General features: G+C 45.8%; 53 protein-coding genes and 1 pseudogene (1 of these 54 cut by a window edge). 29 read left to right on the plus strand and 25 right to left on the minus strand.

The features are described from left to right. Window positions 1–30: 30 nt before the first annotated feature. The 3 genes from ST37_RS17635 to pdxH form a co-directional block, all read right to left on the minus strand. Window positions 31–885 (minus strand): patatin family protein, encoded by an 855-nt coding sequence (locus tag ST37_RS17635; RefSeq protein WP_084888859.1) that lies wholly within the window; start codon window positions 883–885, stop codon window positions 31–33. A 104-nt stretch (window positions 886–989) separates the two neighbouring features. Next, window positions 990–1,478 carry a GNAT family N-acetyltransferase gene (locus ST37_RS17640; protein ID WP_084888936.1) on the minus strand — a complete coding sequence of 163 codons (489 nt, stop codon included), beginning with the start codon at window positions 1,476–1,478 and terminating at the stop codon, window positions 990–992. A gap of 61 nt (window positions 1,479–1,539) precedes the next feature. Beyond that, a complete protein-coding gene (gene pdxH / locus ST37_RS17645) occupies window positions 1,540–2,175 on the minus strand; it encodes a pyridoxamine 5'-phosphate oxidase (protein ID WP_084888861.1) in 636 nt (211 codons plus the stop codon). A gap of 428 nt (window positions 2,176–2,603) precedes the next feature. On the opposite strand from pdxH, the gene ST37_RS17650 reads away from it, so the two are divergent. The 5 genes from ST37_RS17650 to ST37_RS17670 all read left to right on the plus strand — a co-directional run bounded on the left by ST37_RS17650 (window position 2,604) and on the right by ST37_RS17670 (window position 9,132). After that, window positions 2,604–3,995, plus strand: coding sequence for an HlyD family type I secretion periplasmic adaptor subunit (locus tag ST37_RS17650; RefSeq protein WP_084888863.1), 1,392 nt, complete (start codon window positions 2,604–2,606; stop codon window positions 3,993–3,995). Between the two features lie 9 nt (window positions 3,996–4,004). After that, on the plus strand, window positions 4,005–4,661 hold the full coding sequence (locus ST37_RS17655) for a transglutaminase-like cysteine peptidase (RefSeq protein ID WP_084888865.1): 657 nt from the start codon (window positions 4,005–4,007) through the stop codon (window positions 4,659–4,661). Window positions 4,662–4,674: 13 nt separating this feature from the next. Next, complete coding sequence (locus ST37_RS17660) at window positions 4,675–6,585, plus strand: EAL domain-containing protein (RefSeq protein WP_084888866.1); 1,911 nt, start codon at window positions 4,675–4,677, stop codon at window positions 6,583–6,585. A gap of 15 nt (window positions 6,586–6,600) precedes the next feature. Further along, complete coding sequence (locus tag ST37_RS17665; RefSeq protein WP_084888867.1) at window positions 6,601–8,715, plus strand: type I secretion system permease/ATPase; 2,115 nt, start codon at window positions 6,601–6,603, stop codon at window positions 8,713–8,715. A 183-nt stretch (window positions 8,716–8,898) separates the two neighbouring features. Further along, window positions 8,899–9,132 (plus strand): YdcH family protein, encoded by a 234-nt coding sequence (locus ST37_RS17670; protein ID WP_084888868.1) that lies wholly within the window; start codon window positions 8,899–8,901, stop codon window positions 9,130–9,132. Between the two features lie 215 nt (window positions 9,133–9,347). Here the strand turns inward: ST37_RS17670 and ST37_RS17675 are convergent, their stop codons facing one another. The 5 genes from ST37_RS17675 to ST37_RS17695 form a co-directional block, all read right to left on the minus strand. Continuing rightward, complete coding sequence (locus ST37_RS17675) at window positions 9,348–9,944, minus strand: SOS response-associated peptidase family protein (RefSeq protein WP_084888869.1); 597 nt, start codon at window positions 9,942–9,944, stop codon at window positions 9,348–9,350. A 35-nt stretch (window positions 9,945–9,979) separates the two neighbouring features. After that, window positions 9,980–11,632 carry a FapA family protein gene (locus ST37_RS17680; protein ID WP_084888870.1) on the minus strand — a complete coding sequence of 551 codons (1,653 nt, stop codon included), beginning with the start codon at window positions 11,630–11,632 and terminating at the stop codon, window positions 9,980–9,982. A gap of 140 nt (window positions 11,633–11,772) precedes the next feature. After that, entirely contained in the window at window positions 11,773–13,884 is a 2,112-nt protein-coding gene (locus ST37_RS17685) for a GNAT family N-acetyltransferase (protein WP_084888871.1), read from the minus strand. Window positions 13,885–14,022: 138 nt separating this feature from the next. Beyond that, complete coding sequence (locus tag ST37_RS17690; RefSeq protein WP_084888872.1) at window positions 14,023–14,997, minus strand: ParB/RepB/Spo0J family partition protein; 975 nt, start codon at window positions 14,995–14,997, stop codon at window positions 14,023–14,025. A gap of 6 nt (window positions 14,998–15,003) precedes the next feature. Beyond that, the gene (locus ST37_RS17695; RefSeq protein WP_084888873.1) at window positions 15,004–16,221 is read right to left on the minus strand and encodes a ParA family protein; all 1,218 of its coding nucleotides are present in this window, start codon (window positions 16,219–16,221) and stop codon (window positions 15,004–15,006) included. A gap of 1,262 nt (window positions 16,222–17,483) precedes the next feature. Here ST37_RS17695 and ST37_RS17700 point away from each other — a divergent pair. Further along, the gene (locus ST37_RS17700) at window positions 17,484–19,451 is read left to right on the plus strand and encodes a replication initiator protein RctB domain-containing protein (protein ID WP_084888874.1); all 1,968 of its coding nucleotides are present in this window, start codon (window positions 17,484–17,486) and stop codon (window positions 19,449–19,451) included. 198 nt (window positions 19,452–19,649) lie between these two features. Here the strand turns inward: ST37_RS17700 and ST37_RS17705 are convergent, their stop codons facing one another. Continuing rightward, a complete protein-coding gene (locus ST37_RS17705; protein WP_084888875.1) occupies window positions 19,650–20,117 on the minus strand; it encodes a hypothetical protein in 468 nt (155 codons plus the stop codon). Window positions 20,118–20,435: 318 nt separating this feature from the next. Between ST37_RS17705 and ST37_RS17710 the strand changes: the two genes are divergently transcribed. The 5 genes from ST37_RS17710 to ST37_RS17730 all read left to right on the plus strand — a co-directional run bounded on the left by ST37_RS17710 (window position 20,436) and on the right by ST37_RS17730 (window position 24,349). Next, the gene (locus tag ST37_RS17710; protein WP_084888876.1) at window positions 20,436–20,633 is read left to right on the plus strand and encodes a hypothetical protein; all 198 of its coding nucleotides are present in this window, start codon (window positions 20,436–20,438) and stop codon (window positions 20,631–20,633) included. A gap of 200 nt (window positions 20,634–20,833) precedes the next feature. Next, window positions 20,834–21,040, plus strand: a complete 207-nt coding sequence (locus ST37_RS17715; protein ID WP_084888877.1) for a DUF3283 family protein — start codon at window positions 20,834–20,836, stop codon at window positions 21,038–21,040. 111 nt (window positions 21,041–21,151) lie between these two features. Then, window positions 21,152–21,868, plus strand: coding sequence for a YebC/PmpR family DNA-binding transcriptional regulator (locus ST37_RS17720; protein WP_084888878.1), 717 nt, complete (start codon window positions 21,152–21,154; stop codon window positions 21,866–21,868). 71 nt (window positions 21,869–21,939) lie between these two features. Then, window positions 21,940–22,824, plus strand: a complete 885-nt coding sequence (locus tag ST37_RS17725) for an NAD(P)-dependent oxidoreductase (protein ID WP_084888879.1) — start codon at window positions 21,940–21,942, stop codon at window positions 22,822–22,824. Window positions 22,825–22,927: 103 nt separating this feature from the next. Then, a complete protein-coding gene (locus ST37_RS17730; protein ID WP_084888880.1) occupies window positions 22,928–24,349 on the plus strand; it encodes a DASH family cryptochrome in 1,422 nt (473 codons plus the stop codon). 31 nt (window positions 24,350–24,380) lie between these two features. Here ST37_RS17730 and ST37_RS17735 read toward each other — a convergent pair whose 3' ends face one another. Next, complete coding sequence (locus ST37_RS17735) at window positions 24,381–25,250, minus strand: glycerol kinase (protein WP_084888881.1); 870 nt, start codon at window positions 25,248–25,250, stop codon at window positions 24,381–24,383. 144 nt (window positions 25,251–25,394) lie between these two features. Here ST37_RS17735 and ST37_RS17740 point away from each other — a divergent pair, with 144 nt between their 5' ends. The 3 genes from ST37_RS17740 (at window position 25,395) to ST37_RS17750 (ending at window position 27,213) form a co-directional block, all read left to right on the plus strand. Further along, window positions 25,395–26,375: a M23 family metallopeptidase gene (locus ST37_RS17740; RefSeq protein ID WP_084888882.1), complete on the plus strand. Its 981-nt coding sequence runs from the start codon at window positions 25,395–25,397 to the stop codon at window positions 26,373–26,375. After that, a complete protein-coding gene (locus ST37_RS17745) occupies window positions 26,279–26,707 on the plus strand; it encodes a polymer-forming cytoskeletal protein (RefSeq protein WP_084888883.1) in 429 nt (142 codons plus the stop codon). Before ST37_RS17740 ends, ST37_RS17745 begins: the two co-directional genes overlap by 97 nt. A 65-nt stretch (window positions 26,708–26,772) precedes the next feature. Further along, window positions 26,773–27,213 (plus strand): DUF2141 domain-containing protein, encoded by a 441-nt coding sequence (locus ST37_RS17750; protein ID WP_172401036.1) that lies wholly within the window; start codon window positions 26,773–26,775, stop codon window positions 27,211–27,213. A gap of 61 nt (window positions 27,214–27,274) precedes the next feature. Here the strand turns inward: ST37_RS17750 and nhaD are convergent, their stop codons facing one another. The 5 genes from nhaD to ST37_RS17775 all read right to left on the minus strand — a co-directional run bounded on the left by nhaD (window position 27,275) and on the right by ST37_RS17775 (window position 33,153). Next, window positions 27,275–28,636 carry a sodium:proton antiporter NhaD gene (nhaD, locus tag ST37_RS17755; protein WP_242426356.1) on the minus strand — a complete coding sequence of 454 codons (1,362 nt, stop codon included), beginning with the start codon at window positions 28,634–28,636 and terminating at the stop codon, window positions 27,275–27,277. A gap of 199 nt (window positions 28,637–28,835) precedes the next feature. Then, window positions 28,836–31,205 (minus strand): ATP-binding protein, encoded by a 2,370-nt coding sequence (locus tag ST37_RS17760; protein WP_084888886.1) that lies wholly within the window; start codon window positions 31,203–31,205, stop codon window positions 28,836–28,838. A gap of 70 nt (window positions 31,206–31,275) precedes the next feature. Further along, window positions 31,276–31,962, minus strand: coding sequence for a response regulator transcription factor (locus ST37_RS17765; RefSeq protein ID WP_172401037.1), 687 nt, complete (start codon window positions 31,960–31,962; stop codon window positions 31,276–31,278). Between the two features lie 104 nt (window positions 31,963–32,066). Further along, on the minus strand, window positions 32,067–32,399 hold the full coding sequence (locus tag ST37_RS17770; RefSeq protein WP_084888888.1) for an Hpt domain-containing protein: 333 nt from the start codon (window positions 32,397–32,399) through the stop codon (window positions 32,067–32,069). Between the two features lie 22 nt (window positions 32,400–32,421). Continuing rightward, window positions 32,422–33,153, minus strand: a complete 732-nt coding sequence (locus tag ST37_RS17775; RefSeq protein WP_084888889.1) for a flagellar brake protein — start codon at window positions 33,151–33,153, stop codon at window positions 32,422–32,424. A 228-nt stretch (window positions 33,154–33,381) separates the two neighbouring features. Here ST37_RS17775 and ST37_RS17780 point away from each other — a divergent pair, with 228 nt between their 5' ends. After that, on the plus strand, window positions 33,382–34,029 hold the full coding sequence (locus ST37_RS17780; protein ID WP_084888890.1) for an NAD(P)H-dependent oxidoreductase: 648 nt from the start codon (window positions 33,382–33,384) through the stop codon (window positions 34,027–34,029). After that, a complete protein-coding gene (locus ST37_RS17785; protein ID WP_084888891.1) occupies window positions 34,026–35,942 on the plus strand; it encodes a monovalent cation:proton antiporter-2 (CPA2) family protein in 1,917 nt (638 codons plus the stop codon). The genes ST37_RS17780 and ST37_RS17785 overlap by 4 nt, the downstream gene beginning before the upstream one ends. Window positions 35,943–36,009: 67 nt before the next feature. Here the strand turns inward: ST37_RS17785 and ST37_RS17790 are convergent, their stop codons facing one another. From ST37_RS17790 to ST37_RS17800, 3 genes are all read right to left on the minus strand, one after another. Beyond that, window positions 36,010–37,014, minus strand: coding sequence for a DUF2860 family protein (locus ST37_RS17790; protein WP_084888892.1), 1,005 nt, complete (start codon window positions 37,012–37,014; stop codon window positions 36,010–36,012). A 75-nt stretch (window positions 37,015–37,089) separates the two neighbouring features. Next, the gene (locus ST37_RS17795) at window positions 37,090–38,220 is read right to left on the minus strand and encodes an HlyD family secretion protein (RefSeq protein ID WP_084888893.1); all 1,131 of its coding nucleotides are present in this window, start codon (window positions 38,218–38,220) and stop codon (window positions 37,090–37,092) included. Continuing rightward, on the minus strand, window positions 38,220–38,627 hold the full coding sequence (locus tag ST37_RS17800; protein WP_084888894.1) for a DUF3302 domain-containing protein: 408 nt from the start codon (window positions 38,625–38,627) through the stop codon (window positions 38,220–38,222). Before ST37_RS17800 ends, ST37_RS17795 begins: the two co-directional genes overlap by 1 nt. 134 nt (window positions 38,628–38,761) lie before the next feature. Between ST37_RS17800 and ST37_RS17805 the strand changes: the two genes are divergently transcribed. Further along, window positions 38,762–39,655 carry a DMT family transporter gene (locus ST37_RS17805; protein ID WP_084888895.1) on the plus strand — a complete coding sequence of 298 codons (894 nt, stop codon included), beginning with the start codon at window positions 38,762–38,764 and terminating at the stop codon, window positions 39,653–39,655. 296 nt (window positions 39,656–39,951) lie between these two features. Continuing rightward, window positions 39,952–40,527: an MAPEG family protein gene (locus ST37_RS17810; RefSeq protein ID WP_084888896.1), complete on the plus strand. Its 576-nt coding sequence runs from the start codon at window positions 39,952–39,954 to the stop codon at window positions 40,525–40,527. Between the two features lie 7 nt (window positions 40,528–40,534). Here the strand turns inward: ST37_RS17810 and ST37_RS17815 are convergent, their stop codons facing one another. The 3 genes from ST37_RS17815 to ST37_RS17825 form a co-directional block, all read right to left on the minus strand. Then, window positions 40,535–42,124, minus strand: a complete 1,590-nt coding sequence (locus tag ST37_RS17815) for a GGDEF domain-containing protein (protein WP_242426350.1) — start codon at window positions 42,122–42,124, stop codon at window positions 40,535–40,537. 2 nt (window positions 42,125–42,126) lie between these two features. Next, complete coding sequence (locus ST37_RS17820) at window positions 42,127–43,590, minus strand: hypothetical protein (protein ID WP_143698245.1); 1,464 nt, start codon at window positions 43,588–43,590, stop codon at window positions 42,127–42,129. A 146-nt stretch (window positions 43,591–43,736) separates the two neighbouring features. Continuing rightward, window positions 43,737–45,227 (minus strand): lactate dehydrogenase, encoded by a 1,491-nt coding sequence (locus ST37_RS17825; RefSeq protein WP_084888938.1) that lies wholly within the window; start codon window positions 45,225–45,227, stop codon window positions 43,737–43,739. Between the two features lie 165 nt (window positions 45,228–45,392). On the opposite strand from ST37_RS17825, the gene ST37_RS17830 reads away from it, so the two are divergent. Continuing rightward, window positions 45,393–46,061: an ATP-binding protein gene (locus ST37_RS17830; protein WP_084888898.1), complete on the plus strand. Its 669-nt coding sequence runs from the start codon at window positions 45,393–45,395 to the stop codon at window positions 46,059–46,061. Window positions 46,062–46,117: 56 nt separating this feature from the next. Here the strand turns inward: ST37_RS17830 and ST37_RS17835 are convergent, their stop codons facing one another. Together ST37_RS17835 and ST37_RS17840 are read right to left on the minus strand one after the other, a co-directional pair. Next, window positions 46,118–47,035 (minus strand): pseudouridine-5'-phosphate glycosidase, encoded by a 918-nt coding sequence (locus ST37_RS17835; RefSeq protein WP_084888899.1) that lies wholly within the window; start codon window positions 47,033–47,035, stop codon window positions 46,118–46,120. Next, window positions 47,029–48,123: a PfkB family carbohydrate kinase gene (locus tag ST37_RS17840; RefSeq protein WP_084888939.1), complete on the minus strand. Its 1,095-nt coding sequence runs from the start codon at window positions 48,121–48,123 to the stop codon at window positions 47,029–47,031. The genes ST37_RS17835 and ST37_RS17840 overlap by 7 nt, the downstream gene beginning before the upstream one ends. A gap of 176 nt (window positions 48,124–48,299) precedes the next feature. Between ST37_RS17840 and ST37_RS17845 the strand changes: the two genes are divergently transcribed. The 4 genes from ST37_RS17845 to ST37_RS17855 all read left to right on the plus strand — a co-directional run bounded on the left by ST37_RS17845 (window position 48,300) and on the right by ST37_RS17855 (window position 51,114). Beyond that, window positions 48,300–48,998 (plus strand): UTRA domain-containing protein, encoded by a 699-nt coding sequence (locus ST37_RS17845; protein WP_084888900.1) that lies wholly within the window; start codon window positions 48,300–48,302, stop codon window positions 48,996–48,998. Next, complete coding sequence (locus tag ST37_RS20075) at window positions 48,999–49,166, plus strand: hypothetical protein (protein WP_172401038.1); 168 nt, start codon at window positions 48,999–49,001, stop codon at window positions 49,164–49,166. It begins immediately after the preceding gene. A 30-nt stretch (window positions 49,167–49,196) separates the two neighbouring features. After that, window positions 49,197–50,207 (plus strand): GNAT family N-acetyltransferase, encoded by a 1,011-nt coding sequence (locus ST37_RS19870; RefSeq protein WP_172401039.1) that lies wholly within the window; start codon window positions 49,197–49,199, stop codon window positions 50,205–50,207. A 103-nt stretch (window positions 50,208–50,310) separates the two neighbouring features. Then, on the plus strand, window positions 50,311–51,114 hold the full coding sequence (locus ST37_RS17855) for an SDR family NAD(P)-dependent oxidoreductase (protein ID WP_084888901.1): 804 nt from the start codon (window positions 50,311–50,313) through the stop codon (window positions 51,112–51,114). 68 nt (window positions 51,115–51,182) lie between these two features. Here the strand turns inward: ST37_RS17855 and ST37_RS20135 are convergent, their stop codons facing one another. Further along, window positions 51,183–51,896: a PEP-CTERM sorting domain-containing protein gene (locus ST37_RS20135; RefSeq protein WP_084888902.1), complete on the minus strand. Its 714-nt coding sequence runs from the start codon at window positions 51,894–51,896 to the stop codon at window positions 51,183–51,185. A gap of 332 nt (window positions 51,897–52,228) precedes the next feature. On the opposite strand from ST37_RS20135, the gene ST37_RS17865 reads away from it, so the two are divergent. From ST37_RS17865 to ST37_RS20385, 5 genes and pseudogenes are all read left to right on the plus strand, one after another. Then, window positions 52,229–52,660: an HIT family protein gene (locus ST37_RS17865; RefSeq protein ID WP_084888903.1), complete on the plus strand. Its 432-nt coding sequence runs from the start codon at window positions 52,229–52,231 to the stop codon at window positions 52,658–52,660. A 145-nt stretch (window positions 52,661–52,805) separates the two neighbouring features. Continuing rightward, window positions 52,806–53,279 (plus strand): RidA family protein, encoded by a 474-nt coding sequence (locus ST37_RS17870; protein ID WP_197687481.1) that lies wholly within the window; start codon window positions 52,806–52,808, stop codon window positions 53,277–53,279. 290 nt (window positions 53,280–53,569) lie between these two features. After that, window positions 53,570–54,178: a sugar O-acetyltransferase gene (locus ST37_RS17875; protein WP_084888904.1), complete on the plus strand. Its 609-nt coding sequence runs from the start codon at window positions 53,570–53,572 to the stop codon at window positions 54,176–54,178. Window positions 54,179–54,218: 40 nt separating this feature from the next. Then, the gene (locus tag ST37_RS17880) at window positions 54,219–55,145 is read left to right on the plus strand and encodes a DUF808 domain-containing protein (RefSeq protein ID WP_084888905.1); all 927 of its coding nucleotides are present in this window, start codon (window positions 54,219–54,221) and stop codon (window positions 55,143–55,145) included. Between the two features lie 237 nt (window positions 55,146–55,382). Beyond that, a pseudogene (locus ST37_RS20385) lies at window positions 55,383–55,675 on the plus strand (radical SAM protein); the annotation flags it as partial. An 88-nt stretch (window positions 55,676–55,763) separates the two neighbouring features. On the opposite strand, the gene ST37_RS17890 reads toward ST37_RS20385, so the two are convergent. Beyond that, window positions 55,764–56,657, minus strand: a complete 894-nt coding sequence (locus tag ST37_RS17890; protein WP_084888906.1) for a LysR family transcriptional regulator — start codon at window positions 56,655–56,657, stop codon at window positions 55,764–55,766. A 274-nt stretch (window positions 56,658–56,931) separates the two neighbouring features. Here ST37_RS17890 and ST37_RS17895 point away from each other — a divergent pair, with 274 nt between their 5' ends. After that, window positions 56,932–57,671: the 5' portion of an alpha/beta fold hydrolase gene (locus tag ST37_RS17895; RefSeq protein ID WP_084888907.1), read on the plus strand. 37 nt of this gene lie beyond the right edge of the window; the window shows 740 of its 777 coding nt (coding positions 1–740); it begins with the start codon at window positions 56,932–56,934; its stop codon lies off the right edge, out of view.

Genomic DNA, 57,671 nt, shown 5'->3' on the forward strand with positions numbered 1-57,671 from the left:
ATATTACTTTTTAGTTCTAAACAGTTTAACTTACGCAGCACCTGCTCTCGCTGCCGATACGCCCATCTGATATCCCTCCTCCAAAATCTCCACGTCCGTCGTTAACCTCCCAACCCGAAATTCAGGCGGTGGTGCAATCACATTGATTTTGCAATCTGCTGGAGGGTTTTCAATAAAATCGATGGCAGTATTATAGTTTTGCGCGCGACGTAGCATAGCTTGGGCTAACACTGGTTGCTGCTTTAACAGCGCTTTGACTAGCCAACCGGCTTTAGTAGGCTTTTTGCGATATCCGAGCGGTCGCGACAATACAACAGTAATCTCCTTCGCCCCCATTTCGTATGCTTTGATCACCGGAATAGAATCGGCTATGCCGCCATCGGTCATCTCCTGCCCAAGATGTTTCGGAAAGCGGCGAAATGCCAAGGGGACCGAGCAAGACGCCTTTAAAAGCTCTTCCAATGTTTCATTATCACCTTGATGGTACTCGGCTTTTCCTGTTGCGATGTTGGTGGTCACCACATAAAAAGGCATACTTTGCTGGTTGTAGGCGTCCATATCGAACGGGCAGTCGGTCGCTAATATATTCCACAGCCAATCTAAATCTAACCAGTGACCGCCTTTGACAAAGCGCCTGAAGCTAATGAACTCTGGCATACAGGAGAAGTGGGTGATAATGCGGTAGTTACGTTGTTTTTGCCCAGACAGCCATGACGCCAACGCTGTTGACCCGGCAGACACCCCAATACAGAAATCAAAAGGGTTGTATCCCCTGTCTAAATAGTCGTCGAGTACGCCAGTGGCAAAGATGCCACGCATAGCGCCCCCTTCAACTACTAATGCGTGCGTAGCGCAAGGTTGGTTTACCGATGATGAGTTAGGCATAGCAGAAGCTCTCAGCGTCCTTGTTTTCATTTAACATACTGATAACTAGCCTAAAGGGTTTTTACTCTAGACACAACTTCACGATGTGGATGTCCGAGGGTAAATTATAGGGTTTTCTGCATCCACACATCACACCCATTGTGGATAGTGCCGGGCATAGGTTGGTCGAGGTGCTCGAAACCAAACTTTTGATACAGACGAATAGCCGATAACATGCTCGATAACGTATCGAGATAGCATTGGGTGTAACCTTGCTGCACGGCAAATTCTAAACACATTGCTGTCAGCTTTCTCCCCAAGCCTAGAGCGCGATACTCAGGTAAAATAAACAGTTTTCTGAGCTCACACGTCTCTGGGTTAGGCGCCCCCTCAAAAGCGGCCACACCACACCCGCCAACCACTTTGTCGCCAACGAGTGCGACATAGTAAACACTCTTATTAGCTTGGTTGTAGTGTTGGCTCATTTGGTCCACTTCCGCATCTGACGGACCAAATCCATCCCCTACCGCGCCAAACTCCTCGCCCACTTGTCGAATAATCTCAGCAATAGCTTGGTCGTGAACGGGCTGAATAGGTTCAATTGTTAACGTCATTTTAGCTGCAGTGTCATCCATTTGAGTCTCCTAATGGTATGGTCGCGTTAGATCGGTGTTTTTATGGCGCGAGTCGCTCTATCTGCCACGCATCGTCTTCACGTGTATACACAAAGCGATCATGCATGCGATGAGCGCCACCTTGCCAAAACTCTATCGACTCTGGTATCACCCTATATCCGCCCCAAAACGCCGGCACAGGCACTTCACCTTTCTGGAATTTTTTCTTTAATTCCAAAAACTTACCCTCCAACACCCCCCGTGCTGAAATGCGTGAACTTTGTTTGCTGGCCCATGCTGCAATTTGGCTTTCGTGGGGGCGACTTAAAAAGTACTTCATATTTTCAGCGGCGCTGAGTTTTTCTACACGCCCCGTAATGTGCACTTGTCGCTCTAACGGGTGCCAAGGGAAATGCAGACTAATATTTGGATTGTTTTGAAGATGTTTGGCTTTGCGGCTTTCAAAGTTGGTGTAAAACACAAACCCCTGCGCGTCGACATTTTTGAGTAGCACAATACGTTGAAACGGCATGCCTCTCTCGTCGACGGTCGCGGTTGTCATGGCGGTTGGATCCGTTAACTGCGCCTTCACTGCCTGCTCTAACCAATGATTGAAAAATTCGATCGGATCGTCGGTTAAGTCTTCTCGGCGGAGCCCACCTTGTAGGTAGTCTCTACGAATGTCCGCTAGTTTCATGCCATGTCTCCTGCTGTATGGGCGTGAATCGATACCATTGATGTTGTTCGCTTGCAACGCACTTTCGCGTACTGCAACTAGGCTGTATATGCGCCTTGTTTGCCACAAAGTGATTGAAGTTCTGTTACTTAGGATTGTGGAGTGAAGCGTTTTTAAATACAAGTTCAATTCAACAAATGGCGCACGCATCAATCATTCAACGTTAAATAGCGCCGCTGCGGTCTATTTTTTTTCCCAAATAGACCTTTGGAATGAGAAACCTGCCACGTTGGTACAACCCCGACTTAACATTTGTGTGATAACCTCGTAAAATCAGACGGTGTGCTGTAAAAGTTAAGGAGTACTTTGCAGCACGGTTCGGGCTTGTCTCTAGTTAGTTAGTGCCCACCCACTTTTCACCGTAGACATACGGGAGCACATGGAAGTATATGGACAAAAAAGATCTTAAGCGGCTCAGTTCAGACGAACTGGAATTTGTCGACGACAAAACCGCGGCAATTCTGTTAAATACCCCGTCTCACGCGCGTATTTTACTGTGGATATTGGTGCTGTTTTTTGGCTGCGCGATTGCTTGGGCGCACTGGGCAGAGATCGACAAAGTGACCGTGGGCTCTGGAAAAGTGATCCCAAGCTCTCAGTTGCAAGTGGTGCAAAACCTGGAAGGCGGCGTCGTTAAAGAGATCCTAGTTCGAGAGGGCACTCAAGTTGTCGAGGGCCAACAACTGTTGCTCATCGATGACACTCGCTTTCGATCAGACTTTCGAGAACGCGAACAACAGGTTCTCAACCTAACGGCGAGCGTTCTGCAACTTTCTGCATCCGTCAGCAGTGTGCAAATCAGCGAAGATGTGAACCTTAGTAATTGGAAGGAAAGTGTTGTCATCGAGCTAAACAAGCTTGCTTTCCCTCCCTCTTTTGAACGAGAAAACCCTCAACTTGCGGCTCGTCAAAAAGTGGAATACCGCCAAGATCTCCTCAATTTACGTAACCAAATCAGTCGTCTTGATCAGCAAGTGGCTCAAAAACAACAAGACCTCGTTGAGATAAAAGCCCGCATTCGTAGCTTAGAAGAGGGCTATCAGTTTGCTCAGGCAGAGCTAGAGCTTACTCAGCCGTTAGCCGATGAAGGCATTGTGCCTAAGGTCGAATTATTAAAGTTGCAGCGTCAAGTCAACGACACTAAGCGAGAGCTCACCTCTTCACAACTCACCGTACCGGTGCTTGAATCCGCCAGTCGTGAAGCGGTATTTGCGCGCATAGAAGCGGCGCAAAACTTTCGTTCTGAGCAACAAGAAAAACTCAATAACGTTCAAGATGAATTGTCTTCATTAACCGAATCGACCATTGGCCTGCAAGACAAGGTCAACAGAACCACGGTGATATCCCCGGTAACAGGCACAATTAAGAAACTGTATGTGAATACCGTGGGCGGCGTGGTTCAGCCTGGCATGGACATTGTAGAAATCGTCCCAACGGAAGATACCTTACTGGTTGAAGCCAACATACTCCCCAAAGACATCGCTTTTTTACGCCCAGGATTACCGGCTATTGTGAAATTTTCAGCGTATGACTTTACGCGCTATGGCGGCTTACAAGGACAACTTGAACACATCAGCGCCGATACTATTCAAGACGAAGAAGGTAACAGTTACTACTTGGTCAGAATACGCACCGACAAAACAGAGTTTGGCCAGCAGGGAGAGCTTCCAATCATCCCTGGTATGACGGCAACCGTAGACATTATTACCGGAAAACGAACTCTGCTCGATTACTTGCTTAAGCCGATTATTAGTACCGGCAGCAACGCGCTGAAAGAGTAGGAACACCCTTTGCGTTTTTGGATATGGCTATCACTGGCGTTATTAAGCAGCTTTACTGTAGCGCTAAACACGCAAGAGCAAAGGTGGGTATCCGCGGTCGAGTCGCTTTATGGTGAGGCTGCAGGTCGACGAGTCACTGCTTGGCGTAATTTAATTGCCGACCTGCATTCGCAGCCAGAACAGCAACAAATTGAGCAGGTGAATCAGTTTTTTAATCAGCTCAACTTTGTCGACGATATCGACTTGTGGGGTCAGAGTGACTACTGGGCGACCCCGCTTGAGTTTTTAGGCGCCAATGCAGGGGATTGTGAAGATTTTACTATCGCCAAATATTTTTCATTGCGTGAACTGGGTGTATCCGACAACAAACTACGCCTCATTTACGTAAAGGCATTAGAACTTAACCAATTTCATATGGTGTTGGCTTACTACTCCACCCCTAGTGCCGTACCAATCATATTGGACAACTTGAACAAATCTGTACTGCCCGCGACGGCTCGCAACGATTTACTGCCGATTTACAGCTTTAATGCTCAGCACCTTTGGATTATGAAAGAGAACCCATCAGGAAAACTTGCTGGAAACTCTTCTCGGTTGAGCTTATGGAACAATTTGCAACAGCGAGAGCGCGACCTGTCGCTCAAGCTGCCTGTATTAAAATACTGAACGAGTAACGATTATGACACTATCTCGACAACTGGTGATTGGAATGATTTTGGTCCTTACCCTGCTACTGAGCGCGGTATTTACCATTGAGTTTCGATCGACACAGAATTACCTGATTGAGCAGCAGCGCTCTGAAGTGCACAACACGATTAATACTGTAGGGTTGGCTCTCGCACCCTATTTACAGGATAACGATCATGTTGCCGCTGAGTCGGTCATAAACGCACTGTTTGATGGCAGCTCGTATTCGGTGGTTCGGTTGGTGTTTTTAGATGATGGTCACGAGATTGTTCGCTCTTACCCCATCACCGCAAGCCATACCCCAAAATGGTTTGTCGACCTTGGTCTGTTCTATCCACAACACGATAAACGTATCGTCACCAGTGGCTGGATGCAGTTGGCTGAAGTCGAAATTATCTCTCACCCAGGTCAAGCCTATGCTCAGCTATGGAAAACCGTAAACAATCTTGGACTGCTGTTTATTTCGACGCTGCTGTTTGGGGTGTTTGCAATTTCTGTATTGGTGCGTAAAGCACTCACCCCACTCAACGCCATTTCGACCAAAATGCGCCAAGTGGCAAACAAACAGTTTGGCGAACCTCTTCCTCTGCCAAACACTAAAGAGTTAATCCCTGTTGTGGCGGGCATTAACTCGATGGCAAAACAAGTTGAAGCCAGCTTTATTCAACAAGCCAACGAAGCGGAAGCCCTAAGACAACAAGCCTACATGGATCCTGTATCTAAACTTGGTAACCGTAGTTTCTATATGGGGCAAGTTACCCAATGGTTAGAAGAAAGTGCCACTGGTGGATTAGCACTTATCAAAGCACCTTTCATAAAAATCGCTTACGACGAACTCAATTACGAACAGGCCGATAAGTTAGTCAGCAATATGGGCGAGCATTTTGAAGCAACCCGTCCAACACAAGATACCGTTATAGCTCGACTCAACGTCGATGAATTCGCATTTATTATCCCTAATGTTGGCGAGCAAGAGCTGAAAGATATTTTTGATAACTTGTACAGCTACGCCACTAACCTGCGACCTGATCCTCTCGGTACAGCAGAGAAAGATTTATTCGCCGGGGTATTGTTTAACGATGGTCCAAGCGATAAAGGCGCAATATTGTCGCAGCTCGACAACGCATTGTCACTGGCGCTCTCTCAGCCAGAAATTAACTTTGGTTTCGTTGGCAGCAAGCAGCAGCACACCAGTTTGGGCAAGCAGCAATGGTTAACGGCGGTGCAAGAAGCGATCACCAATGACAGCGTCGCCTTTCGCTTTCAAGCGGCTAAAGATGCGCAAGGCAATATTTATCACCAAGAAGTCCTTTCCGCTATTGAAATCAATGGTGAGCGAGCAGGTGCGAATCAATTCCTGTTTGCTCTAGACCAACTCAAATCCGGAGCACTGTTTGATGAATACGTGATTGCCTCGATGATAGAAAAACTCGAGTCCAAAGAAATTACCACACCAATCGCAATCAACCTTACCCCAAGCACTATTGAGCAACCTAGCTTTATTCGCTGGTTGAATGACACGTTAGCCAAACACTCATCCATCTGCTCAATGCTGCACTTTGAGATCCCAGAAAGCAGCTTTATCGACAATCAACATCACACTGCGCTCCTTTGTCAGGCGATTGAACATCAAGGTGCGCTGTTTGGTATCGACCACTACGGCCGTCGTTTCCACAGTTTGGAATACATCAAACAGGCCAACCCTAATTACGTGAAGTTGGACTACTTGTACACGCACCAATTGGAAGACGAACAGCAAAAATTCACGTTAACCTCGGTGGCCCGTACTGCGCAAAACTTGGGTATTAAGACCATTGCGTCGCGAGTCGAGACTCAAGATCAGCTCGACTTTTTGTTGGAACACTATGTGGATGTGTTCCAAGGTTTCATTGTTAATCAATAAGCGGTTAGATTACTTATGCAAGATGCATTGCTTCACTCTCTTATCTATGTGAGCCGCTACTATGGGCTTTCAAATTCTCCCGAGGCACTGATTAACGGCTTGCCTCTTTCCGATGGGCAGCTCACCCCATTTTTATTCACTCGTGCTGCCAGCCGCGCTGGTCTGCTCGCCAAAGAGCATAAAAAATCTCTAGCCGATGTGTCGAATATTAGCTTACCCGCAGTATTACTGCTGGAATCTGGCCAAGCTTGTGTCTTGCTGAGCGTTGATATCGAGTCTCAACAAGCCGAAGTTGTCACTCCCGACTCTCATAACGTGCCAATTTCTCAACCTCTTAGTGAACTCGAGCAGCAATACATCGGCCGACTGTTTTTGCTTAAAAAACAATTTCAGTTTGATCAGCGCTCGCCAGAGGTATTGAAACCCAAAGAGGGGCACTGGTTCTGGGGGACGCTATTTCAATCCAAGCACATTTATCGTGATGTATTGATCGCAACGATACTCATCAACTTGTTTGCGTTAGCCACCCCCATGTTTACTCGATTGGTGTATGACAAAGTCGTCCCTAACCTTGCGTTTGATACGTTGTGGGTCCTCTCGTCAGGGGTGCTGGTGGTGTTCTTGTTTGACTTCGCACTTAAATCTCTACGCGCTTATTTTATTGATGTCGCCGGGAAAAAGTCGGATGTACTCATCTCATCCAAACTGTACGAGAAAGTACTGGGAATGAGAATGGAAGCTAAGCCGGCTTCAACGGGCGCCTTTGCCAAACATTTGCAAGAGTTCGAGTCCATTCGGGAGTTTTTTACCTCGGCAACCATTTCATCTCTGATAGACCTTCCTTTCGCCATTTTATTCTTGGTTGTAATTTGGCTTGTCGCTGGTCCTGTAGTGATTGTTCCGATCATTGGTATTGTGCTTCTATTAATCCACTCTTTGATTATTCAGGGGCCGCTGAGGCGCAGTATTGAGGAAGGGTCGAGGCTATCGTCGCAGAAATACGCAAACCTAGTAGAAAGCCTTGTTGGGCTTGAGTCGGTTAAGTTGTTTAATGCACAAAGTCACTTCCAGTATCGCTGGGAAGAAGCCGTCGCACACATGTCCAACTGGGCCATTAAATCTCGTCGCTTAACGGACTCTATTCAAAATAGCGCCTCTTTGGTTCAGCAGCTTTGTAGCGTTGGAATGATCATTGTGGGTGTGTATCTGATTTCGGAAGGCGAGTTGAGCATGGGTGGTTTGATTGCCGCGACAATGCTTAGCAGCCGAGCCATTGGCCCAATGATTCAAATCGCCGTGCTCTCAACACGTTACAACCAAGCCAAGTCTGCCATGACCATCATTGAGCAGATTATGCAAACGCCCGATGAACAAGTAGAAGGTCAGCGATACATTCACCGTCCTGTACTGCAAGGTAACATTGAACTTGAGAATGTGACGTTTAACTACCCAGAAGCACCGATGCCCTCAATCCGAAACCTATCATTGCGCATCAAACAAGGGGAAAAGGTCGCGGTGATTGGGCGTATTGGATCGGGCAAGACCACTCTAGAGCGCCTGATTATGGGATTGTATCTACCGACTCAAGGATACATTCGAATTGACGACACAGACATCTCCCAGCTACACCATGTCGACCTACGCCGAAATATTGGTTGCGTCCCTCAAGACACTCAACTGTTCTTTGGCAGCATTCGTGACAACATCACCTTGGGACAAACCATCGTGGATGACCGTGAAGTGATGGAAGCTGCGCAACGCGCCGGTGTTACCGCATTTACTCAGCAGGATCCTGCGGGACTAGAAAGACAAGTAGGAGAAAGCGGTCAAATGCTCTCTGGAGGCCAAAGACAATCTGTTGCTATTGCTCGCGCATTGCTTGGTCGTCCTCCGGTACTGATCATGGATGAGCCAACCAGCGCCATGGACAATCGCTCTGAGATGCACATTAAGACGCAACTGCGCCAGCTTAAAGACGATGAAACACTGTTATTGATCACCCACAAAACCAGCATGCTAGACGTTGTTGATCGGCTTATTGTTATGGAGAAAGGCGCTATTATCGCTGACGGCCCTAAAGAGCAAGTACTAAAAGACCTACAACAAGGCAAAGTCAAAGGTAGCAGTTAACGTCGGTTAGAATAACTGCCAAGCTATAGCTACATTAAGCCCCTCTTGATTTGATGCAGAGGGGCTTTTTTATAGGCAGTAATTAGTCTCAGATTTTGGGTGTAAATTTTGCTTTTTGACAAAGACTACCTACGCTTAAATTGGGTTCCCAAACGACTTCAATTAAATAAGAGGCTACGCACTATGTTAGGAGAAAATCACTCCCTTTTGCACGACTTCCCCGAGTACAAAGATCAGATTCAAACCTTGCTCAACAGTGACAGCAAGTTTGCTGAAGACACCAAAGCTTACAACGCGCTAGATAAAGAAATTCGCACCTTGGAATTAAGAGACTCTCCTATCGATGACATCGAAATGCACCGCCTAAAGGCTCAACGAGCAGACCTAAAAGATGCTCTATTTCATCAGTTAAAATAGAAATCTATTGATAGAGAGGGCTATCAATACGCCCTCTTTTCCCTGCGATACCCAACCTCCTTGCCCCCACAGGCTGCAAATTTCTGCAACTCACTCGCCTGTAGACTGCACACTATAGTAACGCTGCAAAACCATAAATCGCGCTTGAGACTCGAATTTACACTGTAAAGGCAAATATTCGAGAGCATGGTAAAGCATAGATATTAGATTTCGTTCTAAAACAGTGACATTTGTGCACTTGGATTGGCTGGCGCTTCGGTATTTGAAATGATGAAATCTTCATCTGGTAGCACATTAAGCAAATCTGCTCGCTCGTCAATAGTGCCTAGTACCCAAGGCGATATTTGGTCTTGATGAAGAATGAGAGGCATACGGTGATGGTAATGACTGCATTGCTCGGTCGGTGAGCGAGTTAAGGTGACTACATTCCCGTCTACAACAATAGCTGCCATATAAAGAACAGGGCTTTGCCCCTCAAACAAAAACTTTTGCTTTGCTCCTTGTTGCGTCGACCACTCGTACCATCCACTGCAAGGAACAACCACCGGTGAGTGGGCGAACCCATACTTAAACGTTGATTTACTGGCGACAGTTTCGCTTTTAGCATTTATCAATAACTTGGACGACCATGCAGGTTGGACTCCCCACCCTAAGGCCGTGTGCTCCAAGCGATGATTTAATGAAGCAGATACAACAGAGAGCGGCTGTGTTGGTCTAACGTCATTATTAGTGGTTGTCCAAAACTCAATACCTAATGCTTCAGACACTAATTGCGCTAGAGGGTCGGCTATGATGTTGAGTCGTCCACACATACGAATCGTTCCTAATCTGTAGCTTTAGTGAGTCACTATTCAGGCTTTATACTTTGGCGATCGATGTGGTATTTATCGAATGAAAACAAACTGTAATCGTGTTCACTGCGAGTGGTCACCACCTCTTCACCGTAGTGGATGCTGACATGAGTATAGACCTTTTTCAAAACTTCAACGGTGCAGTTTTCTAGATGATCGTTAAGGGTATCTTCTAGTTTCTCTTTACGCCTTTTAGCGACTTCTAGGTTACGTTGGGACTGCTCTCTAAACTCATCAAGAGCTTGAACTTCTTCCTCGGTTCGCTCTGTTTTGGGCTTTTTCTTAAGTTCAATTTCTTTACGCACCACGTCCATGGTTTTTTCTTGAGCCAGGGTGTACGCCTTTTTTGCTTCAGCCAGATCGATAAGGTGCTGTTTGAATGCACCAAACATGTAGACTTCTGTTGCAGCATCGCCTTCGCTGCCCAGCTGCGAGCACAACAGTTTCCCACCCACATTGACCACTCCACCGCTTAATAAGCCGCGGTTTCTTGATTGGTTGAGCACCGTAATGTCACCTTTAGCGGTCAATAACGAGTTAATGCAATGTAGACCTAGCTCGATGTTTTTCCCGCTTTTAATCTGGGCATTCAATGCGTAGCCGGCCACAACGCCTTGTTTAGCGGTCACTTGGCAATTGGACTCATTCCCTGAAACCTGTCCTATTATTCCTTTTGCAGCAGTGACCGTACCGTGAGCCTGAACCGTTGCCGATTCAATAAACCCTGTCACCTTAACGTCGCCAGTGGCTTTCACCACCATACCTGGCTCTATATTGCCTTCGACAACTACATCCCCTTTAAACCCAATGTGACCCGTTGCAACCGACACAGAAGAGAGTAGTAATGCATCGTCTACATCGACACCATTATCACGGACTTTAGGTAAGCCATTTCGGGCCGCAATCATGTACGCGGGGTCTTTCTTCGAGAGACGACTGCCCGCAAACTCGCCATATGGAATATCTTTACCTGGTTTGGGCGCTAAAACGGCTCCTGTCACCGTATAGCCAGGCGTACCCGGTGTTGCTGCAATGCGTTTCATTAACACATCTCCAGGTGAGACAGTGATCTGTTCACCAAAATCTTTCAGGTCGACTTTTCCGGTTTTACTGTTGGAATCAACTTGGGGAGAGAGCACTCGCGTTCGAAAATCTTTGGTCATTGAGATAAAGCGAGTATCTGTTCCTGCGGTGGCGTATTCACCCTTTGCTATTGGCTGAGAAAGTCTTTCACCAGGCTTCAACCTTTTCGCGTCATTCAGCGCTTTGTTTAACGCTCGCTTATTAATGCCCTTAGTTACATGGGCTTTTGATAACGCATCCATGATCATTCCGGGTGTGAGACTTTTGCCTCCATAAGCACCAATAACATGCAAAACGGCCAACAAATCATTATTTTGAAGTTCGATCTCAACTAAGGTGTCGACGCGTTCTGCGATGACCACTTTTTGGCTTTGCAATGTATCACCGGAGTGGATCAGCCCAATAAAGGATTTAACCGCCTCATCATCGACTTTAAATGATTCTGCTCCGACTTCTTGCAACGCATGAGCTAACCCTTGGATATCAATATTGCCTTCACTGTGCTGACTATCGTCAATGATAGCCATCAAATTAGGCTCCTCGATAACCAGGTACTGTGTCCACATTTGATGTTCCTCAAAGGTTGTTTTACACTAAATTTAACCGAATTCTATACTTTATGCTGCGCAAGCGGTCATAAAAATAAAACAAAAGTGTTAAGAAATTTAACGATTTACACTGTAAATCAGAACTTATAGGGTCGACACTACGAGTCCAAGTTCAATTTACAGTGTAAATTCATCCATTCACGAACGATATCACGAAGCATTTGTTCAATCTGTCGAATGCCCGTAACAGGATAACGCTTAACCAGCTGTTCGGTGCTCATGTTCTTGATACACACATCAATGAGTAAAGTTCTAAACTCAATTGTTTGCAACGCTGTAGGATCACATCGCAGTCCTTCAATTACTGACGATCGCACACTTGCAATGCTGTTTCCACCTTGCCCGAACAGTGTCATTAAATGTACGTCATTCTTGGGTATTTGATGAGGCTTAAAGTTACTCAACAAGACAAGCGCTATGTCACTGTCAAGAGCCCCTGTTTCATGACTTAACTGATCAACAAACTGAGACCTAGAAATACGAATAGCCTGCTCTATCCAGTCCATAGGCGTCATCGAGTACAACCAAATTCCTGAGTAGGTGCCGCTACTGTTATCTTTAGACACGCCCATTTTTACAAAGCGAAAACCACAACGCTCCCAGAAGTACACCAAATCCTGAGTGACACCGAAACTGGTAGAAACGAAATCCACCTTACCTCTTTTGCTGTCGATAAGCTGTTCAAGTAAGTACTGCCCTACCCCATGCTTTTGCCAGCGCGGATGTACAGCAATTCTCATTACTCGGCAACTAAGTAATGTAAGCGCTTGCTGTTCGCCTAAGTGATTCGCTAGATTAGCCGCGACAAGATGCCCTTTCGGGCGACGTTGCCCTTTTTGAACATCAGCCACCAAATTTTGATTAACCCCACCCTCATCCACACTGAGCAATACACCTACTACGCGATCTTGGATAGTGGCAACATTAAGAGATATTGCGTCATCGTCCAACAAGTTAAATATATCGTTTGGAGAAGTTTGATAGTGAGCGTTGACTAATAGCCCTACACAAGAAGTAAGAAGCGCAGGATTGATGAGCAACTGTGTCTTATCAATGTTGCTAAAACACAGCTCGTGCTTGTTAACCGACTCTATAGCATCGGACTCCGCAGACAACAAAAATGTCTGGTTAAGCCACTTTTCGAGAGGATCGAGTGGCGCCCAACGCATAGGGTTCTCTAGGTGAAGTTGCTGCCACCCCTTACGATGGTTGTCCAACCATTGCATAAACTTAAGTGTAAACCCTCGCCCGCACCCTTCATATCCGTGGATGGTGGAAGAGTACACCAGTCGATGATAGTGCTCGGCAATCTCTGTCAATATCGGTAATGGAAGTGCTGATGCTTCATCAACAATAACAAGGTCGGCAGATGGCTGAGTATCAATGAGTTCATCAGGCGCGATGAATCGAATCGAGCTATCTTGATATTCAAGTGTAGCTGAGACAGAAATTCCAAGGCTTTCTCTAGCGTACTGAAATAGTGTCTCAACAGCGGCTCGACTGGGTGCAGTAACGATGACTCGACAACGCTGCTTTTTTAGTAGATTGGCCAATGCGAGTCCAATTCCTGATGACTTTCCCCTACCCCGGTCAGCCGTTAGTACCAATGGACGTTTGCGGTGCCCTGTGACAACCTTGTCTAAAGCGGGAACAATGCGTTGTTGCTCTGTGGTGTCACAGCGATAGCGAGAAAATTGTATTTCGGGAAATAAATCTTCAGCTCCTGAAGAAGCCGAAGATGTTCTATTTTCGTCAAAAAAGATTGTAGGTAACCGATCTAACGCGGCACTAAGCCAGATCATCGAATTTGAAGACGGTTCATCTTGAATCGACAAAACCAATAGACCGTTTCCAGCAAGGCAACCTATCGCAGCATTAAATCCATTAGCATCAAACGAGTGATCTAAGCTAATTGCAAGAAACTGACATTCACTTCCAAGCAGCGTGCGAGCCTGCTTGTACATAACATGACGACGAAAAGGTAATGTATTCCAAGCAACGGCAATGGCATCGATGGTGTGAGAATCGAGTATAGAGTCATAGTACGTGCGAACTATGTCAGTCGCCCACTCTGTCGGGCCTTTTAGAACGACAACTGCGCGATGACCGCTGTTTGCGGCTTGCTGATGCAACGAGACAATGCGTTGCAATTCCTGAGCAATTTGAGTCACATTAATACCTTTAACCTGAGAGCTTAATAAGTGTAACACGCAGCTTTCTTAGTGGTCATGATTGTTGTAAGTATTCTGCACTAGCACCCCTTCCAAAAGTGTTGTTCTAATGGCAATAAAAAAGGCTGCGCAAGGCAGCCTCAATCTTTCGATATCTAATAATTAACGCTTAATCCGCTATGACAAAGTCTTTTGCACAAACTCAAGAATCTTTTGACTCAATTCTTCGTCAACAGATTTTAGGTTCAGAGTTAGGGTATTGCCCTTCCTTACATAATCTGCACGGCCTTTAACCAATTGCTGCTTCACATTCGCTTTCGCTGCAGATTTAGGCGCGTGTTCGCCAATCCAGCTGAGAAGCGTTTCTGTTACTTCCTTTGTCACTTGTGTCAAACTAGACAGCTCGACATGCTGCTTATCGACAATCGCTTCGGTTAAGCTTTTCTCAATAATTCTTTTTTGCTGCGATGGTGCGAGTTCAAAGAATTGTTTGTGAAGTTTTACGACTGTCGGACGACCTAGTTCGGTGACGCTAGGGTATGCTTGCAATAACTCAACCGGCAAAGTCGCCGCTTTTAACGCACCAGATACCAATGCTTCACTGCATTGGAACAGTTCGGCCAATCCTTTTTGATCTTGCACTTCACCCGAATCAAGCTTAGCTTGCATTTCGCGGCCTTTTTCGTAAAGTGACAATGGCTTGTGTGCATTGGCCACGTCCGACAAGAACTTAGCGTGTTCTACATTAATGCTTTCCGCGACGTAGACCAGGAAATCTTTGTTGGCCAAAATGCACGACATGCGACGTCGGCTACCATCAAGGACTTCTATTTTACCCTCAGGGGTACGACGACCTACTGCCGGATATTGCTGACCGTGCTCTTTAAGAGTGGTCAAAATATCCGATAACGCGGTTTCATTTAAAAACGATTGTTCACGAGCGTTTTGGTCAAATACAACCGTTGCAGTCTCGATATCAGAGGCTGCAATAGTCGTCAGTTCAAACTCGACTGCGGCTTCCCCAGCTACGGCGAGTTCAATCACCTGAGCTTTCGACTTAGCAGCAGATTGTGCCTGTTCAGGACTGGTTACTCGACGCTTATTTGCTTTGCCGAACAATTTGGCATTTAGTTCGGATGTTTTAATGGCCATCGTAAATTACTCCTGATTTAGTGAATGCCAGTGGCTGTGTAAGACTCGCTCAAGCTCTAATGCGCTTTTCTGCACTGCATCTTGTGCTGTGGCTAATGTCTTTTTGCCCCCTTCAAAATCCGATGCGGTCAGATCGAACACCGTACTATAGGTGTCGGCACAGGTTTCAAACGCTCGACTTCGAGGAATGGTCGCCATCATCACTTGGTCTTGTAGCAAGTAATTCATCTCAGTCAGTACCGATACTTGTTTCTTATTGTCATCTTCAAACATGGTAGGAAGCAACTTAACAAATTCTAAGCCACTCCAATCGTCCGGGAACATTTCGTACACTGTTGGAAGGTGTTGGAAAAAGTTAACCGTAGAAGCCCAATCAAGGCGTTTTGCTGCGCACGGGATCAACAGTGAGTTAGAGGCATACATCGCGTTCCAAACCAATGGATCAACATGCGGACCTGTGTCTATCATGATGATATCAAAGTCGTCTGCGATTCGATCAATGAGCTTTTCTTTCAGTAGCTTAACGATATCCAGTGAGTCACTTTGAGTCAGACTTTGCCACGCATCAGCATTAAACATCGCATCTTCCGGGAAAGCTGAAACGGTCTTTAAATTAGGATACTGAGTCGGCAACAGCACGTTTTTGCGCAAGAATGCGGTATCAACAGTGACCCCCTCAGGAACGTTATCCAGCATAATATCGACAGCTGAATAGATGTTGTCGTGTTCACTAATGCTGATCTGTGGGTTTAAAAACAGACGTAACGACCCTTGAGGATCCAAATCAATAAGGCAGATTCTGTAACGTTTATCTAAGTTTAATGCTAGACAAGCAGCCAAATGTACAGCAGTCATTGACTTACCGGTACCGCCCTTTTGATTTTGAACGTTCACCACCCATGGCTTATTGCCAACACTTTGCTTACGCTCGTGAAACTTGGGTACGCCAGCAGCATCCATCAGGTGATGCGCTTCTTGTAGAGAAATTGAATAGTGATTAGCATTATTCTTAGTAAACTGGTGTCCGTCTTGTTCAAGTTTAGAAATTGCATCATCGAGTTTTCGGCGCGTCAGCCCTGAACGGGTTTCCATTAACGCTTTGGACATAGGAGGAAAATGCTCATCTGAGCGCTCTTCTAATACTATCTCGATACGATCGGCTTGAACTTGCTGAGTTTGCTCGGCAAGCCGAGCTAAATTTTCTATCGTTTGTTGTCGCTTCATATTACATGCCCAATTAACTTTTTATCCATTGTACAGCATTTCTTTAACCAAACAACGAAATGGTGCACACCTCTAAATTTTTACCAATAGTATCAAAAAACTGATTTTTAGCTCAATCAATATGAGGTATGAATTTGGTACAAATGGGGTCAATCGCACATTATATCAGCAAAACATCATCCTCTTTTTGACTAACATTATGCTCAAATCTACACAGATTTAAACTGTTACGGTGTCACTAAACTTTACACTGTAAACGGTACTCAGAGTATGACTAGTTAGCCAATGTACAATTAAGTCGGAAGCATAATAAACATACGATAAATTACAGTCGATGTCACTTTGACTTAGAAAGCAGAGACAAGTTGCGTGGTGCTCAGTAACTATGGACGTATACACCAACAAGAGCAGGAACGATGATCAAGGTAATACTTGATCATGCTTTCGGATCGATTTGGGGCTAAATACGAAGGTCCGAAACGATGATCAAGGAAAATATTATGCTATTACAGAGCAGGGCAGTCTCAGACACTTAAACATTGCAGTCGGAACGATGATCAAGAGAGTACAATTAACGGAAGCATGTAAATCTCCAGCCAAATTACGGTCAATGTTATATACAGCGGGGGCTGAGAGGATCCAAACGAGATCTTCATTAAGCGTATTCCGATCTTCATTTTTCCAGTATAACCACTGGCATCTCTTGATCAGGCTTCCGAATTGACTATTTCTATATAGAAAAGATGCATTTACCTACGACGATGGTGATAAAGACTAGCTGGCTATCGACGGTAGTGTAAACAAACAGCAATCACAATTGTTTGAGGCATTATCAACGTCTTGATCATCGTTCCGAACCGGTGCATGCAAGCTGTCCCAAGGGGCAAAGTGGCAACGATCACACTTCTACTGTGGATAACCTGTGACGTATACATGATCATTGTTTCGTAAGCCGCTTGATCATGACTCCTAAATCCAGTGATCATCGTTCCCGTGAAGATTGATCATGCTTACGGAGTTAGCTTGATCACCGTTTCAAAAGCGTCTTGATCATCTTTCCGACCACACTTAAAATTAACACTCATAAATACAAAGACTTAGGATAATTTTCGCTCCCGGATCATTAGATCAGATTTATCAATATAGATCAGTTAATCAAATAAGATCAGTATTATAGAAACAATAATAAGTGCTTTATTTATCTGTGGATCCCCGTTAGAGTACTCGGAACAATGACATCTTTACAAAGTCAGTCAAATAGAATGAGCAAACCGGAAAAGATCTTAATCAAGCTACCTCGCAGTCACAAGGATGGACATTTATTTGAAATCAATGACCAAGCTATCGACTGGATCACTCAGTATCAACACTTTAAGGGTGTGACTAAAAGTATTGTTGAACTACTGAATTTAATTTCTCTCAACGGTATGACATCAATCGATGGCCTAGTGTCGACAACCCAAATTATTGATGCGACGGAAGGGCAACTGACTCGAGCAGCAATCCAGCAACGACTTCGTGCAGCGGTAAACGTTGGTTTGTTCGAACAAATTCCAGTACGGTTTGAGACAGGTCTAGCGGGTAAAACGATGCTGCATCGATTCATCAACCCGTCGAAACTGGTGACTGTGTTGGGAACTCAGGTGTTGAATACTGAGTCCACTAAACAGACTCAAAAACAGAAAAAGTCTAAGGCCCTCGCACAAAACCTCGTAAATAAACAGCTGCTTACAGAGCATGGTTTACCTACGCCACCTTCAATGCGCAACGAAGCCGACCAGTTTGTTGTTTCGCCGACTAACTGGGCAGGTATCATTGACCAAGCATTGGCGCCACCGCGGACTCGTAAAAGTTATCAGAAATCACTAGTGTCAATTTCGGGAACACGCGCAGTGATTGAAACACGCTCGTCAAAGAACATTATGACTGTCGACGATCTGATGACGCTATTTGCCTTGTTTACATTGACAGTGCAGTATCACGATCATCACAAAGATGAATACCACATAGATGTTAAGACGCCGCCAAATAAGACGCCGTTGTATATCACCGATATTTTGTCGATTCGAGGCAAGAAAGACAGTGGGCCAGCACGGGATTCTATCCGTGACAGTATTGATCGAATTGAATTCACCGATTTTCAGTTGCACGAGCTTACTGGGCAATGGCTCAGTGAGAATATGCCAGAGGGCTTTAAGAGTGATCGATTCCGCTTTCTCGCTAGAACGATCACCGCTTCAGAAGAAGCACCAATTGAAAGTCAGACTGGCGAGATCAAGATCAAACCCAATCTGTACATATTGGTGTGGGAGCCTTCGTTTTACGAAGAGCTGCTAACCAAAGATTATTTCTTTTTGTTTCCACCAGAGATCTTGCGCCAACACTCGTTGATCTTTCAGCTGTACTCGTTCTTCCGTAGTCGACTGTCTCGTAAGTATCGTGAAAACATGACCTTAAGCGAGTTGAACCAAAAACTCAGTCGAAATATTGAATGGCGTCGATTCTCTATGGATATGATTAGAGAATTGAAACGTCTCGCAAAAGACCCAGTCACTGAAAGCATGATCAAGGTGAATCTCTGGGGCTATCATTTGACGATCACGCCAATTGAGTCGGATCTAAAACTAAAAGACTACCAGTTTGATATAGAGTGCCACGCCGATGAGGTGCTGAAGTACGCTCGCGCTAAGATGAAAAATCAGGGCAAGCGGAACATGGCACCAACACTTCCAAACCCATTACGTCACGAGATTGTGTCGAAGAAGAAGCTGGAAGAGTTAAGTGAAGTGATCGATGGTGAGTTTGAACCGATCAAGCGTAAAGCCACTAAATCGGGTCGCTTAGGACGTCGTGTGAAATTGAAGAAGCACCTCGTCGAGATAAATGCAGAAGAGATCACGATAACATTGACCAAGTATACCTCGTCAGAAGCGCTAGAACGCAGTATAACAGCGTTGTCCGCTATGACAGGTCACCCAGCCTCGATAGTTGAACAAGAGTGCTTAGAGTTGATTGAGAAGCTCGATTGGCTAAAAGCCGGAGAGCAGGTTATTTCGTACGATAAGCTTAGTGAGGTCATAGACCTATTCCAGCAAAGCAATCAGGACAAGCACATGACCATAGAAAAGCTGATTGGTGGGTTGGCCGTGCGCCGCAAGGTGTGTCGCAATATTGCTGATGGTCATTACGATGAAAGCGTGATGATTGCGTTACAAGATATTGCAGGGTAGGGGTCTTACCTTGGGTTAGCACGCAACTGACGACACATTGACATTTGGGTCGAATTCAAAACTTAAAATGACGTTGAGTTCAGCCTTTTTCATTGTACCCAAGTGTTGGCTCATTAATACCAATCGAAGTCATTCACTGATCAGGTAATTGCTTAGGTTGCTATTAATTACATTCATAGTTTATTTTTGGGCGAGGTTTCATACCTCGCCATTTTTTTGCTTGTACGGATAGCGTGTCATGAACTTTACATGCGCTTCTATCTGATCGAACTGTTCCTGCTTCCACTCTTCCCCTTGTTCGCTACAAAACTCTAACGCCAATATGATCAATTGATCCAAACGCTGCACGCACCAAGTTTTAATTTCGATGTCGACGTCGCAATCACTGGCAACTTGTTGCAATTTAGCGATGGCAAAATTGAGGTATTGGTATGAGTCGTCTGGATGACCGGTTGAGCTAAAATGTTGATGAGCACGCAGACAACCATCGAGCCAACAGGTTAACCCTTTTTGTTGGAAAGACGAGAGGGCAGGTCCCCAAATTTCATTGGGAGGAGATTGCAGCAACGGTAAGAGATCTTCTACTTGATCATGCTTCCGAGATTGATACCAATTTGACACGGCTTCTTGCCACAGCTCTTTGTTAAGAGACGGCTTTGAAATCATTTCGCACACCTTCGACGCTAAATAAAGGGAACCGACTAGACGTATTCTCTACTTTAGTCCCTTCAAATCGTCATGCTAGGTTCATAATTGCGACACATTCAAAGTTGTAAACTGTGTCCGAGCTCACGCCCAGATTTGCGACTGCGAATTTCTTAAACCTACCGCGAAATTTACTCGGGGGCAACGAATATCCATCGTGTAAATAGGGTTTATTGTGAGAGTTTCTATGAGCTCACATTTCGCGATTAATCGGCTTTTCTAAGCCGTGTTGTATTGATATCTATAACTCGAGAAAACAACCTAACGAGGAGATGAATCATGTCTATCAATTCGATTAATCATGACGACATTTCAAACATTGCTGAAAAGTGGACACCCGTTGACGATACGCCGAAAACGCGGTCTGACCGACGCGTTAAATCTGCCGTCGCTCGTAGACGTATCGAAGCGCTTCAAGAGATCAAAGAAAGTGGTTTGACGATTGAAGAAGCACGCGAATTGGGTTTAATTCACTAAAGGAATGTCTGTGACTGTCTATAATTGACACCAAGCAGTGGCAACATTGCTTGGTTTTCCATTTCGGTCACCCCACGCGCATTATATCTTGTTGCCCAGTTTACACTATAAATACCGCATCGAGAGCAGCAGTTACCCTCACCTCATTTTGTGTTAAACTTCTCTCCCTAACATACTCACAGCTAAGATACCCTCAACATATGGCTTTTAATCTATCGCTTCTGCCAGCCGACGAAAAAAACGCAATCGAACTCGATAAACAAGCGTCCTATATCGTATGGCAAATCAAAAATGGCAAAGTAGGAAATGAAGCGCTTCGCGATGCTCAACAAAAACTGTCTCCGCAGCAGAGTGCGATTTTTGACAGCAGCGTCAGTAAGTACAAATCGATGTTAGGTGTGCAGTAATTCGTTTTTGGGTCTAGAAATCGAGCTTTGCTTCGCATTTTTAGACTGGTCAATCTAAAGCGCGTTTTGATATCATGCGCGCATTGTATGTAAAGATGAGAGATACCCCAAATGGGAAGAAGTTTTGAAGTGCGCAAAGCCTCGATGGCGAAAACACAAGGCGCAAAAATCAAAGTCTATTCAAAGTACGGTAAAGAGATCTACATGTTAGCCAAGAACGGCGGCAGTGATCCTGATACAAACCTGTCTCTGAAACACTTAATCACTAAAGCAAAACGCGACCAAGTACCTGGCCATGTTATCGACAAAGCGATCGATAAAGCGAACGGCGGTGGTGGTGAAGACTACCAACCGGCACGTTATGAAGGCTTTGGCCCAGGTGGCGCGAGTGTGATTGTTGATTGTCTAACAGATAACGGCAATCGTACGTTCCAAGATGTACGTCAGTGCTTTGTTAAAACAGGCGCAAAGATTGGTAGCCCAGGCACGGTTTCACACATGTTTGATCACCAAGCTGTCTTCCAGTTCAAAGGCGACGATGAGGAAGCTGTCCTTGAAGCTTTGATGATGGACGACGTCGATGTGACAGACATTGAACTCGACGATGGCGTGATCACTGTCTTTGCTCCTCACACAGAGTTTTTCAAAACGAAAACCGCATTAGGGGCAAACTTCGCTGACGTTACTATGGACGTCGAGGAGATCACTTTTGTTCCTCAAACCCATACTCCAGTAACGGGTGAGGACGCTGAAAAATTTCAGAAGTTTTTAGATATGTTGGACGACTGTGATGATGTTCAGCAGGTATATCATAACGCTGAATTATAGATTGAAAGAAAGCCGAGCACCCGCTCGGCTTTTTTCGTTTTGGTCAGACTAGGATTTACAAGGAGAGGGCAGTGAAGGTTACATTTCTAGGGCTTGGAGTGATGGGATTCCCAATGGCAGGGCACTTAGCTGCAGCAGGGCACGATGTGACGGTGTATAACCGAACTCAGAGCAAAGCAAAGCAGTGGTGTAAAGAGCATACTGGACGTTGGGCTGCAACTGTCGCAGAGGCCGTAGAAGACGCTCAGGTGGTATTTAGTTGTGTGGGTAATGACGATGATGTGCGCTCAGTGACGACAGGCCCTGAAGGCGCGTTTTCGGCAATGACTAAAGGTGCCATTTTTGTGGATCATACCACGACGTCCGCAGAGTTAGCGCTAGAGCTAAACGCTGCCGCCAAACCGCTAGGTATTCGTTTTATGGATGCGCCGGTGTCTGGTGGGCAAGCGGGTGCCGTAAGTGGCATGTTAACCGTCATGTGCGGCTCAGACCCTTGTCTTTTCTCGACCCTTGAACCGGTGTTTGAAGCTTACGCTAAGTCTTCGGTTATGATGGGTGATGTTGGCCAAGGTCAACGTGCAAAGATGGTCAATCAAATCTGTATCTCTGGCGTGTTAGCGGGTTTATCTGAAGGATTGTTGCTGGCGCAAAAATCTGGGCTTGATATTGAAGCTCTTATGCACTGCCTTAAAAATGGTGCAGCGGGATCGTGGCAGATGGAAAATCGTGGTTTATCGATGAACTACGACAAGTTTGATTTTGGTTTTGCTGTTGAGTGGATGATTAAAGATCTTGGCATCTGTGCAACTGAAGCGCGTAAACACGGCTTAGGGTTAGCATTGACAGAAAAAACCTTGCATGATTATCAAGCTCTAGCAGCCCAAGGGCATGGCAGAGATGATACCTCTGTGTTGATCAAAGCGATTGCAGAGCAGTCCAAAGTACCTAAAAAATAATAGATTGCCGTGGAGCCTTGTCCGCGGCGCTATAACTTCTGAGTAATCCAAAGCACCTCACAAAGCGTACAACCGTAATAAACCTTTATTACGAGTGCGCTTTATGCCCCTTTCAGCCACCTCACCGTCAACTATCACCGCTCGACGTGGCCTTTTTGTGTTCACTCATGATTTGCGAGTGTGTGATAATCGAGCCCTTAGCGCATTGGCCTCCCAGGTCGATGTACTTGATGCAGTGTACGTATTGGAACCGAGCACTGTTAACTTCCGCAGCGCCTCTCGAGGGGCTCTCCCAGCGTTATATCTCGATGCAACTCTCAAACAGCTGGACGCAGCATTGCAGCCTTTTGGCCAACGCCTCGTGGTAGAACAAGGGGCATGGACAGAGACTATTATTGCGCTTTGTCTTCGACATCGCGTGACGCATGTTGGGGTCAGTGCAGCGTTTGGTTTTGATGAGTCCGTACGCCAAGCTGCATTAGCAAGAGCATTGCAAGAATTGAATATTGCACTCATTACCGTCGATCAGCATTCGCTGTTTGACAAGGGGCACTGGCCCGTCGTGTCTCACCCACATCAGTTTAGCTTTAGCCAGTTCCGCCGCTTTATTGAACGCGCGAGTCTTAGCGTAGGTGGTGTATACACACCCACACACTTACCTGCACCAATGGCGAATTCTACTTTTACGAACAGTGAGCGAAGTGCTGCTGGCACGCAAAGCCACAGTGCATCAGTATGGGTTGCGAAAGCGGGCTGCATAGAAGGAAAAAAGCATCTAGTCGGTTATTTTGGCAGTGACTTACCGCAAGTTTACAAGCAAACGCGCAACGCAATAGACGATTGGGATTCGTCCACCAAATTGAGCCCTTGGCTGGCGTTGGGTAGCCTATCGGTGCGTCAAGTATTGCGTGAACTAAAACAGCATGAACACCGTTTCGGCAAAAACGATTCGACACAGTGGATCCAAGTAGAGCTGTTGTGGAGAGAGTATTTTCATTGGCAAATGCACCACGCTGGACCTGAGTATTTTTCAGTATCAGGTGTCAATCGACAGCCTAGTGAGAGCCGCCAAAGCACGGCCGATTTTAAAAATTGGAGTTTGGGGAAAACGCCTTATCCCATTGTAAATGCGATCATTAAGCAGCTCAATCAAACGGGGTACATCTCCAACCGAGCGCGACAAATTGCTGCCAGTTGCTGGGTTAACGAGTATCAGGGAGATTGGCGCTGGGGTGCTGCTCATTACCAACAGCAGCTACTCGACTATGACGTCGCGATTAACTGGGGCAACTGGCAATACATTGCGGGCGTAGGGTTTGATAAAAAAGGAGGAAGACATTTCAACTTGGGTAAACAAACGCAGTTGTTTGACCCGCAAGGTCATTATATCCAACGTTGGGCGCCCACATCGTATCAAGATATTGAGCAAAAGGGGCACGCGTCAATCGTGCCAAAAAGGTCAGGTGAGTCTAATCGTGTAGAGAGTGACAGTCCACAATTAGGGCTGCCATTGTCGTTTGGTTGAACCCTTAACATTGCTATATTAGACAGGTTTATTAGTACGCTTTAATACCGTATTGGCGAAGGCGTTTTGGCAATAGGTCGTCCAACTGCTCAATCTCATCGGCAAATAGCTCAATCAAATCGAGGTCATTGCTCTGATACAACGAAAGCAACGCGTCTCGCTCTGGAGATGGCTGGCTGCAATTAAAAGGCCAATACTGCAAGTACAAATTTGCTTGAGGTAAATAGAAATCGCACCACTCTTCTTGTTCGATCGGTAACTGGCGTGCATAGGCGTGGGTGACTCCGGCCATGTACAGCCAGTTATCCAAAATAAGCTCGCCTTCAGTTCTTACGTAGTGACCATCAAGGGTGCGATGTTTTGCTTCAAATTTTTTCCTAAACTCACTGATGGAATGATCGGTTGCTAGCTTTGCAGACTCTTGGCCGGTAAACTCTCGCACCGTTTGCACCAATCGAGGGTGACGTTGAATTGATGGGTGCCACAGCGCATAGTCATTGTCGTCATGTTTTTTCTGCTGACCACCTGCACGTTTTCCATGATCAGTCACGCGCCAACCCGAGTCTGTTTTGGCTAGCCAACCTAACTCTTTAAGCAACAAGTTGATCTTTTTTGCCGCAAGGGAGAAATGATCACCCAGAGCTGTCGCTGTCATTAAGGGGTGATTTTGCCACGCATGATCAATAAATAGAGTTCTTGGCCACGCTATGTATTTACCATAGGTCGGATGATCTTTATACTGCCCACCAAATCGCTCTCCAAGATAAGTGAGTACCCAACGGGACTTACCTTTGGTTGACTGTCGGTATAAGTACCCGGCTTGTTGCAACTGGTCAAACAGTTGCGCCGCCTCAAGCTGCTTGGTTTTGGCCAGTGCAGTGGTTGAGAGCATCGAATCCATATAGTTCCCCCCTTTTATGCCTATTGCTATTGTATGTGGCGTTGGTGGGGTTTGAACAGCACTACAGAGCAAGTTTCCTCAATTTGGCGACGATTACCCAGTTGAGACGCTTTGAACGTGCCATAAGATAAGTACCATCATCGTATGAAACAACATGTCATCGTTTCCATATCTACCGTCGAAGGATCGCGACACTACCAATTGGGTAAGTGGGTTCGACGCAGCCTAAAAGGGTTGGGTTATTTGACCTTACTAGGATTGGTCGCCATTGGCGGAGTCATTTTTCACCTAATGGATGAGATTGACTTAAGTAAACTGCGCCATGATCAACTGCGCAACGAGTCACAGGCGCTTAACGAAGAGTTAGTGGATCTTAAGTCTCTCAAACAAGTGCTTGAGCAAGATCTGGTTGAGCGAGAGCAAGACATCCTCGAACGAGAAGATCGACTATTGAGTGTATCTGAACGGCTTGGCGATCTTGAAGTCGTACTTGGTGTGGCGAATACAGGAGGGGATGTCGATAGTGAAATTGAAGCCCGCCTCGATACCGCAGCCATTACCTCGACAGTTAGAACACATATGCTAACACTTATTCCCTCGGGCTCCCCTGTTGGTGACGAGCGAATTTCGTCAAAATATGGCTATCGAATCCACCCTGAAACCAAGCAAAAGCGGTTACATCGTGGCATCGATTACGCAGTGAATATCGGAACCCCGATATACGCTCCTGCTGACGGCGTAGTGGAAGTGGTTAGGCCAAGTAATACGGGCTCTGGAAATTTTATTCGCTTACAGCACGCTTATGGCTTTAGCAGCTCCTATTCTCACCTGCAGAAATTTGCGGTAAAGTCAGGCAGCTTTATTCAAAAGGGACAATTGATCGGATATAGCGGCAATAGTGGACTGTCTACTGGGCCCCATTTGCACTATGAAATTCGATTTGTTGGGCGCGCATTGGATCCCATAGACTTTGTCGCTTGGGACGTAGAAAATTTTGACACTATATTTGAAAAGGAACGAGGCATTCGATGGGACTCTTTGGTAAAAATGGTCGAGCTAAGAGTAAGCAGTCAACTACAACTCTCATCGCAGATGGGTGTTTCATCACCGGAGAGCTCCGGTTAGAGACTGATATTCAAGTAGACGGTGAAGTACAAGGTAAAATCCAAGCAGAAAAAACGCTGATCATCAGCCCATCCGGACATTTGGTTGGCGACGGCTATGCCAAACTGGTGATCGTAAACGGTCGTGTAGAAGGGGCATTACACGCCGAAGCGGTTGAGATTCTGCGTCATGGCGCGGTGTCTGGAACGATTTTTACCGATGATTTAAGTATTGAGCGTGGTGGAAAGTTCAATGGTGAAACATTGCCTTACGCTGTCGATGATGGCTATGCCCATAGTAATGAGCCGCTAAGCGAATCGATGGATGAGCAAGATAGCGATAATCGCGACTAACCGGTGATCCAAATTTATGCCGATGCGTAAACAGCATGATAACCGTAATTAACAAGGATTGTTCAATGGACGTTTTATGCTCGCGCATCGTGTCTACAATAGGTATTGCGTCAGTCGCTTTGTTCTATTCACTTTCAGCATTTGCACAACTACAAGTTACTGCCAACGTAACGGGATTCACAAACCCAAAAGGCAATGCCGTGTTTGTGTTGTATGCCGGTAAAAAAGGGTTCGCATCGGATTTAGACACTGCAGTGTCATTGCAAACTCTCCCAATAAAGGGCACTAGCGTATCGGCGACATTTGACGGCCTAAAGGACTCGGACTATGCGCTGTTTGTGTTTCATGATGAAGACAATAATGGTGAGTTTAAAACCAATTGGATAGGTTTCCCGAAGGAAGGTGCGGGTAATTCTAACAACCATCAAGGTATGCCCAGCTTTGCGAAATCAAGCTTTAACCCCGTTGACGTTGATACGCTCGATATCGAGATGTGGTATCCCTAATCAAACCGAAATTCCATTTAAAAAGGTAGAGACAATCTTGTCTCTACCTTTTTTTGTATACCTAGAAGTAAATGGCATTTAACCATAAGTGAACGGCAATACTTGCTGCGTACCCAAGGGCGATGACTGGCATCCACTTTAAATGTCCAAAGAATGTGTATTTCCCATGTGCCGCTCCCATCAGAGCCACACCCGCCGCAGAGCCAATCGACAGTAAACTGCCTCCGACACCGGCAGTTAAAGTAACCAGTAGCCAGTTACCCATAGAAAGATCCGGATTCATGGTTAACACCGCAAACATCACTGGAATGTTATCGACAATCGCCGACAATATACCGACCATCACGTTTGCCCAGATAGGATCCCATTGGGTATACATGATTTCGGATACGATGGTGAGGTAGCCCATTAAGCTTAATCCACCCACACACATCACAACGCCGTAGAAGAACAGCAGCGTATCCCACTCCGCGTGCGAAACACGGCGAAACACATCAAAAGGGACCACTGAGCCAAGCCGTTTTAACGCTGCGGTATCATGATGTGCTTCTGCTCGGGCGCGTTTTTTAGCCAGTGATGCCGGTAAGGTTTTGCGAAGGAAAAACCCAAAAAACTGCAGATAGGCCAGCCCCATCATCATGCCGATGACCGGTGGGAAGTGCAAAAAACCGTGAAAGCCCACGGCCGTAGCGATAGTCAGGATAAATAGTCCTACAATCCGTTTAGCGCCGCGTTTGAGTTCAACATACTCGTGCACCACTTCTGGCTGCTCTTTAGGAACAAACATTGCCATGATCATGGCTGGTATTAAATAGTTCACGACGGATGGAATGAACAGCAGTAAGAAGTCCTTAAACGGCAGATGACCGGCTTGCCATACCATTAGGGTAGTAATATCGCCAAATGGGCTAAAAGCGCCCCCTGCGTTCGCTGCAATGACGATATTGATACAGGCTAAGTTGACAAAGCGATAGTTTTTCCCACCGACTTTAAGTACCACAGCACACATCAGAAGTGCTGTGGTCAAGTTATCGGCAATAGGCGATATGAAAAAGGATAGAATACCGGTGATCCAAAACAGCGAACGGAAATCGAACCCTTTGCTCACTAGCCAAGCTTTTAGAACGTCAAACAGTCGCCTCTCTTCCATGGCAGAGATAAATGTCATGGCCACCAACAGAAACAGCATTAGTTCTGAGTACTCTAAAAGGTTATGCTCAATGGCACTTTGTGCAACCTCTGACATGCCCATTTTTGAAAATGTGAATCCGATAATGATCCAGATTAACCCCGCTGCAAGCAGCACAGGTTTAGATTTGCGTAGCTGCAAATACTCCTCAGCCATAACCAGAGAGTAGGCGGAAACAAAGATTGCGATACAGAGATAACCGGCTGTCGTCTGCGTGAGATCGAAACTGGGCATTGGGCTGGAAGCAAAGGTAAGAGGGCTAAAAAAAACAAACAATAAAAAGAGTAGTTTTAGAGGCATAAACAGGGGTCCACTAGATCTGAGCTTTTAAAGTACTTTAAGGTTAGGGATTAATAAAAACAATGACTTGAAGCGGATCACTTTTTTATTATCTCAGTGGATTATTGTTTGCCTTGCCTCACAAACTAAACGATTATCCCGCAGTATGAGCGACGACATTTTTCAGCGCGTTTTCTAAGTCTGTTGGTTTAAAGGGTTTGAGAATAAAACCATTAAACCCTAGTTGCTCACATTGCGCTTTCGCGGATTGTTGTACATCCGCGGAGAGGGCAATAATAGGAATATGTTTAAACGGTTCGAGTTGACGAATGCGCTGCGCAGCCTGATACCCATCCATTACTGGCATATGCAGATCCATAAAGATAAGATCAATGACGTGCTGCTGCACGGCATCAATCGCTTGAGCACCATCACCGACTATAATCGACTCAACCCCAAGGTTTTTGAGCATACGCTCTATGACAAGCTGGTTCATCAACACATCTTCAGCGACCAATACCTTAAGTTTCATTGACGTCAACGAGAGGCTATTTGCCGTTTGTTGTTTCTGTGCATTTGTCGAAGTCGAAATGCAATTCTGGACTGTGGTGAGTAACTTAAGCTTGGTGAATGGCCAAGGCAGGTGCGTTACAGTGCCCCAGTGGTTATCTTTTCTGTTTTGCTCAAAGGCGTACAGCGGCCCAATAAACACCAGCGGTATGCTGCGCGATATTGAATGTGGCTGAGTATGTGTAGCAGCATGATGGTCAACGATCAGTAGAGAACATGACTCGAGATGCTTGCTTACCTTTATATTCAGCTGCTTGAGCAGCATAAGGCAATGATTATATTGATGCTTATCAGTTAACTGTAGCCCAACTTGAACATAAGGGTCTGAGTAAACTCGGTCAGAAAATACCTCTGGTTGCGCTGATGCATCCGGTACTTTTAGTGGCAGAGTGAGTGTGGCCTGACTTCCCCCACCCAGTCGGCTTTTGATGGTGATTTCACCGTCGAGCAGCTGAGCGTATTTTTGTGAAATGGCCAATCCAAGGCCAGTACCTCCAAAGGTTCTTGTGGTGGAATTGTCGGCTTGGATAAAGGGGTCAAAGACTCTATCGATTTGCTCTTCACTCATTCCTATGCCGCTGTCGTTAACGGAAAAGTGAACGTGAGTCGGCGTTGCAGATACCTGCAATGTGATGGTGCCTTGCTGGGTGAACTTGATCGCGTTACTTAGCAAGTTGAGCAGGATTTGACGTAATTTTGCTGCATCCGATAGTAGCGTTACAGGCACGTTCTCATCGATAATAACATCGTAATTGAGAGATTTTTCCTCTGATGACAGTCGAGTAACGCCGATGACAAAATCTATCTTTTCACCAAGATTAACCGCACTTAAGTCGATGACACTTTGTCCTGAGTCGACCTTAGACCAATCTAGAATGTCGTTGATGATGGACATTAATGCGTTGGCAGAGCGCAGTGACATATTGGTGTAGTTGCCTTGGGTGTCGTTTAGTTCTGTCGCTTGAAGCAAATGACAAAAGCCAATAATCCCATTCAATGGCGTTCGTATCTCATGGCTCATATTCGCCAAAAATTGCCCTCGAGCCTCGGTTGCTGCTTCGGCTTGACGCTGGGTTACCTCCAGCACCTCTATCTGCTTTTGCGCTTGAATTACATCGTTGTGGATGCGCTCTTGCATATGGTTGATGGCGTTATTTAAGCTTTTTAGCTCGTGAATTTTTGAACGTAGTTTTAGCCGCCCAAAAGGTTGGCTCGGTGAGTATGTGTTCGCGTAATCACTGAGAATAAAAAGCGGGACAACAATAGAGGAGTATAAAATACGGATCAGCACTACAATGGACACCACCAGCGAAATATTCACTGTCCAACTGATGCTTCTGTATAAGCGAATGTTGTCGATGATAGTCTGTATTTGACCACTATATTTGTCATCCACATCGGTGGCTAGGTGCTGAATGTGCTCAAAGATGCGCTCTTTGATTGTATAGTAATCTGCATTATACAGCATCGCTAAAGCCTCGGTTTTGTTGACATTGGCGAGCGCAATGGCGTCCTTTTCAATAAGGGAGAGGCGGTTGGACAACTGCAATGCTTGATCAAACTCTTGCAAATCAACTTTTACTAAGGGTGGTTGAGTGAGCTGCTCGCGAATGGCGTTTATCTCGGTGGTCGGTAAGACCAATTCACCCCAAAAGTATTTTTGTTTCACGGTGGACAAGATGAGTGGAGACTGCCCTTTGCGAGCTTGCAGAATTTGATCATAATCGTCTGCAAACTCGGGATCCAACGTTACCACGTAGGCGCGAGCAAGCCGGGTAAGGTCTTCTGAACTGGCGGCGAGTTGACGGACAATCAACTGAATGCTTTTCTGCGACTGAGTCAGTTGATTCAACTGACTCAGTTCAGTTTCATACACTTGCTTAGCCACTAAATTGACGGTAAGCAACAACCCCATAAGCGATAAAAATAAAACAAAGTAAGTGCGCAGTGACATAGTAATCTTTATGATCGTTTTAGGGTGAGTATTGTTATTACCGCATGCTTAGCCCACTCACAACGTTAGACTAGCACTCATCACTCAACAGTATATAGCCTTTACCACGTATCGATTTAATCAGCGTCTTGCTTGCGCCCGCTCGGGCTAGCTTAACTTTAATTCGAGAAATGTTAAGGTCAAAGCCGCGGCTTTTACCATCGTATGTAATGCCTTTAATCGCAAGATAAAACTGCTCTCGGGTAATGACTTGGTCATGATGTTGCGCCAAGTAAAACAGAATCTCAAATTCGCTTTCACTTAAGCTTATTGACTGCCCGTTTAGTTGGCACCACTGATTTTTAGCGTTCAGTGCGAGATGGTTTACGTCAACGATGTGTGATTCGCGTTTTTCTGGCGGACTGCTCAGTAGACGTTTTACTCTTTCAATTAATATTTGGCTATCTTTTGACTTAAATACGATGTCGTCTACCCCTTTCTGAAGGGCGCTGATTTCGTTTAGGTCCGACTCGTGACTGGTGTAAAAAACGATAACCCCGTCGAAGGTTGACTTGATACGCTCCAGTACTTCATAGCCGTCTAAAACGGGCAAGCCAATATCTAAAACCACGCACTCTGGGTGAAATTTGTAGATCGCACGTTCGACCTGATCACCTTGATCTACGATGTGAGTAATATACCCAGCATGACTGAATTTTTGGGCAAGCACCGCCGCGGTGATTTTGTCGTCCTCGGCAATTAGCAATGTTTGATTCATCTTTTCCCTTAAACCAGTGTGGATACTCTCCATCGTAGAGATAATGCGATACATTGTTAATGTGGTTGTCGTGTGTATGGTACAAGTTTCACACTTTCAGTGAGTTATTCAGTAAATTCTCGGCGTAAACGGTCTAAAATAGGCGAAAGCAGGGTCTGAATATCGTGTGGCATCGAGGTCAACTCGATCATTGTGGCACTTTTTGAATATTGGTAAAGCTCATCAAGAGTGCTTTGTTGTTGACTAAATCCTAAAATAGCCGTGCTGCCTTTGAGGCGATGCACGAGCTCACATATCATGTGACGATCATCATTGTTCAACGCATCGTCTACTTGCGCTGCTGTTTGTTGGACTGTGTCGATATACATCTCGGCGAGTTGTTGTGCCAGCACAGGATCATGATCCGCAGCGTTCCAAAAGTGAGTTAAGTCAATCATAGGCTGTCGTCAGTTTAGCTGTTTATGTTTTTAGGGCGAGCTTGGTACCGTCAAATTTCAATTGGGCCAGCAGTTTCTTTACGGCCTGTTGCCCCATATCGTCGAAAGCAACGCCATATTTTGCGTAGTGTTGGCTATTTTGCTGGTTGCATATAGTCCCACTAAGCACCCCAATGTTAGGGATGGCTTTCCCTTCGTGCTTCACTTGCAACTTAACAACATCTGTCAGCTTAAACTGACGAATGAGTGGCGATGTCACCATTCGGCAACCTCCCCGCGATAGATCTCTTATTTCGCATTCAAAACGATTATCGTCGACCAGCCCCATTGCGTCGAGTGCGACATCGTAACGAGCTTCTTTGCGAAGTTGTTCGACCTGCATTTTAGGTGGCAGAGTGATCACTGCTAATGAGATTGGCTCAGTAATTAGGTGTTGAATTTGGCTTCTAAAGTGAATGAGTGCGCCTTCACCTCGATGAGATATTGCTCGAACATTTATCCAAAACCCGGATTGGAAGAAGTAGTCGCGATCGCTGTCAGTCATGCTGGGCAGTTCTATCAATATGAGGCTTTCATCTTGCGTTCCAATAAAACGACTGCTGCCCAGATATTTTATCCCTACTGGGGTAGTAATATTGTAGGTTAACTCACTGCCGTGAGACACCATCGCTATAGCATCACTGCTTTTGACCGCAAGCTCGATAACGTTGTTGCTGTCTGATACGCCAAGCAACTGGGTGTTGGGGGCACTCATCTTCCGCACTTCCTTTATGATGTTCTTTTTATTTGTTGGTGTTGGATTAATACCCTAAGCTTGTGATTTAGATAAATATTTTTCAACACTGCTTGGTTTTTGGTGTCATACTTTGTAACACATTACCTTGGTATAGCTAAAATCTTACCAGATGACGTATTGAAATCAATCGAAACCCTACTACCAATAAGACAATTATTGGCCAGAAAAAAGGAATTAGGAGAGGTCATGCCCAACTCAGATCAACAAGACGCACCGCATAACTCTAAAGTCTTGGTACTCTTTGCTCACCCATCCATTGGACGGTCCGAGGTCAATAAGCCGCTGTTTGAATTGTCACAAACTATTCCAGGAGTAACTGCGGTCGATTTATACGCCGAATATCCGACTTTTCGAATCAATATCGATAAAGAGCAGCAGCGGCTTAAAGACCACGATGTGGTGGTGTTTATGTTTCCGCTTTATTGGTATTCGACACCAGCGATTTTTAAAGAGTGGCAAGACTTAGTCCTTGAATATGGATTTGCTTATGGCCATGACGGGACCGCGTTACATGGTAAGTCGTTTATGTGCGTGATTAGCGCGGGTGGCAAAGAAGAAGCCTATCAAACCGATGGCTACAATCACTTTTCTATTCGAGAGTTACTCCAACCGTTAGAGCAGACGGCAAATTTAACCGGAATGCGTTATCTCGCGCCTTTTGTGTTGTTTGGCTCACGCACCGCTGTTGAAGAGGGCAGGGTTAAAGCGCACGCCGAACAGTGGAAGCAGACCTTACAAGCTTTGGTCGCGGATCAAGTGGATCTTAAAAAGGCCCGCCAAGTCCCTTTATTTAATCAGCACCTCGGAAGCGTGATCAAGGAGCCTCAACTATGACAGGTCTGTTTTTACAAGCATTTATCTATTTGATTGCAGCGGTCATCGCGGTGCCAATTGCTAAGCGGTTGGGCTTAGGGTCTGTGTTGGGGTATCTAATTGCAGGGGTGATTATTGGGCCTATTACCGGTTTAGTCGGAGAAGAAACCACGACCATTCAGCATTTTGCCGAATTTGGCGTGGTAATGATGTTGTTTCTTGTGGGTTTGGAGCTCGAACCTAAGATGCTGTGGGGAATGCGCCACAAACTGTTGGGGCTAGGGGGTCTTCAAGTTGTCGGTACCGGCGCTGCCGTGATGGGCATCGCTTTGGCGCTTGGACAACCGTTTACCATCGCGCTGACCATCGGGATGATCTTTTCACTCTCTTCTACGGCGATTGTGTTGCAAACGTTCAGTGAAAAGGGGCTGGCCAAAACAGAAGGTGGGAAAAGTGCGTTTTCTGTGTTGTTGTTCCAAGATATTGCTGTCATCCCTATGCTTGCCTTCATTCCTTTATTAGCCATACCAGAACTGGTTGAGCTGGCACAAAATGCCGCTCATCACAGTGACGGGCATCATGAAGAGTTGAGTCTGGTCGCTGGTTTGCCAGGTTGGGCGTATGCGCTTGTTATTGTGGCTTCAATCGCCATTGTTGTGGTGGGGGGGCACTTTTTAAGTAGACCGCTGTTTAAGTATGTAGCTGGCTCTGGATTGCGAGAAATCTTTACCGCGACCGCATTAATGTTGGTCATCGGTATCGCTGCATTAATGAGCCTGGTTGGCTTATCCCCAGCTCTTGGGACGTTCTTAGCCGGGGTTGTATTGGCCAACAGTGAGTTTCGACATGAGTTGGAGTCCAACATAGACCCTTTTAAAGGGCTATTGCTGGGACTGTTTTTTATTACCGTAGGCGCAGGCATCGATTTTGGTATTTTAGCTAACGATTTTGTGGTGATTGTCGGGTTAACTCTGGGTGTGATGCTGCTTAAAGGGGCGGTGCTATTTATTCTGGCGCTGATCTTTAAGATTAAAAACAGTGACCGCTGGCTATTTGCGTTAAGTCTGGCGCAAGCGGGTGAGTTTGGCTTTGTGTTGCTAAGTTTTAGTGTGCAAAACCATGTTCTCCCGACAGAGCTGGCGCAGACACTTCAGTTAGTTGTTGCGCTCTCAATGTTCCTAACGCCGGCGCTGTTTATCTTATTCGATAAAGTCATTTTACCTCGCTATGAGGCGAGCAGTAATGATCGAGAGTCGGACGACATTGATGAGCAAGGCAGCGTGATTGTTGCGGGCGCAGGAAGATTTGGACAGATCATTAATCGCCTCTTATTGGCCAATGGCATAAAAACCGTGGTTCTGGATCATCAAAGCAGTCAAGTTGATGTGTATCGCCGTTTTGGACGCAAAGCCTTTTATGGGGATGCAAGCAGGCCAGATTTATTGCATACCGCGGGGATTGAATCGGCAAGTTGCTTGGTCGTTGCGATCGATAATCGCGAGACCAGTGTCGAACTGGTGCATTACGTTAAACACACGTATCCACAGGTGAAAATATTGGCGCGCGCGTTCGACCGAGGTCATGGCTACCGACTTAGGCAGGCAGGAGCTGACGTTATAGAATCAGAAACCTTCCACAGCGCGTTGGAGGTGGGGTGCCATACGCTCATCGAGTTGGGCATTCATCCCTTTAAAGCCCAACAACAGGTCAGTGCGTTTCGAGATATTGAAGATTCGTGTTCTGATAAATTGTTTAAAGCGTGGCAAGAAGAGAGCGAAGAAGAACGTTATGACAACAACTACCGTAAGCTTTTTATTGAGCTGGAAGAGTCGATTAAGAGCGCGGTCAATACCGAAAGAAGTGATCGACATAACGGCAGTGAACGAGGCTGGACGCCGCCGCCAAAAGGTTATGCCGATGATCTTGATGAGTAACCAAAAGTCGTAAAAAAAGCGAGCCGTCTGGGCTCGCTTTTGCATTCTGTTGTGTGTGTCGCGCAAACTAAAATCGATACGTCATACCCACACTGGTGATTAGGCCTTTAGAATTGTAAAAGTCCACATTAGCGTCGCTTTGGGTATAGCCTGCGATAGCGTTGAGACTGGCATTTTTCCAACCAAATATTCCAGCGTAATCGTAAATGAAGAACCCGCTGTATTTAGTTTGTTCAATGGTTTCATCAAAGATTGGATTGGCCTCTTTAGTTTCACTCTGACCCCCTTCAAAGTTCATGATGAAGGTGTGAGGGGCATTAAAGTGAAGTACACCCATTTTTAGCGTGTAATCGGTAAAGGCGATTGCTGCGCCTTTAGCATCGCGGTAAGTCGACTGAATCGCTGGGCGCAAAAACCACCCTTTAGTAAATGGAAACATAGTTTCTAGTTCGAGGCGATGAGCGTTGCCATCTCGCTCTAAAAGCTGCTGCTGCGCTTCATTAAGATCTAAACTCGCGCTTGAACCACTGCTTTCCGTTTCTATATCAATGTTTGCGTATGCGTATTTCACCGTCAGTGGGGTTCCCAAAAACTGCTGCCAAGCGATACGCGCGCCAGTGGCATTTTCTTCAGTTTCAACTCTGGGTGCACCCAATAGGTAAGGATCTTCCCAAGTAGAGTTTAGAAAGGGTAATTGCGGGAAGTACGCCAAGGTCACTTCACCCAGTCTTGGCGACTGGTGGGTATAGCCTAGCTCGTACTGAAACTGTGCGTTAGAGATCTGCTCGCTAGAGTTACCAATATAGAGTTGGTTTCTGCGATCTCGCGTAGTGTATTGGACACGCGCTAGCGGGTAAGCGAGAGTGGACGACGTCTTGTGCTCTGGTGAGCCAAATTCAGTGATGGTTTGATTGTCGTCGCTGGTGGAGAAATTATTTTCACTGGTAACGTAACCCAAGCTGAGGTTAAGTGTGAAGTCCCAACCGGGTTCGCCGAGGGGACGAAGCTGCGCTTGAGCTGAGGTCGTGCCCATCAACAACAACGACACAATAATGGCCTTTGAATGGTGCATTCTGTCTAAATCCTTTTTGTTCCCTGAGTAGGGGCGTCCATAAAGTGAGGGAGCCTTGGCTCCCTCTTTCCAGTTTTAGTGATCCAAGTAGAGGTAATTTTGCCAACTCTTCATTCTAATCAACACTTTTCGCATGATCGCTACGTGGGTAAAGCTGTCAGAATACACCGCTATTTCAGCGGCGCTGCCCATTGGAAGCTGATACTCACTAAGATCATCATTTATACGTAACTTAACCAAAACTCGACCACTTGTGACTAACGCTGCGGAATTAAGCAGTGCGCCTCGTGCTTGAACTTGGCCCTCTGCAATCGCGGGTATCACCTCGACGACTTCACCTTTGAAGATTTTGCCGGGAAGGGCACGGAAGATGAACTCGGCCTCAAACCCTTTTTTTAGACGTTGGGTGGAGTTTTGTCTAAACGCACCCACATAGTGGCCATCGTCGGTATGAACAAAGGTTAACACGGGGCTAAGGGGTAATGGCACGGCCATCATGCCAGGACGAAGTGCTAGGTGTGATACGTAGCCATCGGTCGGTGCACGAACCGTGGTTTCTTCTAGGTTGAACTCTGCGGTAGCAAGCAGTGCTTTTAGGCGTGCCACCGAGGTGTTTTCGCCATTGATTTCAGACTCGAATGCCAAGCGTGCGCTGTTTTCAAGTGCTTTCGCCGCGTCTAGTTGCGCTTCACTGGCTAAATAAGCCTGTTTGCGGGTGTCGACTTGCTGAGCGGTAAATGCCCCTTTTTTAAACCCTGCTTCATAACGTTCGTATTCGCGCTGAGCTTTATCTCGATCGGCTTGTGCAGCAATACTGTTGGCGGTTGACGCTTTGTAGCTCGATTCCAATTGGAATACAGATTGTTCTGCGGCTGCGACTTCAGCTTTTAGACGAATCACTTCACTCTCAAACGGCGTGGATTCAATCTTGAACAATACGTCCCCTTTCAGTAGAGGCTTATTGGCTTCGACCTTAACCTCAGTCACACGGCCGCGAACTGAAGACACAATCGGCGTGGTGTTGAATACGCTGCTGCCGGTTTGAGTATAAGGGTGGTTGTAGTTCATCAATAAAATCAATGTACCGATCAGCACGATACCGCCCAATACAGCGGTGGGAACGGTCCACTTGTTGAGTGGTATTTTAAATATTTTAAATACAGCAACACAGAGCGCAGTGTATGTCAGTATTAACAGTAAATCCATTATGCGTCTCCCTTGCTTGACTCAGCATCTGTGGTCACAGTATCTTGCGCACTGGCCACACTACTGTTTGCTCGCTCATTTTTGAGGCTGTCGATTTGATGGTGTAAGTACTCGATATTCTTATGCAGGGAAAGTATTTGAGATTGGAGCTCATCCTGCTCGTGTTTGATTTTGCTGAACCCCCAACCTCGGTCTTTGCGCCACAATGTTGACCAGATCCACAAAAATGGCCAAATTGCGTGTAGAGTGAATAGACTCACCCAACCTGCTACATGGATGGCGTCCGCATGCGGGTGGTCGCGCTCGAGCGCGATTTCGTAGGGAATATCATGAATGACGATGATGCCGTAGAAAATGACTAGGGCGACGAAGATGAGCAATCCGAGTGCGAAGTAATCGAGAAACATAGGTATCCTTATGTTTTGCTGTGTTATATATCGGTTATCATACGTTATTATTTGGTAATCGGTTTAAATATACAAACCTTTGTTAGATCAAATTGTTATTAGTCTGTGCCTAAACATTACATAGGGAAGTGTCAATGAGCTTTGTTGGGGAAAGTGCCGCGTTGTCTGCAGCGGTTGTGTGGGCTATAGCAACGTGGATATACGGGCAATTTAGCCATCAATTTAGTGCCTTTCAGCTTAACTTTATTAAAGGTGTCGTCGCGTCGACACTGATGGTCGTGGCGATAGTCTTTACTGGCGCATACAATGGCCTTGCCGAGATACAAGCGGAACATATTTGGATTCTGGCTGTTTCCGGGGTCATTGGTATCGCGATTGGCGACAGTGCCTACTTTGCTGCGCTAAAACGTATCGGCGCGAATAAGACTTTATTACTCGAAGCGTTAGCACCACCGCTATCCGGCGTTTTGGCGTTGATGGTGTTAGGAACGCAAATTCCTATGCTGTCATGGTTAGGGGTTGTGGTAACCACTATGGCTGTGACCTATGTAGTGTTTGAACCCAACGATGCTGAGGCAGTGGACCGAAAAGGCATTCTCTTTGGCCTTCTTGCCAGCGCTTGTCAGGCAACTGGGGTGGTGATTTCTCATTTTGCTTTGGTCGCGGGCGATGTTGATCCTTTGGTTGGCGCGTTAGTGCGGTTATCTGTCGGCACGTTAGCAGTCTGGTTGGGCTTACGCTGGATACAGAAGGTGACGTTGAAGCAACTATTGTCGAAATGGCGAGAAATGCAAGCATCGCAACAAACTCTACTGATGTGTGCCATAGTTATCGGGACTTTTCTTGCACTTTGGTTGCAACAAATTGCGCTCAAGTTTGCGTCACCAGCGATCGCTCAGACGCTGATCGCAACAAGTCCTATTTTTATCCTAATGATCTTTGCATTGCGTGGAGAGAGAATCACTCTTAAACAAGCTATGGGGACACTATTGGCCGTTGTGGGCATTTCTCTATTTTTTGTTCGCTAATACCAACCAAAGCAATTACTTGATTATTCTTGCTCGTTAAAATTACTGATAACGGCGTTAAAGATTTTGTAGGTAGAGCAACTACCGACAAAATCTTTGCCTTGGTCTCAGTGATTTTTCCGTCGCAACTTTCTGAGCAGATAATTACTTCGATTGGTATATCTCTGTTTAGAGGGGCGTAATCGTGAGATTTGTCTATCACTGCTAGCGCCATACGACCGATGTATTTACAGCAAATTGACTGGGCTTCTTGTATATTTCACCTACGCTTAGAAGGTGTGTAAGTAGGAGGTGGCATGGAGTATCCTGTTAGTGACAGTCAACGACGCTCAGCAGCGTTTGTGACCTTTTATCCCGTGCTTTTGGTCGCTATGGCGTGTTTAGGAAATTGGGTTGTTTTTGGGGTAAAGCCCCTTCAAGTCGGTCTTCCATCTAACTTTAGCTTGGCCATTATGACGATAAGCGCGGTATTGATGTGTCTAAATCACACCTGGTTAATGACCGTGACGGAACTCACCCGAGTTCGATTTCATATCCAAACCACTCCGGAGGAGTGGTCCGACAGTTCTGTAGCGCGAGATGAGATCCCGCAAAAGGGGTGGGATGAGCTTGCACGAGCGCGCAATGCACATCGCAACTGCACTGAAAACAGCGTTTATTTTGTGATGTTAGGTATCCCACTAATGTTTTGCTCCGCCAATGATATTGTCAGTGTTTGGCTACTGGAGTTTGCATTAGGGCGACTTGGGCACACTTATGGCTATCTATACAAAAGCGACGTGCTAAGAGGACTCTTTATGTCTATCAGTTTGCTCGCCATGTATGGCATGGCGGCCTATTTGTTAATGTCGACGCTAATGTTGTTATTTTAGAATGGCCCTACAGGTCGCAGCATACTTGGTTGCGGCCATTTGCCTTGGCTTCATACAGCGCTTTATCTGCACGGTAGAAGGTTCGCTGGGTATTTTCACCCTCGCGATGTAACGTAACGCCTATGCTCACAGTAAGTGCTCGCTCACCTAGCACCTTTTCCCAGTCGTACTCGGCGATTCGTTGACGGAAATTATTGGCATACATTTGCGCTTTTTTAAATTCAGTATGCTCTAGCAGCACCAAAAACTCTTCACCACCAAAACGAACCGTGGAAGAACCCTTAAACTTAAACTGTTGTTTTAGCTCGCTGGCTACTTGGGTAATCGTTTTGTCACCCACTAGGTGGCTTAGTTCGTCATTAATTGATTTAAAATGGTCGATATCGATGATGAGCAGGGCGAAAGGTGTGGTATTGCGAAGCAAGTCTTTCAGTTTGATATCGAGCCAGCGACGATTATTTAACTGTGTTAAAGGATCGGTGTACACGTCCTGTTGCAAGCGAGCAACATGGCTTTTTTGCGTTTTGGTCTCCGCTTTAAGCTCGCGATTCTCTTGTTCGGACACAATGAGTCGTAGTTTCGATTCGTTTTGGGTTAAGCGATCAATTTGTCCCGTTCCTAACTCAGAAATCGGGATCGCTTTAATCAGTTGCAGATCTTTACTAAACGCGATTTTATGTCGAGCTAATGCTAGTTCGAACTGTCCTTGTGCTGCATATACCTGGCTCAATTGATGATTGACCGTTCGAGAAATAGGTAGTGACTTTAAGCGGTGGCTTCGTTTAGCAACATTGGCAAGAAATAATTCTGCTTTTTCGGTTTGTCCGCAGTCAAAAAACAGTTGAGCAATTTCCAGGTGGATCATACTTTTGAGCCAAAAATTTCGATTTCCTTTAGACAGCTCGATGGCCTGCCCTAGTCGGTGTTGAGCCAGCTGAGTTCTTTTTTGCAAACGATATAGCCTGCTTTTGAAAAAATAGAGGTACGCTTTTAGGCTTCTATCACTAACCAGGATGGACAGTTCTTTACATTCTTTAAGTAGCGAGCTGGCATCACTAAACTGCTTGAGCTCTAATAAGCAGCTGATTTTATGTAGTTTGTAGCGAAGGCGAAGTTCACGACTTGAAATCGCAGCGTCGAGCAAATCGATGTGTTTAAAGTAACGCAAAGATTGCTCGTATTGCTGCGCATCGGTACTCAAGATAGCAATCCCCAACACCGCATATACGTACTCATCTATTTCACCATGCTCCAACGCCAAAACCTGTGTGGCTTCGCAAATGCGTAGACACTTTTCAAATTGATTATCGGTGTGCAGCACTTTATAGAGTTGGTGATGGATCTCGAAATAAAGGCTTAAGTTCTCTGGTAGATCAAGCATTGTCAGCGACAGAGTGAGCTCGTCAACGCTGCGGTTCAGCTCGCCATTGGAAAGATAAATTTCAGCTTTGAATAGATGACAGAGTGCTTTTTCCGGCCCTTTATCAGCAATATGCAGTTCAACGTGATCCCAAAAAGTCAGCGCTTGTGTATTGTTGGTTTGTTTTTGCGAAAAACCGGCTTGGTCAATTTTGTCTAGCAGAGTTTGTAGAGGCAAAACTACTCTCCCATTTGGGTCAATTGTTCGAGCGTGAACGGAAATCGAGTCAAATTGTGCAGTGAGACGTCGATTGCGCCACTAGGGAGAGCGTGACGCTCCCATGGGAAATGGTTGATAAGCTGCTTAAATTCACGAAATGCGGCATTCGCTCCTTCATTTTGTTCCTCAATTAGCCATCCAAGATACTCGTTATTAAGTATCGCTAAGTAATCGTTGTGGCTTGCAATGCTATTGATAAATTGGGTCGTACGTTCAACAACTTTCGCATCGTTACATTTGATCAAAATGACACTGTGTGTGCTGCTATTAAGTTGTGTTTTAAACAGGATCAGCTTTTCCCACCAACTGGTTTCTGGAACAAGTGCACCATTGTTGTTTCGTTTGGTGCTATCGATCAATTGGCGCAGGCGATGCAGCAGTTTTAGTGAGCGTTGGTCAAGCTGGCTCTTAGACCAATGCGCTTTGCCATGTGTGAAGCTGGCAGTGTAATTGGTATATTTTTTGAGGCTGTACTCGCGATACTGCTTGTGAGCCTCGAGAGCTTGTTCAAATTTGCCTTGCTCTTCTGCAGATTGAGAATGGCCTAAAAAGATCTCAGCTAAGATTTCACCATTGTCGAAGGTAACGGCAATGCGCTGTGCAATCGACAAATGATGGTCGACCATTTCGTATTCGTGCTGGCTGAGATAAAATCGCGCTCGAGCGACATGAGCCGGTGCACTCATCCACGTTAAGTCGTAGTGCTGGCAGAGTTCTAAGGTCTCTTGCGTGGCCACATCAGCGTCTAGTACCCTGTTGAGCTCCAGCATCGCCATTGCTCGATAATTGCTGATTTCTGCTTCCCATGTATGGTCCACATGCTCTACCGCAAGCTCTTCTGCCGCATCAAGCTCCATCAACATATTCAGGTAGTCACCTTGTTGATAAAGGTCTTTGGCTAATAATATTCGCGACTTCTTTTCTAAAATTAACAGGTGCTGGTAATTCGCAAGTTCGATGGCGAGTTGGTGAGCAGTACTTGACAATATGGCTTCGTTAGTCAAACGCCATACATTGCCGAGCCCAATCATGGCCTCAAGCTCTATGTGAGAATCACTGTTTAGCGCCGCTTGTTCAAGGGCGATATTCCAGTGGTGCTGCGCGATGAAGTATTCGGCTTTACCAAAGTGGTTTAGAGCTTTTAAGTGATTAATTTCGGATGAAAACTCATCACTGTCGAGCATATCTTGTACCTCGCCAGCTTCAGTGGCCACTTTTAGTCCCTTGCCATAGCTCATGTTGTTCCAATGGCAATATGCAAGGATCACTTTCGAAAAGATAATGCCGTGCGGGTAATGGTATTTTTCAGCGCGCAGTAATACCTGCTGAGTTTGTTCAGCCGTTCTTAAGGGATCCTCGAGGAGCGTGGTTCGCAGAACACTCAGTTCTGAATCGATCTGCTTTTGTGGTTTTTCCAACATCATCCTCTTCCTTAAAGAACCTCTCATTATACGGACTGCTATACCATTTACCATCATGAAATGGTCAATTATTGCCGTACAATACTGTTATTTAGCAACAATTGGCAACTTCTTGCAATAAATATACCAAATGGATGAAGGTTAGTTGGCTATGCAAGTAACTGTCTTAAAGACAGTGGGTGGTGGATAAGTCCTTGTTTCATCGCCGGTGTCTTTCCTTGTTTGTTTTGACTGCACAAGTTGTTCCAAGCTCTAAAAATATCCAGTAACGGAATGATCCCAGCGGGTCTTGCCTTGCGTCTAGGTTCGTTAATAAATGAGGCAAAATGAGCCTGAAACTTTGCCTGGTATTTATGAACAGCATTGATAGAGGCATGGGACAACCAATAATCGGGATCCGATGTCGGGCCAGCAATATAGCAAATGCCTTTTTCTATATTTAGATTCGAATCACGGTGTGTCTGTGAAGAGATAGCCCAGCGATCTTGCCACCAGCCCATATGCACAATATCTATCTTTCCGTGGCTTTGGTGTTTATTCCAAAGGTACGGCTCATCGACATAGAGTAGGTGCATGCTGTGATCGTTGATGCGGTCTTGATAAACGCTGATCACTGCAGAGCGAAGTAAAGGCTCTTGCGTGAGATACATGATTAACGGCTTTTTGGGGTCGCATTGCAATTTCAAATTATAAAAATGCGCATAACTGGTGTACGGCGGAAAGACCAGACGTCCTTTTTTAGGGTGATGCAATTGATGGTAATTGCCTAAAGGATCTTCAACGTTGTTACGCGCTAAAATATTCTGGTATTTAGTGTCGATTCGTTCTCTAACAGTCAGGTTGTCGTGTTGCGACGATTTGCCAATGTCTGCAAGGAAACTACTCTCTACATAACGATTTGGTGTGAACGGCTCAGATATGTGCGCATCAAAATCTTGGGTAACCGATACATCGGCTTCGTCGTAGCTTACGTGTTGGCTCACGACATAGCCGCTTTGAGGCTCGGCGGTGACCAACCACTGGACGCCATTGTGGCTTTGAGGTTGCAGTGCTTGGTGGTGAGTGGCCAGTTGATACTGATCGACTTGACCAAACCATCGCATATCGAACAAAGCCTGCTTTTTACGGCATCGGCTGGCGATTTGGTTGATGTGGTCGTAAAACGTTTTTGGATTTAATCCAAGCTTAGAGCAAATCTCTTGCACTGAATATCCGGTAAAAAGCAGTGCTAATAATTGCTCTTGGATATCGAGCTTTTTGTTCTCACCTGACCATTTATCCACAAAGGTGGATTGACAAGCTTTACAGCGGTATCGTTGGCGCTCGCCTGAGTACCCAAACGCATGATAAAGATGTTTATGATGATAGATAGACAGGCCGAGGTTTTTACATTCGATGTTTCTGCAGGCGGGCAGTCCATCGGATTCGTGTTTGCGTAGGCGACGCCATTCGTCATGAATTAACTGATTACTCAGTAGTGGTGGAAATGCACCACATTTTTTGCACACAATCGCGGGACGCTGAGGATTGAGGTATTGAATGACATACCGCTCTTCGTCGCTGCACGCAAAATTTTCACAACCGACCGTTTTGCAAAAGTTGACTTGCAAATGATCGTGCCTTGGGGGAAGTGTTGCCATTAAAGTACCTGCTGTAAGTTCCATGCGACTCTATATTAGCTGCAGCTAACATGCTACCACAGGGTTCAAATAACTGAAATTGTTGAGCGGTGAATGATGCGTTATTTGCGCTTTGTCATTGCCTTCATGTAATCTGAAACCAAAACACGCTAAAGGTGTCACTCAATGACCAAAAAGGTATGGCTCTCGTGGAGCAGTGGAAAAGATAGCGCTTGGGCTCTGTGGCAGATGCAACAGGACCCTTCGCTTGATGTAGAACGCCTGTTTTGTACCATCAATCAGCAGTACGAAAGAGTGGCAATGCATGGGGTTAGAGTCGCACTTTTACAACGGCAAGCTAAGGCGTTGGGGCTTCCTATCACTATTATTGACCTTCCAGACCCCTGCACCAACGACGACTATCAACGCATTATGGGCGAGTTTGTTGAAAGTGCTCAGCAGCATAAGGTTGATGCGTTTGCATTTGGCGATCTCTACTTAGAGTCGGTACGAGACTACCGGGTAGCGCAGCTATCAGGCACCGGCATTGAAGCGCTGTTTCCATTGTGGTTAACCCCGACGACAGAGCTCTCGCAACGACTTATCGACCAAGGACTGAAGACCGTTTTGACCTGTGTGGACAGCAAGCAGATTGATGCGAGCTTCTCTGGTGCAATGTATGACAAACAGTTGTTAGATTCGTTACCCGATGAGTGCGATCCATGCGGGGAAAATGGCGAGTTTCATACGTTTGTGTTCGATGGACCTATGTTTAAAGCGCCCCTTTCAATACAAGTTGGTGAGCAAGTAGATAGAGGCGGCTTTGTCTTTACGGATGTGTCATTGGCGAATTAAAAAGGCCATTAGCAGTGCTAATGGCCTTAACGTTTTTAGCTGGATATTGGCTGAAGCTAGATTGCGCAGTACTCTTTGGCGATGTTTGCGCCTAGGCGTGCATTGTTAAGCACCAATTCAATGTTGGAATCTAGGCTGTTGCCGCCTGTTAGCTCACACACTCGAGCCAGCAAAAATGGTGTCGAATCTTTACCTGCAATACCTTGCTCGTCAGCTTCAGCGAGAGCTTGATCGATAGCGCCAGTGATCGTTTCAACAGGCATTGCAAACTCGGTTGGGATTGGGTTTGCGACTACAACACCGCCTCTTAGTGCCATACCCCATTTAGCGCGAAGCGCTAATGCGATCTCTTGCGCTGAGTCTAAACGGTAGTCAATACTGTGCTCACTTTCGCGTGTGTAGAAAGCCGGTAAAGAGTCCGTTTGATAGCCAATCACTGGAACGCCTTGTGTTTCCAAGTATTCGCGAGTTAGTGACAGGTCGAGAATTGATTTAGCACCGGCGCAGATAACAGCAACGTCAGTATTCGCAAGCTCTTGTAAGTCGGCAGAAATATCGAACGTCTCTTGAGCACCACGGTGCACACCACCAATACCGCCGGTGGCAAAGACGCGCACGCCCGCCATCGCGGCTAAAATCATGGTCGCTGCTACTGTAGTCGCGCCATCTTTTTTACCTGCTACCATAAAAGGAATATCACGACGACTTACTTTCGTCACTGCAGTGCCTGCTTTGCCAAGGTATTCGATTTGGTCTTTTGACAATCCTACCTTTAAACGACCTTCAATGATTGCAATAGTCGCTGGAATAGCGCCTTCTGCACGAATGGTGTCTTCTACGAGCAATGCGGTTTCAACATTACGTGGGTAAGGCATGCCGTGAGAAATAATGGTCGACTCCAACGCGACAACAGGTTGATTATTAGCTAACGCTTGTGCGACTTCAGGTTGAATATCTAGGTATTGGTCTAGCATTGTGGAGACTCCTCTAGCAGATCTAACACGGCCTGCTCTGTCAGTTGTTTATTAATGGTTTCTGATACTGTAATGGCGAGGTGCGATGCACCGATGGCAAATTCCACACTCTCCACCCAGTTGCGATTGTTCAAATAAGAATGGATCAAACCAGCCATCATAGCGTCACCCGCTCCGGTAACATTGTTTACCTGAGTTGGAATGGCTGGTACTACATGCTGCTCATATGGGCTGCTGGCTAACACTCCCTCACTTCCAAGACTGATTGCCACTTGCGGAACGCCTTTATCATGCAGTGACTTGGCCAATTGCGATGGTGCTATGTCGGCATCGATATCAACACCAGCCAAGATCTTAGCCTCAAGAATATTGGGTTTCAGGCAGTCAATTTTGTCTAAATAAGGGATAAGCTTTGAGGCTTTAATTGAAGATACAGGATCGACAAAAATAGGCTTAGTACCATGGTGTGTAAATAAGTAGTTCAATGCATCTTCGGGTAGATTGGCATCTAGAACGAGTACGCTGGCTCGGTCGATGACACCGGCACGCTTTGATAATTCATTGGCGTTTAGACTTTCGATAAGCTGCATATCATTGAGCGCGACTAAAAGCTCGCCTTGGTCATCGAGTATCGATAGGTAGCTACTGGTTTTCGCGTCATTTTTGTATAACGAATGATCCGTACCAATGCCGCATTGGTGGCAAGAGTCTTTTAAGTCTTGTCCCCAACTGTCTCCTCCAAACGCACCGATAAATTCGACCGTTGATCCAAGTCGTGCCAAGTTTTCGGCAATATTGCGTCCCACACCACCGGCGCTCGCGTCTAGGTGACCTGGATTCGAGTCTTGCAGGACGATGGGGTTGGATGAGTGACCACACAAATCGATATTAGCGCCACCTATGACAATGGCGTAACGATCCGGAGCAATAATATAGCCTTTTCCTTGAATGTAGCCTTTGCGGGTTAATTGCATGATGTGTCCAGCAACCGCGCTGCGGCTTAACCCTAATAGATCAGCAAGCTCTAGCTGGGGGATCAATGGGTTGTGTCGCAGTATTTCGAGTATTTGTTGTTCTCTATTGGTCATAAACATTTGTCCGCAAACCAAACATTTGTTTATTTTAGGGGGAAGGTAAGGGGTTGTAAAGAGTTTATCTGCGATTAGACTGTGATGCAGCGCAACAGATTACGCTCTAGTTACAGAGCCATTCTGAGTTACACTAGAACTCATTTTTAGCCAATGTTGAGGCTTAAGTCTGTTACGTGCAGTATTTATCTATACAGCAAGCTATATTAGAGCAAATTGAGTCGGGTCAGTTAGAAGCTCGACAAAAACTGCCATCAGAGCGTAAACTTGCCGAGCTCTTTGATACCACAAGAGTGACGTTGCGCGAAGCACTAGCGCTATTAGAGGCGAACGGAAGGCTGTATCGTGAAGACCGAAGAGGGTGGTTTATTGCACCTTTGCCTATCATATACGATCCAAGCTTGTTGATTGGGTTTGTTGAGCGAGCGCAGCAACAACAGCGAGTAGCAAGTCATCAGCTTTTAACGGCTCAAAGCACCTTAGCGACAAAAGAGGCGAGTAGGCTAATGACCCTTCCTCCCTTTAGTGATCTGATCACGATCACGCGTATACGCCAACTTGAGCACAGGCCCGTTTGCCATGTCACGAGTATGATCGTACCGCGCTTTGCTCCCAATTTATTGGATTGTGACTTTGCACCGTCGGTCAGTGGTGCATTGCGCGAGTCGTTTGGTGTAAGTATTTCTAAAATCCAATATAAAATCTCGGTAACCTCATTAATTGGCGACGTGGCGGCAGCGTTAAATGCGACCGACGGTGCCATCGCGATAAAAATTATGCGCCATATGTATGATCAGCAGCATAATCTCATTGGCTGCAGTATCGAATATTGGCGTCACGATGCGATAAATATCCAGACTGAAGTGGTGAGTTAGATGAAGAAAACACCTTCCACGCCGCGTTGCGGCCAGTGCAGACAATTCACGCGAAGCAAGCAGGCTCAAAAAGACTATTGTGAAGCTTGGGATCAGCCGACTGTTGCGACGCAAGCTGTATGTGGGCACTTCATGCCCAAAACCGTGGTACCTAACCTGCGAGATTAACGCCCAGCGAGGTCAACTATGACTACTTCAATGGCAAAAAAAAATTTAGGAACACTTCATTTGTTGTGCGGAAAAATGGCGTCAGGTAAGACAACATTTTCGCATCAAATTGCCGCTCAATACCAAGCGTTGCGGTTAAGTGAAGATGAATGGTTAGCTGAGTGTTTTGCTGGTGATGTAAAAACCATTAAAGACTATGTCCATTACAGTGACCGTATAAAGCCGTTGGTGGCAGCCTTAGTCACACAGTCGCTGCGTAATGGCATAGATGTGGTGATGGACTTTCCTGCCAACACACCGCAGCAGCGAGCGTGGCTATTGGGACTTGCTCAGGCTTGCCAAGCCTCTCACCAGCTCTATTGGATGATCACGAGTGATCAGGAGTGCTTGCATAGGCTATCGATACGGCGGGCAGAGCAGCCAGATCGCAGACGTTTCGACGTACCTGAAATGTTCGAAACAATGAGTGCCTATTTTACGGCACCAACTGCAGACGAATCCGAGAATATCATCACGGTTGATCCTAGTCTGGCAGAGCATTTTTTTGAGCTGACAGTGACGTTGGAGAAAATAGAACCCACCACTATCCCAACTGACTTACTATTGATTGCTGACCCCAATATAGAATGCATCCAGTCGTACCAAGAAACGGGCTTTGGTTTTGTTGCCATTGCCCACCAACGTGGCGAACGGAATATTGTGGCGGCGTGTGTTGTCAGTGCTCACTCTACCGAGTTGGGTGAACTGATGAATATTTCTGTAAGGCCGGATTTTCAACAACAAGGTATAGGTCGTCGCTTGTTAGATTTTGTCATTGAACAGGCAAAAACTAAGGAGTGGAAAACCCTAAACCTTACCACGGGGACCTTTGGCTATCCGCTGACACTGTATCAACGTGCAGGATTTAGAGTTACTGAGGTGAGAAAGAACTACTTCATTGATCATTACCGTGACGCCATTTTTGAGCATGGAATACAGCACCAAGACAGTTTATCGCTATCGCTAGATCTGACTTCTTTTGATACTAGCATTACCCGTTAATTATCAATAAATTGTTGAAACTGTTTTATGGGTTGAGCGCTGGGTGATTGCTGTAAACCTCCTATACTAGGGCCACTGACTCAATAATGATCAAGGCCCATTTATGAAGAAAATCATACTGCTCACAGGTGCAACTGACGGCATTGGATTGCAAACCGCAAAACAATTGGCTGCGCAGGGCCATCATTTACTTCTGCATGGACGTAACCAAAACAAGCTCCAGCAGGTGATCGATACTGTATCGGTGCTACCGGGAGCTGGGCCTGTTGAGGGCTTTATAGCCGATTTATCAAACTTAGCCGAAGCCTCACAGTTGGCTACTCAAGTGGCCCAATTGCATGGCAAGCTTGATGTGATCATTAATAACGCGGGTGTATTTAGTATGGCCGATCCTAAAACCGTGGATGGTTTGGATGCTCGGTTTGTGGTCAACACAATCGCGCCGCTTATATTGACCCAAGAGCTTTTACCTCTATTAAACCAGTCGGGAAGAGTGGTTAATTTATCATCGGCTGCCCAAGCCAGTGTCGATCTGTCAGCGTTGACCGGCTCGCCAACTCTTTCTGACAATGCAGCTTACGCTCAAAGCAAACTCGCCATTCTTATGTGGACTCAGGAAATGGCTAAGCGCTACCCCAAAGGGCCAATATTTATTGCGATAAACCCAGCATCGTTTCTTGGCAGTAAAATGGTAAAAGATGCCTATGGTGTGGCGGGTGGTGATTTGTCTATTGGTGCTGATATTCTGTGTCGCGCTGCGCATAGCGACGAGTTTTCGGCGGCTAACGGCCTTTATTTTGACAATGATCTCGGTCAGTTCTCATTACCTCATAGCGATGCGCGAAATGTCGCGATAAGTGGTTCAGTATTTAGCGCTCTTGAACTTTTTATCAAGCAAAGAAGCTAGTATTTTGAGATGCAATAAAAATGGGATTAACATTCGTTTATCCCATTTTTTTATACGCAGAGAGGTTATTATTTGTTACGACGTCTCACAACACCTAGACCAAATAAACCAAGACCAAATAGAGCTAAACTCGCTGGCTCTGGAACGAGTACTGGTGGAGAGAAAGTACCGAACGAATCACCACCGACATACAGCGCACCTAATGCAAAGTCATCACCAAGTAGTTCGATTGATGATACATAATCCATACCTACATCAATGGTATAGAAACCGCCATTGACTTTGCTCGGGGCAGTAATACAGTCACTGGTGAAGAAAGAAGTTCCATTTATATCCGATAGTGAATAGGTCGCGGAGTCATCTTGAACAACGCCACAAGTGTCTTGTGGGAAGAGGTCGACGAGTACAATACTTTCTAGATAGCCAGAGATGGCTTCGTCTTGCATGTTGAAAAATGAAATTGTCATAGATTCGTTATTTGATACTTCGTCATCCACGATACCAAAACCATCGATGTCACAGGCAAGTGCGCCACCGTCATCGGCACAATAGTCAGCATTAACCCCACCGTCATAGGTGGTTGCGGTTAGGTCATCTGGCGTTACGTCAAACACGACTTTAAAATCGAATGGGTCAATACCACCTGTGGTAAAGTGAAAAGTATTGTTGCCCTGATCGACTAACGTACTGTCCGTGAAGTCGAGTAAAAACGCCTGAGCATTAAATCCACAAAGCAGAGCGGATAACCCAATCAGCGACTTGTTTAATAAAGGATGTTTCATGTGTCCTTACTCCTATACATTTAAATCAAAATAGCATGTTGCTTTACTTCCATTTCAAGGGCTGTCACAGCTAATCCACCCTTTTCATTACTCTACTAAGCAAAACCCGATCCATTTTACAAGCTGTTGTTTTAAATGAATTTTGTGGTTATTCTAATATCTGATCGTAATGTTTTCTGACACTGTGTAGACAATCTTTTGAGGGAGTTGAACAGCTAATAATGTCGATATGATTTATAACCCTATGAAAATCATGAACTAATACTTTGTGGGTATTTGAAAGCTCTACTGTAAGATAAAGAAAACGGTAATAAGGACGTATAGGAGCTCTTTTGAAAACGACAATTGTTCAAGATATCTGTGAAGGTCGATTAGAAGCAGCGATAGCTTATCGATCTGATTTAGTCATTGCTTTTGCGGACCATGATCCTATTAACCGTGGTCATTTGCTGATTTGCCCCGTGCAGCCTTATGAATCATTGTTGGATTTACCTGCTAACGTAGATGAAGAAATTCAACGGGTTGCCAAGGTACTGTACGCGCGGGTGATGGAACATTATCAGCCTGATGGGATCTCCTTTATTCAAAACAACGGGGCGTTTAATGAGTTGACGCATTACCACTTGCACCTTTTTCCACGTTATCACGGTGATCAGTTTGGCTGGAGCAGCAGTGAGTTGGGCATTCAATCTGTCGAAGCGTTAAAAAAAGAGATCCTCCCTATATGTATTGAGCCAACGCAAGTCCAAACAGGTTGCAAATAGGCACGCACTCGTTACCTCGACGCTAGAATGCGCAGCTGTCTCTGTTTCGATAATCCATAGTGAGTGAATACAGGTATTCTATTCATTGGCGAGCTATTTGGCTGTATTGGCGAACAGGCTATTGCTACGACACGAAGGGATGATCATGGATATCGAAGTCAAACTTAAGCAACTGAATATAGTGTTACCCCCTGTAAGCGAACCGCAAGGAAGTTATCGAAATTGCGTGCGCACTGGAAATCTCTTGTATGTCTCTGGCAAGGGGCCAATTACAGCCGGAAACATACCCCCTAAGGGTAAATTGGGGGACGAGTTTGGGGTTGATGAAGGCTATTACTTTGCCCGGCAGACAGGGCTGGATATTTTATCGACGGTGCAATACGAATTGGGCAGTCTGAATAAAGTCTGCCGGGTAATAAAGCTCCAAGGGTTTGTAAACGCCACACCTGAGTTTGACCAACATCCCAAGGTGCTTGATGGATGTTCTGACTTAATGGTAGAGGTTTTTGGTGCCAAAGGAGTACATGCGCGTTCAGTGTTTGGTGCGACGTCTGTAAGAAACAATCTACCGATCATCGTTGATTCCATTTTTGAAGTGATTGATACCCATATTTTGTAATGACATTAACTGAGATAGGGGATTCGATGTGATTCTAGCAAGCTGCCGGCAATGTACAGATTGTGCTTCCGAAGCTGACAGATACCGCAACTGAGTGTAATTGTTCGATCTGTTTTCGGTATGGCGCGCTGGGGCTATTTTACTGAAAAAGACCTTGCGATATCGGTTGGCAGTATGTGTGTTTAGTCATTTTACAGTGTAAATTCGTTCAAAAGTTTGAACTCGACATCTCATGTTTTTTGACAATACCAGTATGATAGCTCTCTACAAAGTAATGGTGTGAAATCAGTATGGATCTAGAAGGCAAATTACACAGTCAACAAGTCTATTTTTATGACGAAGGGCTAGAGGCAGAACAAACCAAATGTTTAGAGTTGCTGTACGATTTTAATCATACACGCCCCAGTGAGTACAACAAACGCCAGCAGATGATGAAAACACTGTTCGCAGACGTTGGCAAAGGGTGCTACATCGAGCCGCCACTTCAGGCTAATTGGGGGCGCTACACACACTTGGGAAACAATGTGTATGCAAATTTTAATCTAACCTTAGTGGATGACACTCACATTTACATCGGTGATCACGTTATGATCGGCCCCAATGTCACCATTGCAACTGCAGGGCATCCCATCGAACCTTCACTTCGCCGCCGCGTAGCGCAGTTTAATATCCCCGTACACATTAAAGCGAATGTATGGATTGGCGCTAATTCGGTGGTTTTACCCGGCGTGACCATTGGCGAAAACAGTGTGATCGGCGCTGGAAGCGTGGTGACCAAAGACATCCCAGCCAATGTTGTGGCCGTAGGAAGCCCTTGTAAGGTCGTTAGGCCCATTGATGAGCACGATAAAGCTTATTATTTTAAAGACCGACCATTAGCTGGAAATATCCTAGACTGATCCTAAGCGAATCGTCGCTTAACCACACAAGGACCCAATTATGGCTGGAGCCAGTTTACTGACACTGATCGACGATATTGCGGCGTTAATGGATGATGTAGCGGTCATGTCTAAGGTCGCGGTCAAAAAAACTGCGGGTGTATTGGGTGACGACCTTGCGGTCAACGCAGAGCAAGTGAGTGGAGTATCCACAGAGCGAGAGCTTCCCATTGTGTGGGCGGTGGCGAAAGGGTCGCTGTTAAACAAAGTGATCCTAGTTCCCGCAGCACTGTTGATCAGTCTGTTTATTCCTTGGCTTATCACGCCGCTGCTCACCTTAGGTGGAGCATTTTTGTGTTATGAAGGGTTTGAAAAAGTTCATCATTGGTGGACCCACCGAAACGCCCCAACGGACTCGCAAACTGATCCCATTGCAGCGATGAGCGACAGTGAGATGGCCAGTTTTGAGGCGAATAAAATCAAAGGCGCAATACGAACAGATTTTATCTTGTCGGCAGAAATCGTGGTCATCGCACTGGGTACAATGGTATCTCAAACACTTACAATGCAGGCCCTATCTTTGAGCCTAGTCGCCTTGCTGGTGACGGTCGGCGTGTATGGCTTGGTTGCGTTGATCGTCAAAATTGATGACGTAGGATTATGGCTGCTAAACAATAACCCCAACTCGCGACCTCTGCGCAAGAAGCTGGGGATGGGACTGCTCAGTTTTGCTCCGTGGCTAATGAAAACACTAGGCGTGGTAGGCACCATTGCCATGTTCTTAGTGGGTGGCGGCATTATTGCTCATGCGCTGCCTTGGCTTGAGCACCTCAGTGAAGCGCAAGTTGATACCTTCAATCACATTCCGAGCATCGATCTATTTTGGGAAAATATTGGTGCCACAATGATCCATTTAGTCAGTGGCATGATATTGGGTGCGATCTGCTTTGTTGTTGTGGGATACATTTCAAAGGCTCGGGGTAAATAGCCCAATCAACTCTGCGTTAGTCTTTTTCTATTTTCTGTTCAACCACATGCCAGTAATTATCAATAATCTCTATAAACTGATTGTAGTTTAGGCTCCATTATCAAGACTGGACGAGGTTGTTAAGCTCTCTCCACGATAAGACGGTGGTCATGATGCACCGTTACTATGTGTTGATCTTGCTTTAAGGAAATAGGGCAAAGGTCGCTGGGAGTTGAAATATGCATTTTGTTGGAAAAGTATAGCGGGTTAAATGACTTTCGTCGTAAAAGTGTGTCAGAGCTAATGGAGTTGAAACAGGCGGGCCTAGATACCGCGTATTCAGGTTTAGAGTCTGGTGATGCGTTGTTCTTAAGCGCATTAAGAAACATCTCACGCTAAGCCAAGCAATAGAAGGCGCTCTAACGGCGAAAGAAGCTGGCATTGAAGTGCTGCAGTTGTTTATCTTTGGTTTGGGCGGGCGCTATCCTTCACAGCAACATATTGAAGCGACAGTCGATTGGCTTAACCAAATGCAACCAGAGCAGATCGCCAAAAACCCAGGCGCTCAAGAGAATGTGATACAGACATTCGCGTGGTAATAAACCGTGCGCAGGCATCTTAGGCCAGCGCCGTTGCTTATTAGTGATCCCAGTAGGGTGGCTCACCAAAGTAATCTGAGAAGAAGTCGATAAAGGCGCGAACTTTGGGTGCGACAAAGCGCGAGCTAGGATATAAAACCCAAATCGCGGTATCCGATTTGTAAGGGGTGTCGGTTAAGATTTCAATTAGCTCACCGCTTTTAATTTGTTGATACACGCTCCACATAGAATTCATGGTGATACCATGTCCTGCAACACATAACTCTCGAATGGCATCCCCGTTATCGGTTCTAATTTTGCCACTGGTTTTGATGTCGATAACTTTGTCGCCAACACTAAATAGCCAGTTTTCGATCCCGATAATATTAATGCATTGATGGTCTTTTAGATCATTGGGGTGCTTCGGCGTGCCATGCTGCTTTAGGTATGCGGGTGAGGCGCAAATAATACGCCGATCACTGGCGAGTTTTTTGGCAATCAGGCTTGAGTCCTTTAACTCAGCATTTCGGATCGCGACATCAAACCCACCGTCGACAAGATCAACGATTGAGTCCGAGAATCGAAGATCGACACTCAGCTCGGGGTATTGCTCAGTAAAGGATGTCATCGCTGGGATAAGGTGCATTCGACCAAACGAAGAGGGTGCTGTCACACGCAGCACACCACTAGGAAGAGCGCTCTTTCCACCCACAGATTGTTTTGCTATGTCGACAGCGTCCACCACATTTTCTGCTTGCGGTAAAAACGCTTCTCCCTCTTGTGTGAGCGAGACTTTGCGTGTGGTTCGGTGAACCAATCTTACGCCAACCGACTCTTCCAGTTTATTTATGTGGGCGCTTGCAACCGCAGGTGACAGTCCTAACTCAGCACCAGCCTGACTAATATTATGCGTCGATGCTAGGCGGATAAAGAGGCGCAAATGGTCGATATTCATCAGTGATTGTCAATCCTTGCTAAAAAGTCATGCCAAAAGGAGAGGGATTATATAGAAAAAACTATAGATCTTGCGATCGTTTGTTGCAAATTGTTCGCCGCTTTCAAGGTGCTATACCGCTGTTTTTATTGGGTTATACCAATGTGGTTAGGCGGGCTTAGTTGGCTGTGAGTTTACACCGATAAAAACAGAGTAATACTCGGGTTTTTACGTGTTTCATTTTCCAATTAAACTGGTACGATCAGACTTGTGTGGTTGGTTAATTGATTAAACTATGGGCTTTAATAACATCAAATCATTCGCTAAAACGAGCTTAGTGCTGGTGGCTCTATCGCTGACTGGTTGCGGCTTGATCTATCCAGATCCCTTTCCTGTACTTCACACAGTAGAGGACGAATCTGTAGTATTAATTCATGGGTTAGGGCGTGGCGCTGCCAATATGCGGCAGCTAAAGGTGCGCTTGCAAGTTCAGGGCTATGAAGTGTGCAACATCGATTACCGCACAATTGGTAAAGGTGTTGACAGCATGGTTGAAGAGACGTCTGAGAAAATTGATAAATGCATTTTGTCAGAGCACAAAGTTCACTTTGTGGGGCATTCTTTAGGCGGCTTAGTCATACGCAGTTATTTGGCAGAGCACCCAAATGTTGTTGCCGATGATAGCCTAGGTCGCGTCGTGACATTAGGGACGCCACATCATGGCAGTGAAGTCGCAGACAAATTTGATGGTGGTGTGCTGATTGAGGTTGCAGGGGGAGTAAGCCAATCACTGGTGACAGGAGACCGTAGCTTAGGTAACCAACTACCACCGCCAACCTATAGCCTTGGGGCGATTGCAGGTACCAACAGTAACTTCACCACAGATCGCTATTTTGACGGTGTAAATGATGGTTTGGTCTCTTTAGAGTCCTCGCAGATCTCGGGTATGCAAGACTTTATTGCGCTGGAAGTCACGCATATCGATATGCCTTACGATCCCGACGTGGCCTACCAAACCATGCACTTTTTACAAAC

The organism is Vibrio sp. qd031 (assembly GCF_002100145.1).
GTDB lineage: Bacteria > Pseudomonadota > Gammaproteobacteria > Enterobacterales > Vibrionaceae > Vibrio.

Bases quoted from the DNA above. Each gene is read 5' to 3' on its own strand.
- ST37_RS17780 (WP_084888890.1), top strand. From the start codon at position 33,382: ATGCCCAACTCAGATCAACAAGACGCACCGCATAACTCTAAAGTCTTG.
- ST37_RS17760 (WP_084888886.1), bottom strand. From the start codon at position 31,205: ATGTCACTGCGCACTTACTTTGTTTTATTTTTATCGCTTATGGGGTTG.
- ST37_RS17695 (WP_084888873.1), bottom strand. From the start codon at position 16,221: ATGAAGCGACAACAAACGATAGAAAATTTAGCTCGGCTTGCCGAGCAA.
- ST37_RS20135 (WP_084888902.1), bottom strand. From the start codon at position 51,896: ATGAAACATCCTTTATTAAACAAGTCGCTGATTGGGTTATCCGCTCTG.
- nhaD (WP_242426356.1), bottom strand. From the start codon at position 28,636: ATGCCCAGTTTCGATCTCACGCAGACGACAGCCGGTTATCTCTGTATC.
- ST37_RS17825 (WP_084888938.1), bottom strand. From the start codon at position 45,227: ATGGCAACACTTCCCCCAAGGCACGATCATTTGCAAGTCAACTTTTGC.
- ST37_RS17790 (WP_084888892.1), bottom strand. From the start codon at position 37,014: ATGCACCATTCAAAGGCCATTATTGTGTCGTTGTTGTTGATGGGCACG.
- ST37_RS17890 (WP_084888906.1), bottom strand. From the start codon at position 56,657: ATGAATATCGACCATTTGCGCCTCTTTATCCGCCTAGCATCGACGCAT.
- ST37_RS17720 (WP_084888878.1), top strand. From the start codon at position 21,152: ATGGGAAGAAGTTTTGAAGTGCGCAAAGCCTCGATGGCGAAAACACAA.
- ST37_RS17750 (WP_172401036.1), top strand. From the start codon at position 26,773: ATGGACGTTTTATGCTCGCGCATCGTGTCTACAATAGGTATTGCGTCA.
- ST37_RS17765 (WP_172401037.1), bottom strand. From the start codon at position 31,962: ATGAATCAAACATTGCTAATTGCCGAGGACGACAAAATCACCGCGGCG.
- ST37_RS17650 (WP_084888863.1), top strand. From the start codon at position 2,604: ATGGACAAAAAAGATCTTAAGCGGCTCAGTTCAGACGAACTGGAATTT.
- ST37_RS17770 (WP_084888888.1), bottom strand. From the start codon at position 32,399: ATGATTGACTTAACTCACTTTTGGAACGCTGCGGATCATGATCCTGTG.
- ST37_RS17710 (WP_084888876.1), top strand. From the start codon at position 20,436: ATGTCTATCAATTCGATTAATCATGACGACATTTCAAACATTGCTGAA.
- ST37_RS17795 (WP_084888893.1), bottom strand. From the start codon at position 38,220: ATGGATTTACTGTTAATACTGACATACACTGCGCTCTGTGTTGCTGTA.
- ST37_RS17740 (WP_084888882.1), top strand. From the start codon at position 25,395: ATGAAACAACATGTCATCGTTTCCATATCTACCGTCGAAGGATCGCGA.
- ST37_RS17640 (WP_084888936.1), bottom strand. From the start codon at position 1,478: ATGACGTTAACAATTGAACCTATTCAGCCCGTTCACGACCAAGCTATT.
- ST37_RS17870 (WP_197687481.1), top strand. From the start codon at position 52,806: ATGGATATCGAAGTCAAACTTAAGCAACTGAATATAGTGTTACCCCCT.
- ST37_RS17665 (WP_084888867.1), top strand. From the start codon at position 6,601: ATGCAAGATGCATTGCTTCACTCTCTTATCTATGTGAGCCGCTACTAT.
- ST37_RS17675 (WP_084888869.1), bottom strand. From the start codon at position 9,944: ATGTGTGGACGACTCAACATCATAGCCGACCCTCTAGCGCAATTAGTG.
- ST37_RS17880 (WP_084888905.1), top strand. From the start codon at position 54,219: ATGGCTGGAGCCAGTTTACTGACACTGATCGACGATATTGCGGCGTTA.
- ST37_RS17745 (WP_084888883.1), top strand. From the start codon at position 26,279: ATGGGACTCTTTGGTAAAAATGGTCGAGCTAAGAGTAAGCAGTCAACT.
- ST37_RS17840 (WP_084888939.1), bottom strand. From the start codon at position 48,123: ATGACCAATAGAGAACAACAAATACTCGAAATACTGCGACACAACCCA.
- pdxH (WP_084888861.1), bottom strand. From the start codon at position 2,175: ATGAAACTAGCGGACATTCGTAGAGACTACCTACAAGGTGGGCTCCGC.
- ST37_RS20075 (WP_172401038.1), top strand. From the start codon at position 48,999: ATGAAGAAAACACCTTCCACGCCGCGTTGCGGCCAGTGCAGACAATTC.
- ST37_RS17700 (WP_084888874.1), top strand. From the start codon at position 17,484: ATGAGCAAACCGGAAAAGATCTTAATCAAGCTACCTCGCAGTCACAAG.
- ST37_RS17855 (WP_084888901.1), top strand. From the start codon at position 50,311: ATGAAGAAAATCATACTGCTCACAGGTGCAACTGACGGCATTGGATTG.
- ST37_RS19870 (WP_172401039.1), top strand. From the start codon at position 49,197: ATGGCAAAAAAAAATTTAGGAACACTTCATTTGTTGTGCGGAAAAATG.
- ST37_RS17800 (WP_084888894.1), bottom strand. From the start codon at position 38,627: ATGTTTCTCGATTACTTCGCACTCGGATTGCTCATCTTCGTCGCCCTA.
- ST37_RS17830 (WP_084888898.1), top strand. From the start codon at position 45,393: ATGACCAAAAAGGTATGGCTCTCGTGGAGCAGTGGAAAAGATAGCGCT.
- ST37_RS17785 (WP_084888891.1), top strand. From the start codon at position 34,026: ATGACAGGTCTGTTTTTACAAGCATTTATCTATTTGATTGCAGCGGTC.
- ST37_RS17635 (WP_084888859.1), bottom strand. From the start codon at position 885: ATGCCTAACTCATCATCGGTAAACCAACCTTGCGCTACGCACGCATTA.
- ST37_RS17705 (WP_084888875.1), bottom strand. From the start codon at position 20,117: ATGATTTCAAAGCCGTCTCTTAACAAAGAGCTGTGGCAAGAAGCCGTG.
- ST37_RS17670 (WP_084888868.1), top strand. From the start codon at position 8,899: ATGTTAGGAGAAAATCACTCCCTTTTGCACGACTTCCCCGAGTACAAA.
- ST37_RS17730 (WP_084888880.1), top strand. From the start codon at position 22,928: ATGCCCCTTTCAGCCACCTCACCGTCAACTATCACCGCTCGACGTGGC.
- ST37_RS17775 (WP_084888889.1), bottom strand. From the start codon at position 33,153: ATGAGTGCCCCCAACACCCAGTTGCTTGGCGTATCAGACAGCAACAAC.
- ST37_RS17820 (WP_143698245.1), bottom strand. From the start codon at position 43,590: ATGATGTTGGAAAAACCACAAAAGCAGATCGATTCAGAACTGAGTGTT.
- ST37_RS17680 (WP_084888870.1), bottom strand. From the start codon at position 11,632: ATGTGGACACAGTACCTGGTTATCGAGGAGCCTAATTTGATGGCTATC.
- ST37_RS17660 (WP_084888866.1), top strand. From the start codon at position 4,675: ATGACACTATCTCGACAACTGGTGATTGGAATGATTTTGGTCCTTACC.
- ST37_RS17835 (WP_084888899.1), bottom strand. From the start codon at position 47,035: ATGCTAGACCAATACCTAGATATTCAACCTGAAGTCGCACAAGCGTTA.
- ST37_RS17810 (WP_084888896.1), top strand. From the start codon at position 39,952: ATGGAGTATCCTGTTAGTGACAGTCAACGACGCTCAGCAGCGTTTGTG.
- ST37_RS17735 (WP_084888881.1), bottom strand. From the start codon at position 25,250: ATGGATTCGATGCTCTCAACCACTGCACTGGCCAAAACCAAGCAGCTT.
- ST37_RS17875 (WP_084888904.1), top strand. From the start codon at position 53,570: ATGGATCTAGAAGGCAAATTACACAGTCAACAAGTCTATTTTTATGAC.
- ST37_RS17805 (WP_084888895.1), top strand. From the start codon at position 38,762: ATGAGCTTTGTTGGGGAAAGTGCCGCGTTGTCTGCAGCGGTTGTGTGG.
- ST37_RS17715 (WP_084888877.1), top strand. From the start codon at position 20,834: ATGGCTTTTAATCTATCGCTTCTGCCAGCCGACGAAAAAAACGCAATC.
- ST37_RS17690 (WP_084888872.1), bottom strand. From the start codon at position 14,997: ATGGCCATTAAAACATCCGAACTAAATGCCAAATTGTTCGGCAAAGCA.